This is a genomic window from Mesorhizobium sp. AR10 (assembly GCF_024746795.1).
Lineage (GTDB): Bacteria > Pseudomonadota > Alphaproteobacteria > Rhizobiales > Rhizobiaceae > Mesorhizobium.
In genome coordinates this window covers 1347863-1405533 of the sequence record NZ_CP080524.1, presented here as the reverse complement: position 1 = coordinate 1405533, position 57671 = coordinate 1347863, and the positions used below count along the sequence as shown (strand labels likewise).

Sequence of the window (57671 nt, the reverse complement as noted above, 5' to 3'; positions counted from 1 at the left end):
TTGCCCTTTCGGCTATCGGATCGCGGCCCTCTTCGATTGTCACCCGGCATTCGGCAGCTTTGCCACGGGCTTTTGCCAAAGTCACGGCGGGATAGGCGCCCAACCCCATCTCGCGTCGCCTGCCTCCGGCTGGCGTCCACATGAAGAGCCACGATTTGGTGCTAGTGGGAGATACGTTGAGATACAGCCCGCCGCCGTCGCTATGACGGCCAGGCTTCAGCTTGTCAGACTTGACCTTTACATCGGTCAGCTTTTGGAGCGTCCTCGCCACGTTCCCCACTTTCTTCCCCATTTTGAAGTGGGGATAATAGCGGACGATGGGGAACAATGGAAGACAGATAGAAGCATAAACCCTTGAGAATCAAAGAAGCAATGGGACAATGGTGAACGCTGGAAAACAATAGTTTGGCGGACTCCCTCTCCGCCAGTGTCCTTCAGCGGAATTGGCATCCATGCCTCTTGGCGTGATCTGGAGTCAGCCCCGTCGGCGAGGTTGGCCCTCAAATAGATTGTCGTTGTTGTCCATACCGGACTGCGGTCTCATTATGATCTTCGTGCCGGCGGAAGTTATTTCGGCGCCTGTTGGAAGGTAGGCAGGGTACCAAAGGCTCGTCCTACCCACGATAAAGGGGGAGCTAAAGATCGCGCCTTCGATCTTGCCGGGGTGATACTCGATCACGACATCTCGCCATGGCACTGGCATGACGATCGCCGTCAGGTCGGCGCCGACGAGCGGGGTAGCGCCGGCCACGAGGCGGACCACATTAGACATATACTCGATCAGCCCGTCGGGAGTTAACGCCGGCACCGGCAGCGCTCTGAGTTCAGCATGAATTTGTGGCAGGTTCGGTGTCCAGAGCGGCGTCTCGTAGATGCGTAGCTGTAGCTGGTTGTCAAGCGCCACCTGGACAGCAGCGCTTCTTTCCGGTTTCGTCAAACTGTAGAACGTTGGTCGAGCCAACCGTTTTCGATTCTGCCAGCCTGCGGCAACTATCTGCAAATAGGGAACCCTCGCCACGAGGCTTTTGGTGCTTTCGCGTTCGACTGCCGCAACAAGGGTTCGAATAGCCAAGCCAACGTCCATGTTCTGTCGCCGCGGAATGCCCAGCGGCTTAGTCACACTAGGCGTCCGCAACTCGAATAGCATGTCTTGGGTCAGTGGTATGCCCCATAGTTGTTCTGCGATCCACTCATCCGTGGGTTTGCCGCCAAAAAGAGCGTTTCCTGTATATCCAAACGAGAGGAAACCGTCTCGTGCGGGGAACACCACGGCCTTATTCGCTGCCGCGTGAAAGGTCCGGCCGCTAGATGTGACCATCCGGTCGCTCACCTGGACGACCAGGGACGGCGAAAGTACGGTGAGGATGAGCGTCATCGGCTGCCCGTCAGCACAATGGCCAGACCGCTCCAGTAGGCGGCGGTGAGCTTCACTTGTTCGCGTTGCACGTCGTCATCCAATACATCGATCCCCCGATATCTGAGGCAAACCTAATGCAATTCACCGACAGAGTCGCTGTCGTGGGAACAGGAAAGGAAGCGCCAGAATCAAACAAAGGAAAGATCCATGGCTCTCGACAAGTTGCCGAATTGGCTGGGTGCGGCTTCGATGGCTGTCTTTCTCGTCACATCGGCCACGCCGTCTGTCGCGCGGTGCATCGGGTTCGTTGGGCTGGTTCGTTTCCAATGGCGAGAAGGAGTTCTTCTGCGATGCGAACGGCGAATGCCTATGTGAGCATTGCGGGCATGGTCGGCTCTACCCCTGCAGGTCGGCAACTGAAGCCGGTCGCGGCCAACGAGTCCGGCCGGGTCAGTCTGAGACAATTTCGTAGTGAAGAACCTGGGCGTCGCTGAGGGACAACCTCAGTCCAGGCGAGATGACGCCGGAGCCGAAGAGGAGAATATCTTCGCGGCGTACGAATACTTCATGGCCGGGTCCCATCGACACGAATGTGCCCGATGAGCTTCGCTCGACAAGCCGGGCCCTGCCATTCGAAATAGTGAAGGTCGCGTGGTGCCTTGAAACCCAGGGCCGCTCGACGACGATATTGCTTTCCGGAGATCGGCCGATGGTCACGAATTCGTTGTTTCGACAGGATCGCAACTGATCTCCATAGCGGATGACCAGATTGATCTGCCGCAGCGAGGCGGAGTGCGTATCGGCAATGGTGCCCCGGCGGGTGATCTGCGTACCGAGGGCCCCATCGTCGCTCCACAGGGTATAGACATCGAAGAGTTCTTGCTTCCCCTTCAAGGCCATTTTGTCGAGGAGCCGCAGTGCCTTGCGGCTTCTTGCGGAAAGGGCTTCGCAGAAGCTCTGGCTGATCAGCACCTCCCCGGGGTTGGCCGTGGTGGACAACCTTGCAGTGACATTGATAACGTCACCGAATACCTCGCCCCGCGTGCGAATGACCGCCCCGAAATGCAACCCGATACGGGCGCTCAACGGCCCTTTCGTCAGTTGGCGGCTGATCTGGCGGACGGCCCTCAGCGCCGCCTCCGGGTTTTCGAACAGGCTGAGTACGTCATCACCTTTCGAGTGAATGAAATCACCGCCGTGCCGGGCGACGATCTCGCGCATCGCGTCCAAGCAATCCGAGACCTGCTGCAGAGCGGCATCGTCGCCGATGCGCTCATAGAGGGGCGTGCTGCCCACGACATCAGCTAAGAGGACTGCGGCTAGAAGTCTTTCGGGATCCATCGGTCTCGTATCCGCACCGAGAACGCAGCGTATAACACACCAAAGTTGCCTTATCTAATTGCGCCCCCCGCGGGCCGGGGCGGTGCTTCGGCGTGATCGTCTCGGACGGACAGGCGTCTGCCTTCACCAATCTCGCCAGATCACCCGCTTCTCCCACCTGATTTCCTTCAGGCGCCGAAGCCGGATCGTGACGAGTTCCCGCCATAGGCATGAAAGCGCTCGCAGTTAGGAAGACCTAGCAGGCGCGAAAAAAATGGGGAAGCAAATGGGGACAAGTTTGTCGCCCAGTTAAACTTGTCGCCGTTACAATAGCTTAGTTGCGGCCGACGACGGACAGCGTCTCCGCCAGTCACTTCAGTGAAGCCAAAGTCCGATCACCCCGATCCATTGCTCGATGATCCCGCCAGCACGAACGGACATGCCGTGGTGGTCTCGGTTGGCTGGTTCGATATCGTTCGGATCGATAAAGCGCTGGAACAAAACACCGGATCGGACCGCGCCGCGGTATGAAGACCCCAGACGACGAGCAAAAGATGAGCCGCCCATAGAGCTGGCGCGAGCAACGATGAGAGAACCGTTGCGGATCGCATAGTTAATCTCTCTCCTACGAACCTTCGGACGACAGCGCCTTTCCAAATTGCGCTTCAGCCACCTTTGCCGTGAGGCGAAGCCTCCATGGACTAGGCATAGCTCGATCTCGTAACCGACCAACGCCTCCGGCCGCCATGTCTGTTTCGAGCTTGTTTCCGTCGCGACGCCACGCTGACGGAAGGCGCGTAAAACGCATGTCGTGCAGGGGAGCCCCACAAAGCCATCCCCTACCCGCCGCCTGCCCTCCATCGTGAGCTTTTCGTGAGATGTTCGCAGCGCCGTGTTGGATCAGGTGTGTTAACGCGCTAATGCGCCTTGCCTGTGGGGGGTTAACCGCGATCCTGGGATGTCTTCCAGATACCAGCGAATGAGCTGTGTTCGCCGGGGATGTAGCCCCAAGGTCGAGCGGCCCGCATCTGTGACTCACATTGGGCGGTATTGCCTATGCCGATGCACCGGATTGATGCGCAGCGATCGCGCCCAGAAAAATCTCCCCAAACTCCTTGAGCTTCGCGGCGCCGACGCCATTGACCGCGGCGAAGGCGTCCAGGTCGCGCGGACTGCGCTCCACCATATCGATCAGCGTGCGATCTGAAAAAATCACATAGGCCGGCACCTCGCGCTCCTTGGCGAGACGCAGCCGCAGCGCCTTGAGGGCTGCCAGCAGCGAAGCATCCAGGCCTTCGCTGTCCGCGCTAGAACCCTGGGCAGAACGCATCTTGCCGAGCAAGGCGCGGCTGCGCTCCTCGACGCGATAGTGGAATGGAACCTCGCCTCGGCCAAGCGCATGGCCCTTTTCCGCAATGGCAAGTCCGCCATGACCGCCCGGATCCGGCATCAGGTAACCGCCCGCGACGAGCTGCCGGATCAGCGACAGCCAAAAGTCCTTCTTGTGCGCCACTCCGGTGCCGAAGCTGGCGAGCCTGTGATGACTCCTGGCGAGGATCTTGTCGGTTCCATGGGCGAGCAGGACATCGATGACATGGGCGGCGCCAAAGCGTTCGCCGCTCTGCGCTATGGCCGAAAGAATGATCCGGGCCTCGGTAGCGCCATCCGCGCGCGGTGCCTGATCGAGGCAGTTGTCGCAATTGCCACAAGGCGACGCGTCCTCGCCGAAATAGCCAAGCAGCACCTGACGGCGGCATTGCGCGGTTTCACAGTAACCGATCAGCGTATCGAGCCGGCGATGTGAGCGCCTTTTGTGCTCCGCCGGCGCGTCCTCGTCGTCGATGAACAGCCGGCGCATGCGGATATCGCCCAGGCCGAACAGCATATGCGCCTCGGCCTCCCGCCCGTCGCGGCCCGCACGACCGATTTCCTGATAATAGGCCTCCAGGCTGCCCGGCATATCGGTGTGAAAGACATAGGCGACGTCAGGTTTGTCGATGCCCATGCCGAAGGCGATGGTCGCCACCATGACGACGCCGGACAAGGTCATGAAAGCGTTTTGATTCGCCTCACGCGCCTCCTTGCTCATGCCGGCATGGTAAGCAAGCGCGGTGACGCCGTTCTTCTCGAGGAACGCAGCCGTCTCTTCCGTTTTCTTGCGTGACAGGCAGTAGACGATGCCGCTGCGGCCTTGATGACGCTCGACGAAGTTCAGCAACTGCCGCTTGCCGTCCTGTTTTGCCGCGATGCCAAGCTTGATGTTCGGCCGGTCGAAACCCAACACCAAGGTTTCGACACGCTCGGCGAACAGCCGTGCTTCGATGTCGGTGCGCGTGCTCTCGTCCGCTGTCGCGGTCAGTGCAATGATCGGCACATCAGGAAAAATGTCGCGCAGCCGCGACAGTTCTTCATATTCGCGCCGGAACGCCGGCCCCCATTGGGAGATGCAATGTGCCTCATCGACAGCGATCAGGCTTATATCGAGCCTGGCAAGCGCCTCGAGCATACGCCCTGTCATGAGCCGCTCCGGTGCGAGGTAGAGCAGGCGTGTCTGGCCCGCGGCAACGCGGCGCCATGCCGCTACATTGGCATCGCGGTCGAGCGAGGAATTGATCGTGTCGGCCGCCACGCCGGCAAGACGCAACGCGGCGACCTGGCCCTGCATCAGGGCAACCAGCGGCGAAACGACAATTGTGAGCCCACCCAGAACCAGCGCCGGGACCTGGTAGCAGAGCGATTTGCCGGCACCGGTCGGCATGACCGCCAACACGTGGCGCCCGACCAGCAGCGCGTCCATCACAGAGGCCTGGCCGGGACGAAAATCGTCGAAGCCGAACACGTCCTTCAAGACACGCCGCTTGGGATCTGGCTCGTTCACCGGGGCGCCAGTAGCCGCTATCTGCATCACTCCATGGTCCCCGGTTTGGCTGAAGCCATGGTCTTAAAGCGAAGATCGCCGGAACGCTATCCGGGGCCGTTGAAACGGACATGCTGCCCACACCTTGTCACGCCTTGTGTCGTGACGATTCAGGGGTCGGGAGACTGGGCCCCGGTTAATCCTATCTTCACCTTGATCCGGCACGTTCAAATCCTGCGGTGATGTTTCGAGTACCGCGGCGTCACAAGCGCCCAGGCAACAAACCCGCGTCTCTTCGAGACGCGGGTTCTTCAATTCGAAAACCGGTAGCAGGGAGTTGCGTCAGTCGAGGAAATCGGCGCGGTGCGGCGTAAAGCTGTCGACCAGCCGCCCCGCCTCCAGGGCCTTGACGCCATGGACGAGGTTGGAAGGGACAATGAAGCTGCTGCCTGCTTCCAGGATCTCGCTTCTGCCGTCTATGGTCACCTCGAAGCGGCCTTCGGCGACATAGCTCGCCTGGACATGCGGGTGCGAATGCAGTGCGCCGACGCCGCCCTTGTCGAAGCCAAACTCGACCATCATCAGTTCATCGGTATGCAAGAGGACACGCCTGCGGTTGCCGTCCGGGGTCGGCGTCCATGCGCCCTCGCCGGCATGCGCAAAAATCCTTGTTTCGGTCATCACCCGATCCTCATAGTTCATCGCGCCAGCCAGCCGCCGTCGACCGGCACCACGGCGCCATGCATGTAGTTCGACGCCGGCGCCAACAGGAACACCGCCGCGTCACCGATGTCCTCCGGCCCGCCCCAGCGCCCGGCCGGAATGCGCGCCAGGATGGAGGCACTGCGGTCGGGATCGGCCCGCAACGCCTCGGTGTTGTTGGTTTCGATATAGCCCGGCGCGACGGCATTGACGTTGATGCCTTTTGCCGCCCACTCGCAGGCGAGCAATCGGGTGATGCCAAGCACGCCATGTTTTGACGCCGTGTAGGAGGCAACGCGGATACCGCCCTGGAAACTTAGCACCGAGGCGATGTTGACGATCTTGCCGCGCCGTCCGGGATCGGCAAGCACGCGCTTTGCAAAGCTCTGGCTGAGAAAGAAAACCGTCTTCAGATTGACGTCGATGACCTCGTCCCAATCGGCTTCCGCAAAATCAACCGCATCGGCGCGCCGGATGATGCCGGCATTGTTGACGAGGCCGTCGAGCGGCCCCGTCTCGCCCCAGACGCGATCGAGCATCGCCTGAGCGGCTGCGTGGTCGGCAAGATCGCAGCGTACCGCCTCGAACTGTCCTCCCACCGCCGCGACCTTCTCAGCCGTCTCGTCCATCACCGAGCGGCCAACCCCGACCACCGCGCCGCCGGCGCGCGCGATCGACACGGCGATGCCCTGGCCGATGCCGGTGTTAGCGCCGGTGACGAGGATGCGCTTGCCGGCCAAGCTGAAGGCGGAGAGGTCGCTCACCGCAGATCGTCCAGCGCCACCGGATCGACATCGGTATAGTCGACATTGTCGCCGGCCATCGCCCAGACGAAGGCGTAATTGGAGGTGCCAGCGCCCGAATGGATCGACCATCCCGGCGACAGCACCGCCTCCTCGTTGCGCATGACCAGATGGCGGGTTTCGTCCGGCTCACCCATGAAATGAAACACCCGCGCCGTCTCCGGCAGATCGAAATAGAGATAGGCCTCCATGCGCCGGTCATGCACATGGCAGGGCATGGTGTTCCACACCGAGCCGGGTGCAAGCTGGGTCATGCCGACGACCAGCTGGCAGGTTTTCACGCCATCGGCATGGATGAACTGGAAGATCGACCGTTGATTGCAAGTCGCCTGGCTGCCGAGATCGAGGCGCTTGGCATCACCGATGCGGATAAGCCGGCTGGGAAAGCTCTGATGCGCCGGCGCGCTGAGCAGGTAGAATTTGGCCGGCTCGGCCGGGTTGGTCGAAGCGAACGACACCTCGGTGGCACCCATGCCGAGATAGAGCATGTCGCGCGTGGCAAGATCATAGGACTGGCCGCTGGCTTTCACGCTGCCGGCGCCGCCGATATTGACGGCGATCATTTCGCGGCGATCGAGAAAATTCTTGGTTCCCGTCGGCTTGATCGCCTCCAGCAGAAGCGGTCCGGCCGCCGGCATCGCGCCGCCGACGATCATACGGTCGTAGTGGGTATAGGTCAGGCCGATGCGGCCGGGCTGGAACAGGCCTTCAATGTGGAAATTGTGACGCAGCTCGTCGGTTCCCATGGAAGCCGCGGCAACCGGGTCGATGGCGAAACGTGATGTGAAGTCGGTATGCGTGTGAGTCTGATTCATCGTTGCCCCAGCTGGAAAGGATTATTCGGTTGCCGCCGTTTTGACCGAGTCGGCGTAGAAAACCTGACGTGCATGCAAGCGCTCGCGGTAGCGCTGCTGGCTGGCAGTGAGGTGCTTGCGCATGGCCTCGCGAGCAGCCTCGGCATCGCCTGTGGTAATGGCGTTCAGGATCACCAGATGCTCGCGCTGCAGCCCGCGCTGATAGCTGTCGGACTGGACGAGTTCAGTCGACCAGGGTGAGGTCACGTCGCAAGGAATGGCGCGCCGCCCGAGCACATCGAGCATCTCGACATAGAACGGGTTGTTGGTGGCGCTGGCGATGGCCCGATGGAAAGCGAGATCGGCTGGACCTGTGGGCTCGCTGTTCAACAGCAATCGCTCGAACTCGAAAAAGGCCTCCTGGATCGCCGCTTCCTGCGCGGCGTTGCGACGAACGGCGGCGAGCCCTGCCGATTCGATCTCGATCGCCAGCCGGACTTCCAGCACGCTGAGCGCGATCGAATCCTTGGTGCCCATTTCGGCGGCAAGCGCGCCGAACATCGTCGAGACATGTTCGATGACGAAGACGCCGGCGCCCTGGCGCGCCTCGACCAGACCGTCGGCGGCAAGCTTGGCCAGCGCTTCGCGGATGACGGTGCGGCTGACGCCAAAGGTTTCGGTCAGCTGGCCTTCCGTCGGCAGTTTTTGTCCCGGCTGGATTTCGCCCGCCTGGAGCTGCTTGCGGATCGCCGCGACGACGGTTTCCGAAAGCTTGGGCTTGCGTTCGACCCTGAGGTCCATTGCGGTATCCGATGCCATGTCCCACCCCTATTTGAAGACGCTCGGCAGCCAGAGCGAAATGGCCGGAATATAGGTCACCAGCCCCAGAACCACGAGCCCCGCGCCATAGAAAGGCCAGATCGAGCGCATTGCTTCCCACACCGTGATCTTGCCGACGGCGCAGGCGACGAATTGCACCGTGCCGACCGGCGGCGTGTTCAGCCCGATGCCCAGGTTGAGAATGGTGATGACGCCGAAATGCACCGGATCGACGCCGTAATGCGTCACAAGCGGCAGGAAAATCGGCGTGCAGATGATGATCATCGGCCCCATGTCCATGAAGGTACCGAGCAACAGCATCAGCACGTTGAGCAGCAGGAGCACGACCAGCGGGTCGGTGGAGATGGCGTTCATGCCGGCGATCAAGGCCGCCGGCACCCTGAGATAGGCCATCAGCCAGCTGAACGAGGCGGCCATGCCGATGATCAGCAGCACCATTGCCGTGGTGCGCACCGCGCCCATCGTGGCATGGACGAAGTCGTTCCACCGCATCGAGCGATAGCCAAGGACGGTGACGAGCAGAGCGTAGATGACGGCGATGCAGGAGCTTTCGCTGGCGGTGAAGACGCCCGAACGGACGCCGCCGAAAATGATGCCGATAAGCAGCAACCCGGGAATGGAAATGAGGAACAGCCGGCCGGCCCTGGCGAAGCCGGGAAAGGGCTCGGTCGGATAGCCGCGCTGGCGCGCCACGACATAGGCGGTGACCATCAGCGACGCGGCGAGCAGCAGGCCGGGCAGGATGCCGGCGGTAAACAGGTCGGCGATCGAAATCTTGCCGCCGCCGGCGATTGAATAGATGATCATGTTCTGCGACGGCGGCAACAGAAGCGCGATCAGCGCCGCCATCGAGGTGACGTTGACGGCGTAGTCGGCGCCATAGCCGCGCTCTTTCATCTGCGGGATCATCAACCCGCCGACGGCGGCGGCTTCGGCAACCGCCGACCCGGAAATGCCGCCGAACAGCGTGGCGGCGATGATGTTGACCTGTCCGAGCCCGCCGCGCATGTGCCCGACAAGCGAGCCGGCGAAGGCGACGATGCGCTGGGCGATGCCGCCGCGCACCATCAGGTCGCCCGCATAGATGAAGAACGGGATCGCCATCAGCGAAAAGACGCTCATGCCGGAATTCAGCCGCTGGAACACCACCAGCGGCGGCAGGCCGAGATAGACGATGGTGGCGAAGCTGGCGGCGCCGAGACAGAACGCAATCGGCGTGCCGATGAACATAAGCAGCGTGAAGACGCCGAACAGGATCCAGATCTCCATGGTCTAGGCCTCCTGCACCGCTGGCATTTCGGGCACATCTTCGAGATTGATGTCCCTGTCGACATCGATCCCGGCCCATCTGAGCAACATGCGCTCCAGCGAAAACAGGCTGATCAGCGCCCCGCCCACTGACAGCGGCAGATAGTCGAAGCCGCCGGGTAGTCCGAGCGCCGGGATGGTCGATTGCCAGGTCAGCGCAACCAGCTTGAGCCCGTACCACACCATGCCGATGCCGAAGGCGAGCGCGACCAGGTCGGAAACGGTCCGCAACGCGCCCTTGCTGCCCTTGGGCAAGACATAGAGCAGCACGTCGAACCCCATGTGGAAATTCTCGCGCACGCCGACGGCGGCGCCCAGGAAGATGAACCAGCTCATCACCATGATGGCGCCGGTCTCGGTCCAGCTCAGCGATGCGTTGAGGACGAACCGGGAAAAGACCTGACAGGCGACAAGCGCCGTCATGACGACGAGCCCGGCACCGGCCAGATAGAGGCAGAAGTCGCACAGCCTGGTCAAAATGGCGCTGAAGCGTCGCAGCGGCGATGCCGCCGGAAGCGACGTCGCGTCTCTTCTGGAACCATTCCTGTCCGCCATCGATATCCTCCTCTGGTCGGCCCGCGCCGGGCAGGCTATCGGGAGCGCGTACGCTCCTGATCCGGAATGATCACTCGGTCGCCTGGATGCGCGCGGCGAGGTCTTTCAGCTCGGGCGTCGACAGATACTTCTCGTAGACCGGCTTCATCGCGTCGATCAGCGGCTGCTTGTCGATCTCGCTGACCTTGACGCCGGCAGCTTCGACGATGTCGCGCGACTTCTTCTCGCGCGCATCCCACAGTTCGCGCATCTTGACGACGCTGTCCTTGGCCGCCTGCCTGACGACAGCCTGGTCCTCCGGCGACAGCTTGTCCCAGCTGGCCTTCGACATGACGAGGACTTCTGGCACGATCTGGTGCTGGTCGAGCGTGTAATGCTTGGCGACCTCGAAGTGCTTGGCGGATTCGAAGCTCGGCCAATTGTTTTCGGCGCCGTCGATGACGCCGGTTTCCAGGGCCGAATAGACTTCGCCATAAGCCATTGGCGTCGCATTGGCGCCGAGCGCGTTGACCATGTCGACGAACACGTCGGACTGGATGACGCGGAACTTCATGCCTTTCAGGTCGGCGATCGAGGTGATGTCCTTCTTGGTGTTGTAGAAGGAGCGCGCGCCGGAATCGTAGAAGGCAAGGCCGACCAGATCATGCGCCTCGAATGCCTTCAGGATCTGCTCGCCGACCGGCCCGTCCATGACATGACGCATGTGGTCGACCGAGCGGAAGATGTAGGGCAGCGACGGCACCGCCGTCTCCCGCACGATGCCGTTGAAGGGCCCCATCGACACGCGATTGAGGTCGAGCACGCCGGCCTGGGTCTGCTCGATCGTGTCCTTTTCCTCGCCGAGCTGCGCCGAGTGGTAAACCTCGACCGCGTAGGCGCCCTTGGTGCGCTCCTTGATCAGCTCGCCCATATATTTGACCGCCTCGACGGTCGGATAACCGTCCGGATGCGTGTCGGCCGAGCGCAGCACGGTTTCAGCGTTGGCAACGCCGATCATCAACGAGCCGAAGGCGAATGTGGCTGCCGTCAGTTTCGAAAAATGCAACATGACTTCCTCCCTTTTTAGATCCTTGGCGCCCGGCTCAGAGCCGGTACGCTTTCTTCGCAAGCGTGTAGGCAAGCTCTCGCGCCAGTTCGTGCGCCTCGTCTTCGCGCAGTCGATGCTCGGCGACGAGACGCGCCAAAAAGGCGCAGTCGACCCGACGCGCCACATCGTGGCGGGCGGGAATGGACGGAAAGGCGCGGGTGTCGTCGTTGAAGCCGACCGTGTTGTAGAACCCGGCCGTCTCGGTGGTCATCTCGCGGAAGCGGCGCATGCCTTCCGGACTGTCGTGGAACCACCAGGCCGGCCCGAGTTTCAGTGCCGGATAGACGCCGGCCAGCGGCGCCAGTTCGCGCGCATAGCTGGTTTCGTCGAGGGTGAAGAGGATGATGGTGAGGTCGCGTTCCAGCCCGACGCAGTCGAGCAGCGGCTTCAGCGCCGCCGCATAGTCGGTGCGGGTGGGGATATCGAACCCCTTGTCCCGGCCGAAATTCTGAAAGACGGCTGGCGAATGATTGCGCCAGGAGCCGGGGTGGATCTGCAGCACCAGCCCGTCGTCGCGGCTCATCTTGGCCATCTCGGTCAGCATCTGGGCGCGAAACAGTTTTCGCGCGCGCTCGTCCTCCGACCCATGACGGATGCGATTGAACAGCTCCTCGGCGGCGGCATCGGAGAGATTGGCGGTGTCGGCCGTCGGGTGACCGTGATCGGACGAGGTCGCGCCAAAGCTTTTGAAGAATGCGCGCCGCTGGCGATGTGCATCGAGATATCCGGCCCAGCTGCCGGTGTCGTAGCCGGAGATTTCGCCGAGCCGGTCGAGATTGGCCGAAAACCCCTCGAAGTCGGGATCGACGACGGCGTCCGGCCGGTACGCGGTGATGACACGTCCCTGCCAGCCGCTGTCGCGAATCGCCTTGTGCCATTTGAGATCGTCGAGCGCGCCCTCCGTCGTCGCGATGACCTCGATATTGAAGCGCTCGAACAGGGCACGTGGGCGAAAATCGTCACGCTGCAGCAGTGTCGCGATCGCGTCGTAATGCCGGTCGGCTGTCGCGGCGCTTAACGGCTCGTCGATACCGAACAGATGGTCAAGCACATGGTCGAACCACAGCCGGGTCGGCGTGCCGCGGAACAGATAATAGTGCTCGGCAAAGCGCCGCCAGATCGTCCTGCCGTCGGTCTCCACCGGCGCGCCGTCCAGGGTCGGTACGCCGAGGTCTTCCAGGCGGACGCCCTGGCTGAACAGCATACGGAAAATGTAATGGTCCGGCACGATCAGCAATTGCGCCGGATCTGGAAACGGTTCGTTGAGCGCATACCAGCGCGGATCGGTGTGGCCGTGCGGGCTGACGATCGGCAGATCGTTCACCCCGGCGTAAAGATCGCGGGCAAGCGAAAGCGGACGCGCCTCCGAAGCAAACAGCAAATCCGGATCGGTCAGTCCAGCCACGTCGATCCTCCCATGTCGCCATCGGTAGGGTCGCAGAGAAATAATGTCAACATACAAAAATTGGATTGTTGTATGATGACTTTTACGCGATGACCGCCCATTGTGCGGCGGGGAGGCGGATGTTACGCCGCCTGCCGACCATGCCTCAGGACATGCCGCACATGACGACCAGACGCCTCTCCAACAGCACGCGGCAGGCCCTGCCGGCCTCGGCCGCGTTCCCCTTGTATGATCGCGGCGGCATTACACCGGGCATCGTCCATCTTGGCGTCGGTGCGTTCCACCGCGCCCATCAGGCGGCCTATGTCGATGACTGCCTTGCGGCAGGGGAAACCGGCTGGGGCATTGTCGGTGTCTCGCTGCGCAGTGCCGATACGCGCGACGCGCTGGCGCCGCAGGACGGGCTCTACACGCTGGCGGTCAGAAGCAGCGGCGGCGAGAACCTTCGCGTCGTCGGCTCGATCCTGTCGATGCTGGTGGCGCCGCAAGAGCCGGGCGCGGTGTTGGCAGCGCTTACGGATCCGCGCACGCGTATCGTTACCCTGACGATCACCGAGAAGGCCTATCTCAGGGCGGCGAGCGGTGGGCTCGACACCACCCACCCCGACATCATCCACGACCTGGGGAACCCGCAGGCGCCCAGGACCGCGCATGGTTTCCTGACTGAATCCCTGTCACGGCGCCGCGCCGCCGGCACGCCGCCTTTCACGGTGCTCTGCTGCGACAACCTTCCGGCCAACGGCGCCACGTTGCACCGATTGCTGGCCGAGTTCGCCACGTTGCGCAGTCCTGATCTTGCCCGCCATATCGCCGACGGGGTGGCGTTCCCGTCGAGCATGGTCGATCGCATCGTGCCGGCGACCACCGACGCCGACCGGGCGCGGATCGCCAGTCAGCTCGGCGTCGAGGACGCCTGGCCGGTCATGACCGAGCCGTTCTGCCAATGGGTGATCGAGGACGATTTCCCTGCGGGCCGGCCGGCCTGGGAAAAATTCGGCGTCACCATGGTCAGTGATGTCAGGCCCTCCGAGGACATGAAGCTGAGGCTGCTCAATGGCGCGCATTCGGCGATCGCCTATCTCGGCCTGCTCAGCGGTCACGACACGGTCGACCGCGCCTTTGCCGATCCGGCGATCCGGCAGTTCGTCGACGCATTGTGGGTCGAGGCCATCCCGACACTGCCGAAGGATGCCGGGCTCGATACGGCTGATTACACGGCGCAACTCACCGAGCGTTTTTCGAACACCGCACTCGCGCATCGCACGGCGCAGATCGCCAATGACGGCAGCCAGAAATTGCCGCAGCGCATTGTCGCCTCCACCGTCGAGTGCATCGCGGCCGGCGCTCTGCCTGAGCATCTGCCGCTGGTGGTGGCTGCCTGGATTGCTGCTTGCGCGGCGCGCGGCAAGACCTTGCCGGAACGCCATTTCACCGATCCGCTCGACGCGGCGCTGATGGCACTTCTAGGCCGGGATCTGCCGACGGAAGAGACGGTGGCGGCTGTGTTCGACCTCGCGGGCTTCGCCAGTGACCACGCCGAGCGCCAGACGCTGATCGAGTTCGTGGCCACCCATCTCGTCCATCTCAGGCAGGGCGGGCCGGCTCTTGCGCTGGCCGCGCTGGGCATACGGAGCGAATGACTGATGAGGCAGAGCCGGCTCCGATTCGCGCCCCACGATCTGGTCACGCTGGCCCCTATCCGCCAGGCCGGGGCCGGCTATCCCTGCATCGTCGGCTGAGAGCCCAGCTGAATTGCCTGACGTTTTGCGTGCGGTCGAAGCTCTCCCGGCCGGAGGGCGAGGTGTCTGACAGGCAAATAAAAAGCCGGGCAAGACCCGGCTTTTGATGATCACGAAATGAGCTTCGCTTAGGCCGGCAGGATGGCGCCTTCCAGCGTGGTGAGCTGGGCAAGAAACTGTTCAGCTTTGCTGCGGGTCTGGTCGTCCTTGGCGTCGGCCGCGTCTTCCTTGGCCTCCTGGATGCGGCGGGCAAGGTCGGCGCGGTCGATGTCGCCGACGGCCACAGCCGATTCGGCCAGCAGCGTGCAGCCCGACGGAACGATATCGGCGAAGCCGCCGAACACCACATAGCGTTCTTCCTGGCCAGCCGCCGTCCTCAGCGTAACCACGCCCGGCTTGATCGTGGTCATGACCGGCGCATGATGCGCCATCACGGTCATTTCACCTTCGGCGCCCGGAATGACGACGGACTCCACCTGCTCGGAAACCAAGAGGCGCTCCGGCGAGACCAGTTCGAATTGGAAAGCTTCAGCCATGATCAATTTAGCGAGTAGGGAATAGTGAGTAGTAAGTAGTGAAGTGGCCCCAACCGGCCCCCATCACGCACCTGCTATTCTCTACTCACTACTGACTACTCCCTATTCGCTTCTTATGCCGCTTCGGCCGCCAGGCGCTGTGCCTTCTCGACCGCTTCCTCGATACCGCCGACCATGTAGAAGGCAGCCTCGGGAAGATGATCGTAGTCGCCGTTGCAGAGGCCCTTGAAGCCCTTGATGGTGTCGGCGAGGTCGACCAGCTTGCCCGGCGAACCCGTGAACACTTCGGCGACGAAGAAGGGCTGCGACAGGAAGCGCTCGATCTTGCGGGCGCGAGCCACCGTCTGCTTGTCCTCTTCCGACAGCTCGTCCATGCCCAGGATGGCGATGATGTCCTGCAGCGACTTGTAGCGCTGGAGGATCGACTGCACCTGGCGCGCGACGCCATAGTGCTCTTCACCGACGACCAGCGGGTCAAGCATGCGCGAGGTCGAATCCAGCGGGTCGACCGCCGGATAGATGCCCTTTTCCGAGATCGCGCGGTTGAGCACGGTCGTCGCGTCCAAATGGGCGAACGAGGTCGCCGGCGCCGGGTCGGTCAGATCGTCGGCCGGCACATAGATCGCCTGCACCGAAGTGATCGAGCCCTTGGTCGTCGTGGTGATGCGTTCCTGCAGCGCGCCCATGTCGGTGGCCAGCGTCGGCTGATAGCCCACGGCCGAAGGAATACGGCCGAGCAGCGCCGACACTTCAGAACCCGCCTGCGTGAAGCGGAAGATGTTGTCGACGAAGAACAGCACGTCCTGGCCTTGGTCGCGGAAATATTCGGCGACCGTCAGGCCGGTCAGGCCAACGCGGGCGCGCGCGCCCGGCGGCTCGTTCATCTGGCCATAGACCAGTGCCGCCTTGGAGCCTTCGCCGCCGCCCTTCTTGTTGACGCCGGACTCGATGAATTCGTGGTAGAGATCGTTGCCTTCGCGGGTGCGCTCGCCAACGCCGGCAAACACCGAGAAGCCGCCATGTGCCTTGGCGACGTTGTTGATCAGTTCCTGGATCAGCACCGTCTTGCCGACGCCGGCACCGCCGAACAGGCCGATCTTGCCGCCGCGGGCATATGGTGCCAGCAGGTCGAGAACCTTGATGCCGGTGATCAGGATCTGCGCTTCCGTCGACTGCTCGACATAGGACGGCGCAGGCTGGTGGATGGAGCGCATCTCGATGCCGTCGACCGGGCCTTCCTCGTCAACCGGCTCGCCGATGACGTTGATGATGCGGCCGAGCATGCCCGGGCCGACCGGCACGGTGATCGGCGCGCCGGTGTCATAGACGTCCTGGCCGCGGACCAGACCTTCGGTCGAGTCCATGGCAATGCAGCGCACGGTGTTTTCGCCCAGATGCTGAGCCACCTCGAGCACGAGGCGGTTGCCGACATTGACCGTCTCCAGCGCGTTCAGGATCGCCGGCAGATGCTCGCCGAACTGCACGTCGACAACGGCGCCGATGACCTGGCGGACCTTGCCGACCACGCCCGTCTTCTTGACGGAAACCGCCGGCGTCTTGGTTGCCGCTGCCTTGACGGGAGCTGCCGCCTTAGCGGGCGCGGCCGCCTTCTTGGCCGGAGCGGCCTTCGCTGCTGCTGCCGGAGCCTTTGGTGGTGCCGCCTTTGCGGCGGTCTTCGGGGTCGCTGCTTTCGCCATCGTCTTTACCCTTTTTCGTCTCTCTGTTTCTCACACGATCCGCTTGAAGGTCGGCGACCTTCGTGGGAGCGCGCCTAGAGCGCTTCGGCGCCCGAAATGATTTCGATCAGTTCCTTGGTGATCTGCGCCTGCCGCTGGCGGTTGTAGGTGATCGACAATTTGTTGATCATGTCGCCGGCGTTGCGCGTCGCATTGTCCATGGCGCTCATCTTGGCACCCATCTCGCCGGCTGCATTTTCGAGCAGCGCCCGGAAAACCTGCACGGAGATGTTGCGCGGAATGAGGTCGGCGAGGATCTCGCCCGGCTCCGGCTCGTATTCATAGACGGCGCTGCCACCGTCCTTCACCTCGGCTGGGGCGGAAGACAAGCCGGCAGGAATGATCTGTTGCGTCGTCGGGATCTGGCTGATCACCGACTTGAACTGCGAATAGAACAGCGTGCAGATGTCGAAGCCGCCCTCGCTGAAGAGGTGGATGATCTTCCGGGCAATGGCATCGGCATTGACGAAGCCGAGCGTCTTGACCTCGCGCAGATCGACACGGTCGATGATCTGCGCGGCGTAGTCGCGGCGCAGGATGTCGAAACCCTTCTTGCCGACGCAGATGATCTTGACCTGCTTGCCGTCGGCCAGCAGCCTGCGGATGTGATCGCGGGCGTGGCGGGCGATCTGCGAATTGAAGCCGCCGCACAGGCCGCGCTCGGCGGTACAGACGACGAGCAGGTGCACGTCATCCTTGCCGGTGCCCGTCATCAGCGCCGGGGCATCGCCACCGTCGCCGATCGCCTGGGTGATGTTGGCCAGCACCGCGCCCATGCGCTCCGAATAGGGGCGCGCCGCTTCTGCCGCTTCCTGCGCGCGACGCAGCTTCGCCGCGGCGACCATCTGCATCGCCTTGGTGATCTTCTGCGTCGCCTTGACCGAGGCGATACGGTTACGAAGGTCTTTTAATGAAGGCATGCTTCAAACCTGATCCAACCCAATCGGCTTCGTTCAAGCAAAGGTCTTGGCAAAGGCGTCGATTTCCGCCTTCAGCTTGGCGCGCAGATCGTCCGACAGCGCCTTCTCCTTGCGGATGCCATCGAGCACGGCCTTGCCGGCCGAGCGCATATGGCTGAGCAGGCCATGCTCGAACTTGCCGACCTGGTTGATTGCCAGCTTGTCGAGATAGCCGTTGACGCCGGCGAAGATCACCGCGACCTGCTCCTCGACCTTGAGCGGCGAGAATTGCGGCTGCTTCAGGAGTTCGGTCAGGCGCGATCCGCGGTTGAGCAAGCGCTGCGTGGCAGCATCGAGGTCCGAGCCGAACTGCGCAAAGGCCGCCATTTCGCGGTACTGCGCGAGTTCGCCCTTGATCGAGCCGGCGACCTGCTTCATCGCCTTGATCTGCGCGGACGAGCCGACGCGCGACACCGACAGGCCGACATTGACCGCCGGACGGACGCCCTGGAAGAACAGATTGGTTTCCAGGAAGATCTGTCCGTCGGTGATCGAGATGACGTTGGTCGGAATGTAGGCCGAGACGTCGTTGGCCTGCGTCTCGATGATCGGCAGAGCGGTCAGCGAACCGCCGCCATTGTCATCATTGAGCTTGGCGGCGCGCTCAAGCAGGCGCGAATGCAGATAGAACACGTCGCCCGGATAGGCTTCGCGGCCCGGCGGGCGGCGCAGCAACAGCGACATCTGGCGATAGGCGACGGCCTGCTTCGACAGATCGTCGTAGCTGATCAGCGCATGCATGCCGTTGTCGCGGAAATATTCGCCCATGGTGCAGGCGGTGAACGGCGCCAGGAACTGCATCGGCGCCGGATCGGAAGCAGTGGCGGCGACGATGATCGAATAATCGAGCGCGCCGCGCTCTTCGAGAACTTTCACGAACTGCGCAACGGTCGAGCGCTTCTGGCCGATGGCGACATAGACGCAGTAGAGCTTTTCCTTCTCCGGTCCGTTGTCGTGCACCGACTTCTGGTTCAGCATCGTGTCGAGGATGATGGCGGTCTTGCCGGTCTGGCGATCGCCGATGACGAGTTCGCGCTGGCCCCGGCCGACCGGGATCAGCGCATCGATGGCCTTCAGGCCGGTCGACATCGGCTCGTTCACCGATTTGCGCGGGATGATGCCGGGCGCCTTGACGTCGACGCGCTTGCGCTCGGTCGCCTTGATCGGGCCCTTGCCGTCGATCGGATTGCCGAGCGCGTCGACGACGCGGCCGAGCAGGCCCATGCCGACAGGCGTATCGACGATGGCGCCGGTGCGCTTGACGATGTCGCCTTCCTTGATGTCGCGGTCGGCGCCGAAGATGACGACGCCGACATTGTCGGCTTCGAGGTTGAGCGCCATGCCGCGGATGCCGCCGGGGAATTCGACCATTTCGCCGGCCTGGACATTGTCGAGGCCGTAGACGCGGGCGATACCGTCACCGACGGACAGAACCTGGCCGACTTCGGAGACCTCGGCCTCCTTGCCAAAATTCTTGATCTGGTCTTTCAGAATTGCGGAAATTTCCGCGGCGCGGATGTCCATCAGCCGACCTCTTTCAGTGCAAGCTTGAGCGAATTGAGTTTGGTTTTGAGCGACGTGTCGATCTGGCGCGAGCCCATCTTGACCACCAGCCCGCCGAGCAGCGACGGATCGACGGTCACGGCGATGGCCACATCCTTGCCGGCAACGCTCTTCAGCGCCGCCTTCAGTTCGGTCTGCTGGGCCGCCGTCAGTTCATGCGCGGAGGTGACTTCAGCAGCCGTCTCGCCACGATGTTCGGCGGCGATCTGGCGGAATGCCTTGATCATGCCGGGAATGGCGAACAGCCGGCGGTTGCGGGCGACGACGCGCAGGAAATTGCCGGTGAGGCCGGAGATTCCTGCCTTGTCGGCGATCGCCGCGATCGCCTTGGCCTGGTCTTCACTTGAGAACACCGGGCTCTTGATCAGGCGCGAAAGGTCCGCACTGCCATCGAGCATGGCTTCGAAACTGCTGAGGTCGGCTTCGACCTCGGTGATCGAATTTGCCTGCAGCGCGAGCTCGAACAGCGAACCCGCGTAGCGTTCTGCGACACCTGAGATTGGCGATGACGATTGGGCCACGGACCGTCTTTTCTCTTGTCTGACAGGCCGCAGATTGTTGGCGCGAGCAAAAACTCTGGCTAAATCTTTGACCTTACTACATTTTTCCAAGCACGGAGGCGCGGCTTCCGCTATCCCCGGTCGAAAGTCGATTGCCGTCTAGCACAGGCATTTTAAGACCGCAATGCGTCGTTCCGCATGGTTTTCAGGCACTATTGTCGCATCCGGCTGCACAGTTCAACCGAAGCCGTTGGATTCAAGGCAAAAAGCCGAAGGCGAAGGCAAGCGGCAGCGCCGCCAGCACCAGCTCCACAAGGAAGGAAGCCCAGTTGAAAGGCGTATTGGCTTCGTCCGACATCATCGACAGCAGTCGGCCAAAGGCGGTGAACAGCCAGGAAAAGCCGAGCGCCATGTAGAGCAGCGGCTGCGCCAACAGGATGCAGCACAGGCTGACGCCGAGATAGAAGCCCGACATCCGACCGCGCCCTTCCGCGATCGCCGCGGTTTTTTCGGGCTTGGCCTGCAGCCGAAGGATCCTGAAACCAATTCTGGGCGCAAAAAAAAGCAACAGACCGAAGGCGAGCGTGACGACGGCGCTCGACCATGCCAGCCACTCGCCCTGGCTCACCGGCCACGGAAACGCAAATTCCATTCTTTCTGTCCCTCAAAAAGTCGCAGGCGGAAATATCGTCCACTCTAGCGTAGGTTTTGCGGCGTGCAATGGAAGTGGGGAACTTCCGCAAGAAGACCGTCAGCCCAGCGCGAACGCGACCGCCGCCTCGGCATGGATGCGCGTCGTGTCGAAGACCGGAATGTCGAAATCCTGCTGACCGATCAGCATGGTGATCTCGGTGCAGCCCATGATGACGCCGTCGATCTTTTCATCGCGTCGCATGCGGTCAATTTCATCGATGTAGGCCGCCTTCGATGCCGCGGTGACGATGCCCTGGCAGAGTTCATCGTAGATCACGCGATGAACCATATCTCGGCCGGCTCCATCCGGCACCACGGGTTGCAGCCCATACGTCTCCGTGAGCCGGCCCTTGTAGAAATCCTGCTCCATGGTGAAGCGCGTCGCCAGCAACGCCGGACGGTTGACGCCGGCGCTCTGGACCGCGACGGCGGTGGCATCGGCAATATGGATGAGTGGTATCGATACTGCCGCCTGCACGGCGTCGGCCAGTTTGTGCATGGTGTTGGTGCAGATCAGCAGCCCTTCGGCCCCAGCAGACTCGAGCTTGCTCGCTGCATCGACCAGCAGCTCGCCTGCGCCTTGCCAGTCACCGGCGTGCTGCCGCTCGGCGATCTCTGCGAAATCGAAAGACCACAGCAGCAGCTTTGCCGAATGCAGGCCGCCCAGGCGCTCGCGTACGATCTCGTTGAGCAGGCGATAGTAGATCGCCGTCGATTCCCAGCTCATGCCGCCGATCAGGCCAAGGGTCTTCATCTGCTCGCAACTCCGATCCCGATCAGCATACGATCCTACAGAAAGCTCTGCGGGTCGATGTCGACCTGCACCCGGACCGAACCGCGCTGCTTCGGCCCCTCTGCCAGCATGGTGCGGATGAAGCCTTGCATGTCGGCGCGCCGTTCACCCTGGATCAGCAACCGGAAGCGATGGCGGCCGCCGAGTAATGACAGCGGGGCCTCGGCCGGCCCGAGCACGAACAGGTCGGTGGCCTCGGGCGCAGCGCGCCGGAGCCCACGCGCATGGCCCTCCGCTTCCGCCCGCGACGCAGCGCTGACGATGACCCCGGCGAGCCGGCCGAAGGGCGGCAGTGCTGCCCGCTCGCGCTCGGCGATCTCGCGCTCGTAAAAGGCATCGGCGTCGCCGGAAACGATCGCCCGCATCACCGGATGATCCGGCTGAAATGTCTGCAGCAGGCCGAGACTTTTCTTGCCGGTGCGGCCGGCGCGGCCGGTCACCTGGCTGAGCAGCTGGAAGGTGCGCTCGGCGGCGCGCGGGTCGCCATTGGCCAGGCCAAGGTCGGCATCGACGACGCCGACCAGCGTCATATTGGGGAAATTATGCCCCTTGGCGACGAGCTGCGTGCCGATGACGATGTCGGCCTCGCCATCGGCGATGGCTTCCAGTTCGAGTCTCAACCGCCGCACGCCGCCCATCAGGTCGGACGACAGCACGATGGTGCGGGCGTCTGGGAAATGTGCGACCACCTCTTCGGCGATGCGCTCGACACCTGGCCCACAGGCGACCAGATGGTCGAGCGTGCCGCATTCCGGGCAGGCCTCGGGACGCTTTTCATTGTGCCCGCAATGGTGGCAGACGAGCTGGCCGCGAAAGCGGTGCTCGACCAGCCACGCCGAGCAGACCGGACAGCCGAAGCGGTGGCCGCAGACCCGGCACAGCGTCAGCGGTGCATAGCCGCGCCGGTTGAGGAACAGCAGCGACTGCTCCTTTTTCTCCAGCGTCCGGCGCATATGGTCGATCAGCACCGGCGACAGGAATCCGCCGCGGGCCGGAGGCGCGCGCCGCATGTCGATTGTCTTCAGGTCGGGAAGTGCCGCCTCGGCGAAACGCGCCGAAAGCACCGCCCTGCTGTAACGGCCTTGGCTCGCATTCACCCGGCTCTCGACCGATGGCGTTGCCGAGGCGAGCACGACCGGGAAGCTGCCGATATGGCCGCGCACCACCGCCATGTCGCGCGCGTTGTAGAAGACGCGGTCTTCCTGTTTGTAAGCGGGGTCGTGCTCCTCATCGACAACGATCAGCCCGAGTTCCCGAAACGGCAGGAAAAGCGCCGAGCGCGCGCCGGCAACGACGCACACGCCGCCTTCCGCCACTTGCCGCCAGACCCGTTCGCGCATTCTTGGCGGCAGGTCCGAGTGCCATTCCGCTGGCTTGGCGCCGAATCGTTGCTGGAAGCGTTCGAGAAAGGCATGCGTCAGCGCGATCTCCGGCAGCAGGATCAGCACTTGCTTGCCTTGGTCGAGTGCGGCCGCCACCGCTTCGAAATAGACTTCCGTCTTGCCGGATCCGGTCACGCCGTCGAGCAGAGTGACGCCGAATGCACCAGCCATGACATTGCTGCGCAGCATGGCGGCCGCATCGCTCTGGTCCGCCATCAATTCCGGCACGGCGTAGCCGGGATCGGGTGCTGCGACCACCGGTCGCGGCGGGATCATCACGGTCTCGAACACGCCTTGCGCTTTCAACCCGTCGATGACGGTCGACGACACGCCTGCCGCATGCGCCAGCCCGGAGCGCGTCCAGGCGAGCCCGCCTTCCGCTGTCTCGAGCACGCGCGTTCGCGCAGCCGTCATCCGGTCGGGCTCAGTCAAGGTGCGCAGCAAGCCCTCGATCCACGGTTCCGGGTCGAAAGCTTCCGGCGCGCGCAGCAGCATGCGCGCCACCATGCCGGGCGGCGACAGCGTATATTGCGCGATCCAGTCGATGAGGCGGCGCATGGCGCGGTCGATCGGTGGACAGTCGAAGACCTGCTCGATCGGCCGCAGTTTCTTCGCATCGACCTTATCGACGACGCCGTCCCAGACGATGCCGGCAACCTGGCGCGGACCGAGCGGCACGCGCACGATCGAGCCCGGCACCACCCGCATGCCGGCCGGCACAGCGTAGGTGTAGGGACGCTCGGCGGGCATCGGCACCAGCACCGGTGCGGCTGCGACAAAGGGCGAATCTTCGATCATGAGGCGTGACCTTGCCCCGACTTTGGTCTAGAGCAAAGTCCAACGCTGAACGTGTCCGCCCGGCACAAGGAAATCCTCAGGAGACCCCCATGAAATTTTTTGTCGACACCGCTGACGTCAAGGAAATCCGTGAGCTGAACGATCTGGGGCTGCTCGACGGCGTCACCACCAATCCCTCGTTGATCCTGAAATCCGGCGGCAAGATCGCCGACGTCACCAAGCAGATCTGCGATATCGTCGACGGCCCGGTTTCGGCCGAAGTGGTGGCCACCGAATACAAGGACATGATGGCCGAGGCCAAGATCCTGGCCAAGATCGCGCCCAATGTCTGCATCAAGGTGCCGCTGACGCTGGACGGTCTGCGAGCCTGCAAGACGATCCGCACCGAGATGAATCGCATGGTCAACGTGACGCTTTGCTTCTCGGCCAACCAGGCGCTGCTGGCAGCCAAGGCCGGTGCTTCCTTCATTTCGCCTTTCGTCGGTCGCATCGACGACACCGGCTCGGACGGCATGGAGCTGATCGCCGAAATCAAGCAGATCTACGACAATTACGATTACCCGACCGAGATCCTGACGGCTTCGGTGCGCACGGTGAACCACGTCAAGCAGGCCGCTCTCATCGGCGCGCATGTCATCACCGCCCCGCCGGCGACGCTGAAGGCGCTGGTCAAGCATCCGCTGACCGACAAAGGCCTGGAGCAGTTCCTCGCCGACTGGGCAAAGACCGGCCAGAAGATCGGCTGAAATTACCGCATTCATGAAAAAAGGCCGAGCGATCGGCCTTTTTCATATGGCTGTTCTCATCCAGGAAAAGCCTTGGCCTCAAGCCTTCTTTCCGTGCTTGACCAGATCCTGGGCAATGGACAGGCGCAGCAGATCCGCCAGTTCGCGCGCCGCGCGGTTCTCGGCATCGATCTGCGCCCTGTAGGCGGCGAACTCCTGCAGCGGCCTGTCGAACGATGACGGTACCGAGCGCCTGCCGGTGGCGATAACCGCACCGGTCTTCGCATCGGTCAGCACATAGCCGGCGGTCAGTGTCACTGTGCCCGCCGTCGGCTCGTCTTCGTCGGTCTGGACCTGAACAAGTGCCGCCGACTCGACGAGTTCGGTAACACCGAGATCGAGCGTATAGACCGGCGAAGCCGGCTCGCCCGCGCCTCCAGCCAGCGCAAAGATCAAATTGTTGCGGACCTGCTGGGCGTAGCGGGTCTTGACCGGCTTGATCGAGATCGACGCCAGTTCGGCGGCAGCACCGACTTGCGATCCGGCAGTGAGCGGCGCGCTCGAATAGAGCGGACGCACCGTGCAGGCGGAAACCAGCGCAACCGAGGCGATCAGTCCGGAAAGCGCCATGCGGCGCAGCAAACGCGTCACTTCTGTCTTCCCCAGGTCAGGCAACGACATTGACGATCCTCTGCGGGACGATGATCACCTTGCGCGGCGCCTTACCTTCGAGCGCTTTCTGCACGAAGTCGAGGGCCAGCACGGCTTTTTCGACCGCACCTTGGTCCGCGTCGCGGGCAATTGTCAAATCCCCGCGCTTCTTGCCGTTGACCTGGACCGGATAGGTGACTTCGTTGTCGACGACCAGCGCCGGATCGAAGACAGGCCACGGCCGTTCGGCGACAAGATCGGTGCCGCCGAGCGTCTGCCAGCACTCCTCGGCCAGATGCGGCATGACCGGTGCGATCAGGTGCACGAGGATGTCCACGGCTTGCTGACAGGCGGCCTGCAGCGCCGGATCGGCCTTGCCTTCGGCAGCCTCGTTGAGTGGCGTGGTCAGCGCGTTGGCGAGTTCGTAGATGCGCGCGATGGCGCGGTTGAAGGCAAGCTTCTCGATATCCTCACCGACTGCTTTCAGGATCTTGTGCGCGGCCTTGGAAACGACCGCGCCTTCACCCTCTCTCGCCGCCGCCGGCTGGACGCCGGCGAGTGATTCGGCCGCAACCGACACCAGGCGCCAGATGCGCTGCATGAAGCGATGCGCGCCAGCCGCACCTTCGTCGGTCCATTCGACGTCGCGCTCGGGCGGCGAATCCGACAGCATGAACCAGCGGGCGGTGTCGGCGCCGTAGCCGTCAGTGATCTCTTCCGGGCTCACCGTGTTCTTCTTCGACTTCGACATCTTTTCGAGCGGGCCGATCGCCGCCTCGTCGCCGGTGGCGATTTCGATGGCGCGGCGTTTGCCGTCGACGTCCTCCAGCCGCACCTCGCCAGGTGTCAGCCAGCGGCCGTTCGAAGAACTGCCGACGCGGTAGGTCTCGTGCACCACCATGCCTTGCGTGAACAGTCCCCGGAACGGCTCGGCCAGATCGACATGGCCGGTCTCGCGCATGGCCCGGGTGAAGAAGCGCGAATAGAGCAAATGCAGGATGGCGTGCTCGATACCGCCAATATACTGGTCGACCGGCAGCCATTCATTGGCAGCCTTGGGGTCGGTCGGATCGTTGGCCCATGGCGCGGTGAAGCGGGCGAAATACCACGACGAATCGACGAACGTATCCATCGTGTCGGTTTCACGCCGCGCGTCCTTGCCGCATTGCGGGCATTTGACGTGCCGCCATGTCGGGTGGCGGTCGAGCGGATTGCCCGGCCGGTCGAACTCGACATCGTCGGGCAATTTGACCGGCAGGTCGGCCTTCGGCACCGGCACCACGCCGCAATCCTCGCAATGGATCATCGGGATCGGGCAGCCCCAATAGCGCTGGCGCGAAATGCCCCAGTCGCGCAAGCGGAAGTTCACCTTGCGCTCGGCCATCGGCCGGTTGCCGATGGTCTTCTGCTCCAGCAGCGTCGCCACCTCATCAAAGGCCCGATCGGGCTTCATGCCATCGAGAAAGCGCGAATTGATCATCACGCCGTCGCCATCATAGGCTTCTTCGATGATCTGGAAACTCGCCGCATTCTCGCCATCCGGCATCACCACCGGCACCACCGGCAGGCCGTACTTGTTGGCGAAGTCGAGATCGCGCTGGTCACCGGATGGGCAGCCGAAGATGGCGCCGGTGCCATACTCCATCAGCACGAAATTGGCGACGTAGACCGGCAGCGTCCAGCTGTCGTCGAACGGATGAACGACGCGGATGCCGGTATCGAATCCCTTCTTCTCGGCCGTTTCCAGCGCCGCCACCGAGGTGCCCATGTGGCGGACTTCCTCGATGAACTTGGCCAGCGCCGGATTGTCTTCCGCAGCCTTCCTCGCCAGCGGGTGATCGGCGGCGACCGCCATGAAGGAGGCTCCGAAGATGGTGTCGGGCCGCGTCGTGTAGACTTCCAGCTCATGCTCGCCGGCGTCAATCTTGCCAGAATCTGGGGCAGCCAATGGCCAGCGGATCAGCAGCCCTTCCGAGCGGCCGATCCAGTTCTGCTGCATCAGCTTCACTTTTTCCGGCCATTCGTCGAGCCCTTCCAGCGAATCCAGCAGGTCCTGCGCATAGTCGGTGATCTTGAAGAACCACTGCGTCAGTTCGCGCTGTTCAACCAGCGCGCCCGAGCGCCAGCCGCGTCCGTCGATGACCTGCTCGTTGGCGAGCACCGTCATGTCCTCCGGGTCCCAGTTGACCTTGGAGGATTTGCGCGTCACCAGCCCCTTCTCGACGAAGTCGAGGAACAGCATCTGCTGGCGGTGGTAATAATCGACATCGCAGGTGGCGAATTCGCGTGCCCAGTCCAGCGACAAGCCCATGACTTTGAGCTGCTCGCGCATAGCGGCGATGTTCTGATAGGTCCAGTCCTTGGGATGGACCTTGTTCTGCATCGCGGCGTTCTCGGCCGGCATGCCGAAGGCGTCCCAGCCCATCGGGTGCAGCACGTTGAAACCCTTGGCCCGTTTGTAACGCGCCACCACGTCGCCCATCGTGTAGTTGCGGGTGTGGCCGATATGGATGCGCCCCGACGGATAGGGGAACATCTCCAGCACATAGTATTTCGGGCGCGGGTCGTCGTTATCAGCTTCAAACAGCTTCTTGGCGTCCCAGGCCTTCTGCCATTTGGGCTCTGACGCGCGCGGATTGTATCGTTCGGTTGCCATCGGGTGTTTTTCACTTAAAAGCGTGCGGAAGCCGCAACCCGGCGGCTCAGGAAATGTCGTCGCGGTGTTCACCATGGATTGCCGGACCCGTCAACTGCGGCGATCCGGCCGAGATCGATAAAGACAGGCAGGATATAGGCATGGCGAACGCCGTCGAACAGCTATTCACGGTCAAGGCGAGGATCGCTGCCGCCGAGCATGAGGCCGGACGCGCAGCCGGCGCGGTGACGCTGGTCGCGGTGACGAAAACCTTCGACGCCGCCGATATAAGCCCGGCGATCGAGGCCGGCCAGCGTGTCTTCGGCGAAAACCGCGTGCAGGAAGCGCAGGCCAAATGGCCGGCGCTGAAAGAAACCTTCCCCGACATCGAACTGCATCTGATCGGGCCCTTGCAGTCGAACAAGGCGAAAGAGGCGGTGGCGCTGTTCGATGTCATCGAGACGGTCGACCGCGAGAAGATCGCCAGCGAGCTCGCCAAGGAAATCGCCCGGCAGGGCCGCGCGCCAAAGCTCTATATTCAGGTCAATACCGGCTCGGAGCCGCAAAAGGCCGGCATCGAACCGCGCGAGGCCGTCGCCTTCGTGGCCCGCTGCCGTTCCGTCCACGGCCTCGCCATTGAAGGCCTGATGTGCATCCCGCCGGCCGACGAGAACCCCGGCCCGCATTTCGCGCTGCTGGAAAAGCTTGGTCGCGAGGCCGGCCTCGAAAAGCTCTCCATGGGCATGTCCGGCGACTACGAAACCGCAATCGCCTTCGGCGCCACCAGCGTCAGGGTCGGCTCGGCGATCTTTGGCAGCCGCTAGCGGACACGCGAACCGCCGGCTCCGGAACTATTTATCGATCAGGTCCAGCCGCACAGTCTCGACGAGGAAGTCGAGAAAGGCCCGCACCCGCGCCGGCAAGTGCTTGCCCTGGCCGACATAGACGGCATGGGTGAACTCCTCGTCGCCTGGGTTGAACGCTTCCAGCAGCGGCACCAACTGGCCAGTTGCGATATCGGCCTCCACATGCCAGCGCGCCAACCGGGCGATGCCGGTGCCGGCCAGCGCCATCAGCCGCATCGCCTCGCCGTCGCCGACCAGCGCGTTGCCGGTCGTCGGCACAATGACACTTCCGCCGGCGCCGTCGACGAAAGGCCAGCCATCGATATGCCGCACGAAGCCGAAACCCATCCGGTTGTGGCGCTCGAGATCGGCCGGCGTCTGCGGCGCCCCGTACGTCTTGAGGTAGGAAGGTGCTGCGACGACGACCGTTCGGCTTTGCCCGAGCTTGCGCGCCACCAGCCGTGATTCGTTGAGCGGTCCGGCGCGGATGGCGACATCGGCGCGCTCCTGCATCAAGTCGATGACATTGTCGGTCAGCACCAGATCGATGGAGATTTCGGGATAGCGATCGAGGAAGCGTGGCAGCAACGGGATCAGCCGGTGCTGCCCGAACGGCACGTAGCTATTGACGCGCAGCAGCCCACGCGGCGCCGCACCCGCCGCTGCTTCGCGCTCGGCCGCCACCATGTCGGCCAGGATGCGCACACCGCTGTCGTAGAAGGCAGTGCCTTCCGGGGTGAGTTGCAGTTTGCGCGTCGAGCGGCTGACCAGCCGCGCGCCCAGGCGGCTTTCGAGCCGCGCGATCAGCTTGCTCACCGCCGACGGCGTCATGCGCAGCGCGCGCGCCGCCGCAGAAAAGCTGCCCGTCTCGACGACGCGGACGAACACTTCGATCTCGCCGGAGCGGTCGGGCCTGGGCATTCATGAATCTATTTCACAGATAATGTGCCTTACGCAAGGCTGGTTCACAGTTCGTTGCATCACGATCTTCAGTGTCGGGGCGTGAAAGGACGCGAGCGCCCTTCCTCATCAAACCGGAAGATCGTCATGCCTCTTGCTCTCTATGCCCTCGCCGCCGGTGCTTTTGGCATCGGCGTCACCGAATTCGTCATCATGGGTCTGCTGCTCGACGTCAGCACCGATCTTGGTGTCTCGATCTCGGCCGCCGGCCAGCTCATCTCTGGCTATGCGCTGGGCGTCGTCATCGGCGCGCCACTGCTGACCATCGCCACCGGCAACTGGCCGCGCAAGACCGTGCTGCTGGCGCTGATGGCGATCTTCACGCTTGGCAATCTCGCCTGTGCGCTTGCCCCCGACTACTGGACGCTGATGGGCGCCCGCATCATCACCGCCTTTGCCCATGGCACCTTCTTCGGCGTCGGCTCGGTGGTCGCCACCGGACTGGTCGCGCCCAACAAGAAGGCCTCGGCGATCGCTCTCATGTTCACCGGCCTGACCATCGCCAACATCCTCGGCGTGCCCTTCGGCACCTGGCTCGGCCAGGCCTTCGGCTGGCGTGCGACCTTCTGGGCCGTAACCCTGGTCGGGCTCGCTGCCTTCGCCATCATTCTCATGCTGGTGCCGCGCAGCCAGGCGGCACCCGAGAAGAGTGAACTGCGCCGCGACCTTGCCGTGCTCGGCCGCACGCCGGTCCTGCTCGGCCTCGCCACCACCGTGCTTGGCTATGCCGGCGTCTTCGCCGTCTTCACCTACATCGCCCCGCTGTTGACCGAGATCAGCGGTTTTGGCGAAGCCGCCGTGTCGCCGATCCTGCTTATCTTCGGTGGTGGCCTCATCGCCGGCAATCTGCTCGGTGGCAAACTCGCCGACCGCTGGCTGGTGCCTTCGGTTCTTGGCAGCCTTGTCGTGCTGGCGCTGGTGCTCGGCACCATGACCTTCGCTCTCCACAGCCAGGTGATGGCCGTCATCTATGTCGGTCTGCTCGGCGCAGCTGCCTTCGCCACCGTGGCACCGCTGCAGATGTGGGTGCTGGAAAAGGCGCAAGGCGCCGGCCAGAGCCTCGCCTCGTCCTTCAACATCGCCGCCTTCAATCTCGGCAATGCCGCCGGCGCCTGGCTTGGCGGCGTGGTCATCGCCCACGGCCCCGGCCTTGGCGCGGTCAGCTGGGTCGCGGCGCTGCTGCCGCTCTCGGCTCTCGCCGTGGGTGCGTTGGCGCTGCGCCTCGACCGCAGTCCTGTGCTCGGCGAACCTGCCTCCGCCCGGTCATAACGATCGCAAGAATCCAATCCGCTTTCGGAATAACCAGGAGCAAAAAAGATGGACTATCGACCTCTCGGCGCATCGGGCCTGAAGGTGCCGGCGCTTTCATTCGGCACTGGGACCTTCGGCGGCTCAGGGCCGCTGTTTGGCGCCTGGGGCCACAGCGATGCGAAGGAAGCACGACGGCTGATCGACATCTGCCTGGAGGCCGGCGTCAACCTGTTCGACACCGCCGACGTCTATTCGAACGGCGCATCTGAAGAGGTGCTCGGCGAAGCCATCAAGGGACGCCGCGACGCCGCGCTGATCTCGACCAAGACCTCTTTGCCGATGGGCGACGGGCCGGCCGATTTCGGTTCGTCCCGGTCCAGACTGATCAAATCCGTGGAAGACGCGCTCAGGCGTCTCGGCACTGACTACATCGACCTCTTGCAGCTGCATGCCTTCGACGCCGGAACGCCGATAGAGGAGGTGCTGTCGACGCTCGACGATCTCGTGCGCGCCGGCAAGCTGCGCTATGTCGGCGTCTCCAACTTCTCCGGCTGGCAGGTGATGAAATCGCTCGGCGTAGCCGACAGACACGGCTATCCGCGTTACGTCGCTCATCAGGTCTATTATTCGCTGGTCGGCCGCGACTATGAGTGGGAGCTTATGCCGCTCGGGCTCGACCAGGGCGTCGGCGCGCTGGTGTGGAGCCCGCTCGGCTGGGGCCGCCTGACCGGCAAGATCCGCCGCGGCGAGACATTGCCGGAAAAAAGCCGGCTGCACGACACGGCAAGCTTCGGGCCGCCGGTCGAGGACGAGCATCTCTACCGGGTCATGGATGCGCTCGACTCCGTAGCCGAGGAAACCGGCAAGACCGTTCCGCAGATCGCCATCAACTGGCTCTTGCAGCGCCCGACCGTCTCCTCCGTCATCATCGGCGCCCGCAACGAGGAACAGTTGCGCCAGAACCTCGGCGCCATTGGTTGGACGCTGACGCCGGACCAGATGAAGAAGCTCGACGCAGCAAGCGAGGTCACCGCGCCCTACCCGTATTTCCCCTATCGCCGGCAGGAGGGTTTTGCCCGGCTCAGCCCGCCAGCGGTCTGAGCGCTGGTGCCGCCCAATCTCCCCCCTTGAGGGGGAGATTACGCGCTGCGCCCCTAGTGCAGGACGAACTCGCCATCCACCTTCCGCCATTCGTTCGGAGCGATCAGCTTCTGGTGCGTGTAGACGACCGAATGCAGCGGGCCGTCGAGCTTGGTCTGCCAGAACTCGATGAAGCGGATCAGCACCGGGAATTTCGGGGCGATGTCGTAGTCCTGCCAGATATAGCTCTGCAGCAGATGCGGATGGTCAGGAAAGTGATAAAGAATCTTGGCCGTGGTCAAACCATAGCCTTTCAGCATCAGGTCCATTTCGGAATGGTCGCGCATTGCAAGCCCCCAGGTTGATTCTCCTGTCCTCCCCACATCAGATTGTGCGCTTTGTTACTTAACTGTCTATTGATTTTTCCTGATCGCATCCGAGTTTTCCGCGCGAAAACATGCAGTTAGCAGCGGCCGTAGCCGAGTGCTGACACCAGCAAAAAAGCGCATCTGCGGCATCCCGCCACGCAAACCCAACGTCTAATATTGCCGTCACCGCGGAACTGTTAATAATGCGCGCGAATTCGCGGCCGCGTTGCCGCGATCCCGCCGGTGGTCAAGCCGGCGGCTGGTTTGGGAGGAAAGTGAAGAAATGTCCGAAGTTCATGTCCATCGCGTCCAGCCGGCGTGGAAGAAGAACGCGCTGATCGACAACGACACCTATCTGAAATGGTACGCCGACAGCGTCAAGAATCCGGACAAGTTCTGGGGCAAGCACGGCAAGCGCATCGACTGGTTCAAGCCCTACAGCAAGGTCAAGAACACCTCCTTCGACGGCAAGGTCTCAATCAAATGGTTCGAGGACGGGCTGACCAACGTTTCCTACAACTGCATCGACCGGCACCTGAAGAAGCGCGGCAACCAGACCGCCATCATCTGGGAGGGTGACAACCCCTACGACGACAAGAAGATCACCTATAACGAGCTCTACGAGCATGTCTGCCGGCTCGCCAATGTGATGAAGAAGCACGGCGTCAAGAAAGGCGACCGCGTCACCATCTACATGCCGATGATCCCGGAAGCGGCCTATGCGATGCTGGCCTGCACGCGCATCGGCGCCATCCATTCGATCGTCTTCGGCGGCTTTTCGCCGGATGCGCTGGCTGGCCGCATCGTAGACTGCGAATCGACCTTCGTCATCACCGCGGATGAAGGTCTGCGCGGCGGCAAGGCCATTCCGCTCAAGGAGAACACTGACAAGGCGATCGACATCGCCGCCAAGAATTTCGTGATGGTCAAGAATGTCGTCGTCGTGCGCCGCACCGGCGGCAAGGTCGGCTGGGCGCCGGGACGCGACGTCTGGTACCATGACGAGATCGCCACGGTGAAGGCGGAATGCAAGCCCGAGAAGATGAAGGCAGAGGACCCGCTGTTCATCCTCTACACCTCGGGCTCGACCGGCAAGCCGAAGGGTGTGCTGCACACCACCGCCGGCTATCTCGTCTACGTCTCGATGACGCACCAGTATGTCTTCGACTACCATGACGGCGACATCTACTGGTGCACCGCCGATGTCGGCTGGGTTACCGGCCACAGCTACATCGTCTACGGGCCGCTTGCCAACGGCGCCACCACGCTGATGTTCGAAGGCGTGCCGAACTACCCGTCGCAGTCGCGTTTCTGGGAAGTCATCGACAAGCACAAGGTCAACATCTTCTATACCGCGCCGACGGCGCTGCGCGCGCTGATGGGCGCCGGCGACGCCCATGTCACCAGGACATCGCGCAAGTCGCTGCGCGTGCTGGGCTCGGTCGGCGAGCCGATCAACCCGGAAGCCTGGGAGTGGTATTACAACGTCGTCGGCAACGGCAAGGTGCCGATCGTCGACACCTGGTGGCAGACCGAGACCGGCGGCATCCTGATCACGCCGCTGCCCGGCGCCACCGACCTCAAGGCAGGTTCGGCGACGCGACCTTTCTTCGGCGTCAAGCCGCAGCTGGTCGACGGCGAAGGCAAAGTGCTGGAGGGGGCGGCCGACGGCAATCTCTGCATCACTGACTCATGGCCGGGCCAGATGCGCACCGTCTATGGCGATCACGAGCGCTTCATCCAAACCTATTTTTCGACCTACAAGGGAAAATACTTCACCGGCGATGGCTGCCGCCGCGACGCCGACGGCTACTACTGGATCACCGGCCGCGTCGACGACGTCATCAATGTCTCCGGCCACCGCATGGGCACGGCCGAGGTCGAATCCGCGCTGGTCAGCCACGACAAGGTCTCGGAAGCCGCCGTCGTCGGCTATCCGCACGACATCAAGGGCCAGGGCATCTATTGCTATGTCACGCTGATGGCCGGCGAGACGCCGAGCGAGGAGCTGCGCAAGGAACTGGTCACCCATGTCCGCAAGGAGATCGGCGCCATCGCCACGCCCGACAAGATCCAGTTCGCGCCCGGCCTGCCGAAGACACGCTCCGGCAAGATCATGCGCCGCATCCTGCGCAAGATCGCCGAGGACGATTTTGGCGCGCTCGGCGACACCTCGACGCTCGCCGACCCCGCGGTCGTCGAAGACCTCATCGCCAACCGGCAAAACAAGAAAAGCTGATGCAATCAACAGTCGGCGCCGTCACCGAACTTTGGCGCTATCCGGCGAGTTCGCTCGCCGGCGAGCGCATGGATGCGATCTCGGTGGATCGGGAAAGCATCGACGGCGACCGCATGTTCGGCTTCGTGGATGTCTCCGACAATGAAATCGCCCGACCCGATCGCGACGCGAAATGGCACAAGGTGCCGCGCATCCGCACCAGGCTGTCGCGAGCCCACGAACTTGAGGTCGCCGTTCCCGACGGCGACTGGCTGGCCGCACCGGGCGCCGAAAGCGATCGCGCCGTTTCCGCCTATCTCGGCTTTGAAGCGTCGATCCGGCCATTCCGGCAGGAGAACGCAGCACCCGGCTATTCCGGTCCATTGACTGCCGAGCGTTACCGCAAGGCCCCCATCCATCTCCTGACCACGGCGTCGCTGGCGCGCCTGAAGGCACTTCATCCCGAGGGTGCTGCCGACCCGCGCCGCTTCCGCCCCAACATCGTCGTCGACATGGCGGCAATCGAAGGGTCGTTCCCCGAAACGGAATGGATCGGACGAAAGCTGGCGATCGGCGACCTCAACTTGACCGTCTCCGAGCCGTGCCGCCGCTGCGGCTTCACCATCATCGCCCAGGATGGTTTCGACAACGACCCGGCCATCCTGCGCAATCTGGTTCGTCACAACGCGCACAATCTCGGCGTCTACTGCACGGTCGACCAGCCGGCCAGCGTCGAGATCGGCGCGACGATGCGGTTCGTCTAAACCCCTGTCCTCCACTACCGATACAAATCCGCCCGCGTCGGCGGCAGGCCGCTCAGATCGCGCGTTCTTCGTGTCGCCACCGTTTGAAAAAGCTGTGTCGAACCGTTCCTGAACATCTGCGAACATCCCGCGAGATAGAGCAGCCACAGCCTCGCCTTTGGCTCGCCCACCTCGGCGACAGCCGCGTCGAACCGCGCGTGCAGCCGTTGCGCCCACAAGCGACAGGTCTGGGCATAGTGCTCGCGCAAATTCTCGACGTCGTAGACCAGAAAACCGTGCGCCTCGAGATTGCCCACCGTCATGCCGATCGTATCGAGTTCGCCGCCCGGGAAGATATATTTGATCAGCGCTTTGTATCCGGGGTCCTTGCGCAGCGTCTTCTTCAGGCTGCCCTTGTCGCGTTTTGTGATGGCGTGATGCAGGTAGATGCCGCCCGGCTTGAGCAGCCGATGAAGGGTTGAGAAGTACGTATCGTGATTGGCAAGTCCGAGATGCTCGAACATGCCGATCGACGAGATCTTGTCATAGCTGCCGTCGAGGTCGGTATAGGATTTGATGTCGATGGTGATCCGGTCTTGCAGACCTTCGGCGCGGATGCGCTCGCGCGCAAGCGCCGTCTGTTCCTCCGACAGCGAGACGCCGTGGCCGATCACGCCATGATTCTTGGCAGCATGGATCAGCATCCCGCCCCATCCACAGCCGATGTCGAGAAGTCGGTCGCCCGGCTTCAGCCGCAGCTTGCGGCAGATATGTTCCAGCTTGTCGGCCTGTGCCTGGTCGATGTCGTTGGCGAAGTCCTTGAAGTAGCCGCAGCTGTAGACCATGCGCTCATCGAGAAAGAGCCGATAGAAGGCATTGGAGATGTCGTAGTGGTGTTCGATCGCCTCCTTGCTCGAGCCGCTGACGAACGGGTTGCGGCCGGCCAGATCGCTGCGCGCCGTCATTTGCTTGCGCGAAAACAGCACGGCAGGCAGGTCGCGCAGAATCGCCACCTTCGGCAGTGATTTCAGCTTGCTGCGCAGCTTGCCTTCGAAAGGCATTGCATAGAGATCGAGCGGAGAACCGTCTTCCAGGTCGATGACCTTCGACACCCACATCTCGATCAGTGTCGACAGTGACGGTCGCCGCACGACCTGCCAGACGATGTCCTGGTCGTTGATGACGAGCACGGGACCGGTGGCAGGACCGATCCGCTCTCCGGTCCACAGCCTGACCGCAAAACCCGGCTTCAGCGTTTCGACGACCGTTCGCACGATCCGTGCGGCTCTGTCGGCTGCGTCCATATCCTCTCCGGTAACAGCGCGGTCCAATGTCAGGATTTTGGCCGCTTGATTGGCCTGCTGCAACCCAATCCGCACGGAAAAGGCGGCGCGCAGCTTTTTCAGCGTAGCGCCTTGTCTTTTGCTGCAACGCACCCCATCATGAGTGTGTGTTCAACAAATCGAAAGGAGGTGATCCGATGTCGAGTGATTTCGTTTTCCAGAACGTGGCCTCAGCGGATTGCACTTTCGGGAAGCAGTCTTCCCGTTAAGGCGCGAAATGCGCGGCGGGTGACTTCGGTCACTGCCATGGGCCGCGCCACGGACGGAAACACGGAAGGCCGCCAGCTTCGCAAGAAGGGGCGGCCTTTTCCTTTGTGAGCTTCGCGAAGTGAAGGCGACTCGCAATGAAACTCAATAGGTGATCGTCAGCGACTCGATATTGCGAACGATTTCGCCGAAGGCCTCATCCAGCTCGGTGCCGGTGGCAGCCTCGTAGTAGTGCTTCAGCGAGGACGTGTCGGGCGTCGCGCAGTCCTTGAGCACTTTCTTTGCCTGATCGCGTTCTGTCGCCGTCATGGTCGGGTCGTTCAGATCGAAGCCGATCGTGAATATCTCGATGCCGTCCTGCCTCATGTTGCTGCAGATGCTCTCGGCATTGCCGCGCGACATCTGCCCCGCATCCTGCGATTTGGGTGTGCCGCGCCCACGGGCGAAAGCCGTGTTGAACTGACCATCCGTCATCAGGATTGCAATCTTGGCCACCTTCTTCTTGTCGAAATTGTCAGGCCCGGCGCCCAGGCCGGCATCGGCAATAGCCGGACGCCAGGACGGGGAAAGCATGTAGTACCCCCATTGCGCGGCGATGCCGCCGGCGGTGACCCCATCCGCATTGAAATCAGTGATTGTCTTCTGCAGTCTGTCTTCATCCGCCGTCAGCGGAATGAGCGCAGCGGACGGACACTTGCCCATCCGATAGTCACGATTGACCTTGGCCAGATAGGTCTTGCCCTTGCTGTTCAGACGCGGTGTGCTGGGACCATCCGACGAGTAGTCGGCGTAGCCGTCCTTGTCCTTGCGTTCGGTAGCGCATTTATCGGGCGCCGGGGTCAAAGCCACCGAGACCGGCGCATCGATCGGCGGCGGCACCACCTGCGATCCGTTTCGCGGCTCGACGAACACCGTGCCGGCCAGACCGCCTGTGTTGACGGCCTCGGCGTAGGGAACGATCGCCACCCGCACCCGGGGATCGTTCTTGTCAAAGTTCGTTTCCAGCAGATCGTGCACTGCATTCGAAGCCGCATCCTGCAGGTCGCCGATCTTGTCCTTTTTGCCGTTCTTCTTCATTGACCCCGTGATGTCGAGCATCATCGCCACCTCGATCTTCTTGTCCGAGTAGAGCGCCTTGGTGGAGGCCGGCACGCGCTGCAGGTCGCCCATGCTGAAAAGCGGAAAATAGAAGGCGACATCGACATGGACATCCGCCTGGACCGTCTTGGCCGTCCTGTCGATTGTCAATGTGTCGAGAACGATCTGGTCGGCCTGAAGGATGCCGGCCGTGCTGTTGGCGTCGAGAAACGCCTGCACCGACTTGTTCGCATCGGCTTCCTTGATTTGGCCGGTCGTCAGGTCGCGGGCCGTCGAGGTCACCGCTGCATCGACCACGCTCTGCAGGCTCGATTTTGCATTGTAGAGCTGCGAGATATTGACGGCGAAGCCGACGCCCAGCGCCAGAACCGCTGCGACCACGCCGAACAGGATCGCGAAATTTCCGTTGCGATCCCTGGCAAAGCCACCGATCGCCTGAACCAAACCTTTGGAACGCCGCATGTTTCCGCCTCCGCTCAACACGGCTTTGAAGCCGTATGAGGGACATTGCAGGAATCCGGCCGGGTGCTGCCGCTGTTGGCCGAAGGTCGGGCGCCGATCACCAAGCCCTTGTTTTTGTTTGGTTTCGAAACCAAACACGATGAACAAGGCGTAAACGAAAAGGGGTGGCCACAACTTCGTTTACGAAGCGCTTATCATGATCTCGCTCCTATGGCGCGGAATGGCTGCACGCGTCCCGCTTCGGCACAGGCGGATTGTGCCGAACCGGATCAGAGTTCACCGCAATCGGATGAATGAAAACAGTTGGCGTCTATGCCAGCATCTGTGCGCTGACGGTCTTGTCGATGCCGTGATAGGGCGGGTTGAAATGATTGCTTTCCTGCTCGTAGGTCCAGACCTTGAACAGGCTGAGCCGGTGCGGGCCGAAACTGTGCAGCAGCGGTACGTCGGTGGCGTCGCGGCCGCGCGCGATGACGACACGGCCGATCCTCGGAATATTGTGGCGGGGGTCGAACGTGTACCACTTGCCGTCGAGGAACACTTCCAGCCAAGCCGAAAAATCCATCGGCGCCGGGTCGAGCGGCACGCCGATGTCGCCGAGATAGCCGTTAACGTAACGGGCCGGGATGTTCATACAGCGGCAGAGCGTGATCGCCAGATGGGCGAAATCGCGGCAGACGCCGACGCGCTCTTCATGCGCCTGGGCCGCCGTTCGGGTCGATCGCGCATAGCCGTAGCCGAAGGACAGGCGGTTGTGGACATAGTCGACGATCGCCTGTACCCGCGCCCACCCCGGTGGAAGATGGCCGAAAAGTTGCCAGGCAAGATTGCTGAGGTGATCGGTCTCGCAGTAGCGGCTGCCCAGGAGATAGCCAAGCACGTCGTCCGGCAGCTCCGCCACCGGCACTTCCCTGGCCAGTGTGTTGACCTCGTCGGTCTCGCCGCTGTCCTCGACCACCGCGTCGTAAAGGATGCGGAAACCGCCGCCCGGCGCCGTGAAGCGGCGGCAGGCATTGCCGAAAACGTCGTGATAGAGCCTGGTCGGCACGGAGGGCGAGGTCAGCACCCGCGTCTGCCGCTTGATGTCGGCCTGCCGGTCGCTGTGGATTTCGAGTAGGGAGATCACCGGCGTGGCTGCAACACAGTCGATAGCGATTTCGTATCCGAGCCGGATCAGCATCGAGGTCCCCCCTTCGATCATCGTGGAAAACAGTTTTGCTCAAACGCAAGAGGGCGCGCCCTGGTTCCCTGCGATTGATCGAAAAGATAGCCGCGCGCCTTCCAATGCAGCCGTCGCGCCGTTACGATTGGTGTCTCCTCTCGCCCTCCCGAGACGATCCCCCGAAACGACCTAGGGATATCAGATGTTTGCAAGCAGAAAATTCGCGGCCTTCCTGTTCGATATGGACGGCACGGTGATCAATTCGATTGCCGCGGCGGAACGGGTCTGGGCAGAGTGGGCCCATCGGCAAGGTCTCGACGTCGCCGCCTTCCTGCCGACGATCCATGGGGTGCGGGCAATCGAGACCATCGGCCGGCTGGCGCTTCCCGGTGTCGATCCCGCCTACGAGGCTGATCTTCTTTTGAAGGCCGAGGCGGCCGATCTGGAGGGCATTATTCCGATCGCCGGCGCTGCGGCGTTCCTGGCGTCATTGCCGCCTGAGCGCTGGGCCATCGTCACCTCGGCTCCGCGAGAGCTGGCGCTTCTGCGCATGAAGGCTGCCGGCATCCCGATTCCCGCCGTCCTCGTCGCGGCGGAGGATGTCACCTTCGGCAAGCCGGCGCCCGACTGCTTCCGGCTCGGCGCAAAGCGGCTCGGCGTCGATGCCCGCGATTGCCTTGTCTTCGAAGATGCGCCGGCCGGCATAGCCGCAGCAGAGGCGGCAGGCGCTGCTGTCATGGTGATCAGTGCCACCCACCAGCATGCGCTGCAAAGCCAGCATGCCACGATCGCCGGTTACGAGGGGACCGGCATCACCGTCGATGAAAACGGCTGGATCGCGCTCGAACCCCAGCGCAGCGCCGCCTAGGGTGTGTTGAGATTCAGGCCGAGTCGAAAACGATGGTTCCGGAGAACCGGAGCGGAGCGTACTTTTGTACGTGAGCACCGGAAGCGCAGGGAACCGCCGCTTGCAGGCCGGCATCACCTGAATATCAACACACCCCTAAAAGTCGCTGGTCAGGCCTTTGACTTCCCAGTCGCCATAGCGGCCGGGCTCCTTGCCGCCGCGGCCGCCGATTTCCTTCGGCACGGCGGCTTCTTTTTCGCGATACTCTTCACGGCGCGCCTTGGCTTCCGCCAGCGCGCGGCTGGCCGCCGGAGACAACGCCTTTTGCGGTGCGTCGCGACCGGGGACGGCGTCTGTTTTACTGGGCTGGTCGACCATGCGATATTTCCGGCGGATTGAAACAGGGCCTAGCGTTTCCCATCATATAGCGATGAACACGCAAGGATCGACCCCTTTTTACCACAGCCCGAGACGGAGCAGACGATGAACACCATCCGCACCGCCATGCTTCTTGCCGCGATGACGGCGCTGTTCATGGGCGTCGGCTTTCTGATCGGCGGAACCGGCGGCATGATGATCGCCTTGCTGATCGCCGCTGCCACCAATCTGTTCAGCTACTGGAACGCCGACAAGATGGTGCTGTCGATGAACCGCGCAGTCGAGGTCGACGAGAAAAACGCGCCCGAATACTATGCCATCGTGCAGGGCCTGGCCCAGCGCGCCGGTCTGCCGATGCCGAAGACCTATCTCATCGACAACCCGCAGCCGAATGCCTTCGCCACCGGTCGCAACCCGCAAAATGCCGCGGTTGCCGCCTCCACCGGCCTGCTGCAACAGCTGTCGCATGAGGAAGTCGCGGCGGTGATGGCGCACGAACTCGCCCATGTGGAGCACCGCGACACGCTGACCATGACGATCGTCGCCACGCTTGCCGGCGCGATCTCGATGCTCGGAAATTTCGCCTTCTTTTTCGGCGGCAACCGCGACAACAACAACCCATTCGGCTTTGTCGGCGTGCTGGTGGCGATGATCGTGGCGCCGTTCGCCGCCATGATCGTGCAGATGGCGGTCAGCCGCACCCGTGAATACGAGGCCGACCGGCGCGGCGCCGAGATCGTCGGAAACCCGCTGTGGCTGGCTTCGGCCCTTGACAAGATCGCCCGTGGCGCCGAACGCATCCGCAACCCGGATGCCGAACGCAATCCGGCGACTGCCCACCTCTTCATCATCAATCCTCTTTCCGGCGAGCGCATGGACAGTCTGTTTTCCACCCACCCGAACACCGACAACCGCATCGCCGCTCTGCAGGCGATGGCGCGGGACATGACCGAGGCAGCTGCGACGCCGCAGCCAGCGCCACGGCAGGCAGACGAGCAACAGCCGTCAGGCCCGTGGGAGAAGGCAGCACAGGCCGAGCCAGAGGCGCAACCGGCCAAGCCAAAATCCAATCCCTGGGGCCGCAATCCGACCGGACCCAAGGGTCGTTGGTCGTGAGCGAAGCCAGACCGCGGCCAGCAATCTCAGCCGATCGTGAAACAGGCAGCCCCGACGGACCCGTGGCCGGCCTCGCCGCCCGCAAGGCGGCCGCCCGCCTGCTTGCCGCCGTCATCGACGCCAGGACGCCGCTGGACGGGCTGACCGACCACGAGAACGGCCATCCGCAATACAAGGCGCTCGACCTGCGTGATCGTGGCCTGGTGCGCGCCATACTGGTGACTGCGCTGCGCTACCGCATGACCATCGCCGGGTTGCTGGCGCGCCGCCTGGAAAAGCCGCTGCCGCCCAACGCCACCGCGCTTTCGCATATCCTGCATGTGGCGGCGGCGCAGATCCTGTTCCTCGACATTCCCGACAGCGCCGCCGTCGACCTCGCCGTGACCCACGCCAAGTCCGACCCACGCACGGTGCGCTTCTCCGGCCTCGTCAACGGCGTGTTGCGCACGCTCGCGCGGGCGAAGGAAGCCGAACTGGCGGCAGCACTTGCCGCCACCGATGAGGCGCCGAAGTGGTTTTCCGACCGGCTGAAAGCCGCCTATGGCGTCGACAAGACCGGGCAAATTCTGGCTGCCCACCGCGTTGAGGCGCCGGTCGACTTCTCGGTCAAGTCCGACCCCGCGCTGTGGGCCGAAAAGCTCGGCGGCATCGTGCTTCCGACCGGCACAATTCGGGTGGAGAAACTCAGCGCGTCCGTCACCGAACTGCCCGGCTTCGAAGATGGCGCCTGGTGGGTTCAGGATGCGGCGGCGAGTTTCCCTGCGCGGCTGTTCGGCGATGTGCAGGGACTGCGCGTTGCCGATCTCTGCGCCGCGCCTGGCGGCAAGACCGCCCAGTTGATTCTTGGCGGTGCAAAAGTCACTGCGGTCGACACGTCGAAGAACCGGCTGGCGCGGCTGACGCAGAATCTCGAACGCCTCGGCCTGTCAGCCGAGATCGTCCAGGCCGACCTGCTCAAATACGAGCCGGAGGAACTGTTCGAAGCCGTTCTGCTCGACGCACCCTGCTCTTCCACCGGCACGGTGCGGCGTCATCCCGACGTGCCGTGGACCAAGACGGCGGCCGACGTCGAAAAGCTCGCCGACCTGCAGCGGCGGCTGCTCGCCCGGGCCGTCACCCTGGTCAAGCCCGGCGGACGAATCGTCTTTTCCAACTGCTCGCTCGACCCGCGTGAAGGCGAGGATCTGCATCGCAGCTTCCTCGTTAAAACACCCGGGGTCGCCGACGATCCGCTGCGGCCGGGCGAGATCGCCGGCATCGATGCCTTTCTGACGCCACAAGGGACGCTGCGCACCACACCCGCCGATCTTGACCTTGGTTCCCCAGGCGTTTCCGGCCTGGACGGGTTCTTTGCCGCTCGCATGCGCAGAACCGGCTAAAAGGCCCTCAAGCAAAGGTTGCCGACTTTTTTAGGGGGGATCGTGCGGCAACGGGTGAGCTCTTCCACGTCAGTGGAATTCGCCTTCGCATAAGTTCTTGAATCATATAAACTTGTGTTGGGGTAGAGGACAATCAGGAGGGGTTTTGGCACTTGCTGCCAGCAGCACGACGCGTCTTTGGACGCTTGTCGCGAGGGAGTTCTGGCGCAAAGCGCGCCGGCGCCTGCGTGCCGGGCCAGTCTATCGCTGGCGCTATTCCGGCCGTACGCCGGAACGCGTTTTGATCGCGCCGCCGGATCTGCGCCTCGCCGACCCGCAGATCGCGCTTGAGATCTACTATGGCCGCTATCCGCTGTCGGGACATCTGGTCGAGACCGGCGGCAAGTCGCCCTTCCAGATCGAGGTGCCCAATCGCGGCTGGCTGAAGACGCTGCACGGCTTTCGCTGGCTGCGCCATATGCGCGCCGCCGGCACCGAGCTCGCCGCCGCCAATGCGCGCGCGCTGGTTTCCGACTGGATCGCCATGCATGGCAACCATATTTCCGGCGTCGCCTGGGAGCCGGGCACTACGGCTAAGCGCGTCATTGCCTGGCTGCAACATTCCTCGGTCGTGCTGCAGGGCGCCGAATTTCCCTTCTATCGGTCTTTCCTGAAATCGCTTGCCGTACAGATCCGCTATCTCAGGTCGATGGCCCGCGAAATGCCGGACGGCAAGGACAGGCTGCGCGCCCGCATCGCATTGGCGTTTGCAGCTTTGTCGCTGCCGGCGCCTGCATCGGCGCTACGCGGCGCCACCCGTAACCTCGCCGAGGAGCTGGAGCGCCAGATCCTTCCCGACGGCGGCCATATCTCCCGCAACCCGATGACTGTTCTGGAACTCCTCGCCGACCTTCTGCCGCTGCGCCAGACTTATGCCAATCAGGCGGAGACGCCGCCTGCCGCCTTGATGGGCGCCATCGACCGCATGCTGCCGGCGCTGCGCTTCTTTCGCCACCAGGATGGCAGCCTCGCCCGCTTCAACGGCATGGGCGCGACCATCCACGATCGCATTGCCACCATTCTGCGCCATGACGACACCGCCGGCGCACCGCTGCTGCACGCGCCGCATTCGGGCTATGAGCGCTTGTCCATGGGTGGCGTAACGGTGATTGCCGATACCGGCCTGCCACCGCCCGTCGACGTTTCCAATGCCGCGCACGCTGGCTGCATGGCCTTCGAACTGTCGTCCGGCCGCCAGCACTACATCGTCAATGCCGGCATCGACACCTATGGCGCCGCCGAGTTCCGGCCGCTGGCCCGCGCCACCGCCGCGCACTCGACCGCCACCATCAACGACACCTCGTCGGCACGTTTCAGCCATTCGCTGCGCGTCAACGACCTGCTCGGCACGCCTCTCATCAACGGCCCGCAGCATGTGCCCTGCAAGCGCATCGACCAGAAGGGCATGCAGGGCTTCGTCGCCCGCCACGACGGCTATATCCAGCGTTTCGGCTTCCTGCATGAGCGCGAACTGAAACTGTCGACGGAAGGCAACGTGCTCGCCGGCAGGGACCGCATTCAGCGGCCCGGCAATGCTGCGATCCGCAACAACGGTCGCGATTTCGTCACGGTGCGCTTCCATATCCATCCCGACATAAACCTGCTGCAGGACGAGCATGACCGCCTGGTGCTGACCGCTGACCAGGGCGACACCTGGGTGTTCACCTGCACCGAAGTGGCACCCGAGGTCGAGGAATCGATCTATTTCGCCGGGCTTGGCGGCCCACGCCGCAGCCGCCAGATCGTGCTTGCTTTCAAGGCCTCGGAAATATCAGAGGTCCACTGGCAGCTGACGCGCACGACCATCGCCGGCTATCCCGAAACCAACTGACTGTCTGCCGTGACGAAGCGCCCGGCTTGATTTCCGAGCCTCATATGCTACGGCGCGGGCTTCTTCCAATCCAGCCGTGAAAGGCCGCCAGCCTATGGCCGTCGCCAGCAAAAACATTCCAGCACCCGACCTCGTCCCGATTCGTCGCGCGCTGCTGTCCGTCTTCGACAAGACCGGCCTCATCGACTTTGCCAAGGCCCTGGCAGCCGCCGGCGTCGAACTGGTCTCGACCGGCGGCACGGCAAAGGCAATCGCCGAGGCGGGCCTGGCGGTGCGTGACGTCTCAGAGCTCACCGGCTTTCCCGAGATCATGGACGGCCGCGTCAAGACGCTGCACCCCTCGGTGCATGGCGCGCTGCTTGGCGTGCGCGACGACCCCGAACACGCCAAGGCGATGCACGATCACGGCATCGAGCCGATCGATCTGTTGGTTTCCAACCTCTACCCGTTCGAGGAGGTCCGCCGCTCCGGTGCCGACTATGCGTCGATCGTCGAGAACATCGACATCGGCGGTCCAGCGATGATCCGCGCCTCTGCCAAGAACCATGCCTACGTCGCCATAGTCACCGACCCCGACGACTATGCCTCGGTGCTCAATGCTCTGGAGATGAATTTCGGCGCGCTGTCGCTGGATTTCCGCAAGAAGCTGGCAGCCAAGGCCTTTGCCCGCACCGCCACCTATGATGCGGCGATCTCAGGCTGGTTCGCCGAAGCGCTGGAGATCGAGCACCCGACATGGCGCGCCTTCGGCGGCAGGCTGGACGCCGTCATGCGCTATGGCGAGAACCCGCACCAGAGCGCCGGCTTCTACGTCACCGGCGACAAGCGCCCGGGTGTAGCCACCGCGCGCCAGCTTCAGGGCAAGCAGCTTTCCTACAACAACATCAACGACACCGACGCCGCCTTCGAACTGGTCGGCGAGTTCGATCCGGCCCACTCCGCCGCCGTCGCCATCATCAAGCACGCCAACCCGTGCGGCGTCGCCGAAGGTGCGTCGCTGACGGCGGCCTATGCCAAGGCGCTGGCCTGCGACCCGGTCTCGGCCTATGGCGGCATCGTTGCCATGAACCGCATCCTCGATGCCGAGGCCGCCGAAGAGATCGTCAAGACCTTCACCGAGGTCATCATCGCGCCCAACGCGACCCACGAGGCGGCGGCAATCGTCGCGGCGAAGAAAAACCTGCGTCTACTGGTGACCGGCGGCCTGCCGGATCCACGCACGCTCGGCACGACGGTCAAATCCGTTGCCGGCGGCCTGCTCATCCAGTCGCGCGACAATGCCGTGGTCGACGACCTCGAGCTTAAGGTGGTGACCAAGCGCGCGCCGACACCGACTGAGATGGCCGATCTCAAATTCGCCTTCCGCATCGCCAAACACGTCAAATCGAACGCCATCGTCTATGCAAAAGACGGCGCCACGGTCGGCATCGGCGCCGGCCAGATGAGCCGCGTCGATTCCTCGCGCATCGCCGCGCGCAAGGCGCTCGACGCAGCCGAGGGCGCGGGGCTGGCGGAGTCACTGACCAAGGGCTCGGTCGTCGCCTCCGACGCTTTCTTCCCGTTTGCCGACGGGCTGTTGTCGGCGATCGAAGCCGGCGCCACAGCAGTCATCCAGCCAGGCGGCTCGATGCGCGACGACGACGTCATCGTCGCCGCCGACGAACACGGCATCGCCATGGTGTTTACCGGCGTGAGGCATTTCCGGCACTAGCGCCTTCTTCCTTCTCCCCTTGTTGGAGAAGGAGAAGCGAAGCTACTCCACCGGCTGGTCGGCCGGATATGGCGTGCGGATCAGAATCGCTATGCCGATGCCGAGGAACAGCACGATCGCCGCCATGCCGAGCCGTGCCGAGCCGCTAGCCAAGGTGATCGTCGCCACCATGAACGGTGCCGCAAAACTGGTCGCCCGTCCGGCCAGCGCATAGATGCCGAAATAGCGGCCGGATTCGGCCGCGGTGACGCTGCGCGCCATATAGGAGCGCGACGATGCCTGCACCGGCCCGAAGGCCACCCCGATCAGCAGGCCGAAGAAGATGTAGGCTTTCTCCGCCGGAGTGCCGAACAACCCGCCGCTATCGGCTCCAGGCATCATCCAGGCGCCGAACAGCGTGTAGCCCGGCCCGGTCGAGACGATGCCGATGGTGGCGATGCTGAGCAGCACAAGCGAAATCATCACGATGGTCTTTGAGCCAAGCGCCGTGTCGAGACGGGCGGCAACCAGGCAGCCGACGATGGCGACGACGTTGAGGATGATACCGAACATGCCGATCTCGGTGATCGACCAGTGGAACATTGCCGCCGCGAACGTCCCGCCCAGCGCCAGCAGCGCGTTGACGCCATCCTGATAGATCATGCGGGCAACGAGGAAGCGGAAGATGCCGCTGCGCTGGCGCACCTCGGCCAGTGTCGACTTCAGTTCCGACAGCCCTTCGCGCACCGCCGGCCCGATCGCAATGCCCTTGATGGCGTCCGGCGTGAAGAAAAACATCGGCAGGATGAACAGGAAATACCAGCCTGCCGAGAGCGGCCCCGTAGCCCTTGCATCCTCGCCGAGCTTCGGGTCGAGGCCGAAGAGCGGGTCGATGCCGATGATCGTCTTGCCGGTCTCCGGCGAGCCCGCGAGACAGGTGACGACGAAGATCAGCGCGATCATGCCGCCGAGATAGCCAAGCCCCCAGGCCATGTTCGAGACCCGGCCGATTTCGCTCTTCGGTACCAGGCGCGGCATCATCGAATCGTTGAACACGGTCGAGAACTCGGCCGCGACCGAAGCGAGAGAGAAGAAGAAAACGACCAGGAAAAGGTTCGAGCCAGGAGCGGCGAACCACAGCAGGCAAAGACTGATGATCTTGATCGATGCGAAGAAAGCAATCCACGGCTTGCGCGGGCCGGTCTGGTCGGCAATCGAGCCGAATATCGGCGACAGCACGGCGATGACCAGACCAGCAGCGGCGATGCCGTAGCCCCAGGCCGCCTGGCCAGTTTCCGGATCGCTCGCCATCCGCGAGACGAAATAGGGACCAAAGATGAAGGTGGTGACGACGGTGAAGAACGGCTGCGCCGCCCAGTCGAACAGCATCCATCCCCAGATGCCGCGCCCCGACGCCCGCTGCACTGTTATTTCAGTCATGTCCCCTCCCGGAAGCAACGCCCCGAAACAGGGCGCCGCTCCGCTCTATAGCGCAGTTCTTGTCGGCAATCTCGCGTGATGTGGAACGTCACCGCGCGGTCAGATCACTCATCAACCCCGATGCCACCGACAACCGCGATACGGTGATGTCGCCGCCCTCGGTCAATGCCTGCAGCCGCTCGCGGATGCGCGCGACCCTTTCGCCGCCGGCCTCCAGCCATGCCGCCACCGGGTCCGCCGCCCTGGCATGGCCGGTGAGCGCTGCCACCGCGATGCCGCGCCGGGCAGCACCAATCGTGTCGGTCGCGCGGGAGAGCGCCAGTTGATCGTAGTAATCCGACGGCGTGATCGAGCGCGCCGCATCCTCGACGCGCGGAATGCGGAAGGCGTCGCTGACCGCGAAAAACGCTTTCGCTGCGGCGACGATGTCGGCATTCGCCATCCGCGCCGTCAGCGCGATGTCGGGGATGAGTTCCGCCACAACGGCCAGCGCTAGCTGCTCGGCCAGTTTTTCCGGCGCGCCGCCCTTGAACAGGCCATGCCGCTTCTCCTCGATCCGCTCGCGCGAGAAGGCCGGCAGCAGCGAAACGATTTTCGGCTCGAGCGCCTTTCGCGCCTCCTGCAGTTCGGCGATGCGCTGGCCGAGCGGTGCAGTGCCGGCATCGTTCTTCAGATACCAGCCGCTGGCCATGAAGATCAGCCGGCTAACCGTCTGATTAAGGTCGAGCTGCACCTGACCGTCGATCTGGTTGTCGAGGGCGTCGATCTCGCGATATAGCGCCGGCAGCGCAAAGCCGTCGCGCACCACGGCGAAGGTGCGCACCACGTCGGCGGCACTGCGGCCGGTCGCTTCCTGCAGCCGGTTGACGAAAGACGGTCCGCCGCGGTTGACCAGATCGTTGGCGACGACGCGGGCGATGATTTCGCGGCGCAGGCGATGGCTGCGAATTTCGTCGCCATATTTCTTGGCCATGCGGTCGGGGAAATAGCCCATCAGGTCGCGGTCGAAATGCGCATCATCCGGCACGTCGCTGGCGACGATGTCGGAAAACAGCACGATCTTGGCATAGGCAAGCAGCACGCCGAGCTCGGCCCTGGTCAGTGGCTCGCCGCGCGCCTCGCGCTCGGCAAGCGCTACCGGCGACGGCAGCGTCTCGACGGCACGGTCGAGCAAGCCGCGCGCCTCCAGCGCCGCCATGAAGCGGCTCTGATGCGCAATGTCGGCGAGGCCACGCTTGCGGGCAATGGAAAGCGCCAGCGTCTGTTCGTAATTGTTGGACAGCACCAGCGTGCCGACTTCGCCGGTCATTTCGGCCAGCAACTTGTTGCGCGCCGGCCGTGTCAGCGATCCCTTGCGCATGGCCGAAGCCAGCGCGATCTTGATGTTGACCTCGACGTCGGAGCAGTTGACGCCGCCCGAATTGTCGATGGCGTCGGAATTGCAGCGGCCGCCGTTCAGTCCGAACTCGATGCGGGCGCGCTGCGTCACGCCGAGATTGGCGCCCTCGCCGATGACCTTGGCGCGCACGTCGAGCGCGGTGACGCGGATGGCGTCATTGGCGCGGTCGCCGACATCCCCGTTGGTCTCGGTCGATGCCCTGAGATACGTGCCAATGCCGCCGAACCACAGGAGGTCGACCGGCGCCTTGAGGATGGCGTTCATGATCTCGACCGGCGAGGCGGTCGTCTTGCCAAGCCCGATGGCTGCAGCCGCGGCCGCCGGTAGCGTGATCGACTTCTGGCTGCGCGAGACGATGACGCCGCCTTCCGACAGTTTTGTCTTGTCGTAGTCCTGCCAGCTCGAACGCGGCAGGGCGAACATGCGCTCCCGCTCGGCCATCGAAGCCGCCATGTCGGGATCGGGATCGATGAAGATGTCGCGATGGTCGAAGGCGGCGATCAGCCGCGTCTGCGGCGACAACAGCATGCCGTTGCCGAACACGTCGCCCGACATGTCGCCGACGCCGACGACGGTGAAGGGCGTGGTCTGGATGTCGCGGTTCATCTCGCGGAAATGCCGCTTCACCGCTTCCCAGGCGCCCTTGGCGGTGATGCCCATCTTCTTGTGGTCGTAGCCGGCCGAGCCGCCGCTGGCGAAAGCGTCGTCGAGCCAGAAACCATGCTTCTCGCTGATGGCGTTGGCGGTGTCGGAGAAGGTCGCCGTGCCCTTGTCAGCGGCGACGACGAAATAGGGATCGTCCTGGTCGCGCCGCACAACGCCGGCCGGCGGAATGACGTCGTCGAGGCCGATATTGTCGGTGATCGACAACAGGCTGGAGACGTAGTTCTTGTAAGCCGACGTGCCGGCTTCGAAGATGGCGTCGCGACCGGCGCTCATCGGCAGCTTCTTCGGATAGAAGCCGCCCTTGGCGCCGACCGGCACGATCACCGCATTCTTGACCTGCTGCGCCTTCACCAAGCCGAGCACCTCGGTGCGATAGTCCTGGGCGCGGTCCGACCAGCGCAGACCACCGCGGGCGACCGGGCCGAAGCGCAGATGCACGCCCTCGACCTCGGAGCCGTAGACGAAGATTTCCCGCCATGGCCGCGGCGCCGGCAGCCCGTCGACCGCATGCGAATCGAGTTTTATGGCCAGCGACTGGCCTTTCTCTTTCGTATCGGCAACGAAATGATTGGTGCGCAACGAGGCTTCGATCAGGTTCAGATAGCGGCGGATGATGGTGTCGTCATCGATGTTGGGAACGTCTTCCAGAGCGTCCTTGATCTTGGCCTTAAGATGCTTGGCCGCCACCACGCCTTCCCCTTCCGCTGTCGGTCCGAGGCGGGCGATGAACAGCGCATGCAGGCCGCGCGCGATGTCGGGATAGCGGTTGAGCGCCGCGGCGATGAAGTCCTGGCTCTGCGGGATGCCGACCTGCTGCAGGTAGCGGCCATAGGCGCGCAGGATGGTGACTTCGCCCGACCACAGGCCGGCAGTCTGGGCAAGGCCGTTGTAACCGTCATTGTCGATATCGCCACGCCAGACCGACAGGAACGCGTCCTCGAACAGCGCGCCGCCATCGCCAAGGTCTATCGGCTTGCCGTAGCTGTTCTCCAACTCCATGTCGTGCACGAAGACCATGCCGGATTGATCGTCGCCAACCTCGAAGGTGCGCTCGCTGATGACGCGGAAGCCGATGTTTTCCAGCACCGGCACCCGCCGCGACAGCGCCACCGGGCTGGCGTGATGAAAGATCTTCAATGCCGCCTGATGCGGCTTCTGGTCGGCATGCCGGTAATAGTCGATGGCGATCGGATTGGCAGCGTTGATCTTGGCGATGCGCCCGGCATCCGTTAGTGCCACCGCCGGCGGGAAACTGTCGCGGTAGCTTTCCGAAAACCGCGAGGCGATGGCGGTGAGCGCCGCATCGGCGCCGGTCTCTGCCGCGGTTTCGCGCAGAGCGTCGTCCCAGGTCCGCACGATGTCGCGGATCGCCGCCTCGATCGTCGCCTGTTCGATTTTCGGCGTCTTGCCGCCTGAGCGGCCGATGATGAAATGCACGCGCGCCAGCCCGCCTTCCGGGAAGGCCGGGTAATAGGCAGACAGCCGGCCTTCGAACACCGTCTTCAGATAGGCACCGACCTTCTCGCGCACGACACTGTCGTAGCGGTCGCGCGGCACGAAGACGAGGATCGAGACGAAGCGGTCGAACTGGTCGGCGCGCACCAGCGCTCTGACGCGCGGCCGTTCGACCAACCCCAATATGGCTTCGGCGTGCTTGCGCAGGATCGGCACCGGGACCTGGAACAGTTCGTCGCGCGGATAGCTCTCCAGCACGTTGATCAGCGCCTTGCCGGAGTGATCGCCCGGATTGAAGCCGGACTTGGCGATGATGGTTCCCGCCTTCGAGCGCAGATAGGGGATCTTCATCACCGAGCGCGTGTATGCGGTCGAGGTGAACAGGCCGACCATCCGCAGTTCGCCCGAAAGCACGCCCTTGGCGGTGTAGGTCTTGACGCCGATGTAATCGAGATAGATGCGCCGGTGCACCGCCGACTTGGCGTTGGCCTTGGTGACGATCAGCGGTTCCGGCCCGTGCAGGAAGGCGCGGATTTCCGGCGTCGTCGTCACCGCTTCGGTGCCGCGCCGCAGCACCAGCACGTCGGGATCGGACAGGATGCCGAGGCCGGGTTTTTCGGCGCGTTCCAGCGTGCCGCTCTTTTCGCCGCCGGTATATTTGAACTCGCGCATGCCGAGGAAGGTGAAATTGTCGTCGCGCAGCCATTCGAGGAAGGCGATCGCCTCGGTGACGCTAGCCTTGTCGAGCGGCACCGGCGCATAGCGGAATTCCGAGATCGCCTGGTCGAGACGGGCCAGCATCGGCTTCCAGTCGGTGACGGCGGCGCGCACCTGGGTGAGTATCTTCTTCAGCCGTCCGGCCAGGGCCTCGGCCTGGTCAACTGACAGGCGGCCAATATGGACGTGGATGACACTCAGCCGGTCATGGCTGTCGTCGCCCTTGGCAAAGCCGCCATCGCCGAGGATTTCATCGACACCGCTCTTGCCGTGCCTGACGACGATGACCGGATGGGTTACCAGCAGCGGCTCGCCGGCGCTCTCAGTGATTTCGCCGAGGATCGAATCGAACAGGAAAGGCATGTTGTCGTTGACGACGGTAACTACGGTCAGCGGCCGACCCTGGCGCACGACACCGGAATCGACGTCTATGGCGACGACGCAATCGCCCTTTCTGTGTTTGGCGATGGCGCGCCCAGCAAGGTCGGCGGCGCGTTCGAGATCGGCTGCATCATAGGCCGCGACATCCTCGGCCGGCGCCCGGGCGAGCAGATAGTCGGCGAGCCTGCCGGGCTTTTCGCTCCCCTTTACCGTGCCTCCCTTTACCGGACTCGTCTTTTTCGACTGGCTTGCGGTTTTCAGGCTGGCCATAGTGCTAATTCCCTCCCGTCATATGCTTTTGCGACTATGGTAGCAGATGACCGGTATTTGGCGACAAAGGTTTGACGGCTTGCGACGAAATGTCGGAATTCGGCGGCAAAATCAGTGACGAACAAGGAGAAATGGCCGATGACCGGCAAAATCAGCGCGCTTGACCTCGCACCCGCGGAGCTGAGCGAAGCGACAAAAGCCTATTTCGCCAAATGCGAGGAGAAGCTCGGCCTCGTCCCTAATGTGCTCCTGGCCTACGCCTTCGACGAGAAGAAACTGCGCGCCTTCACCGACACGTATAATGATTTGATGCTGGGCGACTCCGGCCTGTCGAAGCTCGAGCGCGAGATGATCGCTGTCGTCGTCTCCTCCATCAACCATTGCTACTATTGCCTGACCGCGCATGGCGCGGCGGTGCGCCAGCTTTCCGGCGACCCGGCCTTGGGCGAGATGATGGTGATGAATTTTCGCGCCGCCGACCTTTCCGCCAGACAGACAGCGATGCTCGAATTCGCGGTGAAGCTGACCGAACAGCCGGCAAAGATCGTCGAGGCCGACCGGGCGGCACTACGCCAGGCCGGCTTTTCCGACCGCGACATCTGGGACATCGCTTCGACCGCCGCCTTCTTCAACATGTCGAACCGGGTGGCGGCGGCAATCGACATGCGCCCGAACGATGAATACCACGCCATGGCGCGATAGCGGCCAGCTACGGCCACCCAGTCGCACCGAATACTAGCGATTGCGCATTCTCATTGCCTGTTCGCCATTTTGGTCCGATGATCGGTCTGCGGCGTGACCGCATGCCGGTTCGATGCCGCTGATCAAGGGAGGAGAACATGGCGAAGTTTCTCTACGTCTATCACGGCTCGGGCAAGATGCCGACCGACGAGGCCGAGCGGAAAGCGGCAGTGGATGCCTGGAACGGCTGGTACGGCAAGCTCGGCTCGTCCGTGGTCGACGGCGGCAATCCGGTCGGCATGTCGAAGACGGTGCTGCCCGGCGGCAAGATCGAGAACAATGGCGGCAGCAATCCGACCGCTGGTTATACGATCATCGAAGCGAGGGACATCGACGATGCCGTCGCCAAGGCCAAGGATTGTCCTATCCTGATGGACCCGGCTTTCAGCGTCGAGATCGCGCCGATCATCAATATGGCGTGACGCTCCGTTTGTTTGAGCATGATCTTTCCGAAAACCGGTTCCCACTTTTCGGGATCATGCTCAGGACCGCACCGCTATCGCGGCCGCGGCGCCGGCCATGGTGCCGGCGCTGATGCGGTTGGCGATCTTCATCGCCCGCTTGCTCTTCAACAGTTTGCGCGCCTGCGATGCGGCGAGCACCCAGGCGAGATCGATGGCGATGAGAACCACCGCCATGGTCAGCGTCAGCTCGACCCAGCCGATGACGCTGACTGCGGCGAGGTCGATGATTGTCGGCAGCAACGCCAGATAGAACATCATGATCTTGGGATTGCCGAGCGTCACCGCCATGCCGGCGAAGAACAGTTTGACGGCTGAATCCTCACGCGGCATCTCGCCCTCGCCCGCTTCGACAGGGGCGGTCCACATCTTCCAGGCCAGCCAGGCGAGATAGGCGACGCCGACCCACTTCACCACGACGAAGGCGAAATGGAAGGTCTGCGCCACCACCGCCAGCCCGAACACTGCCAGCGACAGCCAGATGCCTTCGCCGATCCACATGGCGAGCAGAAACGGGAACACGTCGCGAAACCCCTTCGCGATCACCCGCGCCACAAGTGCGGCGATCGACGGGCCGGGCGAACCGGCGGCAACGAAAAGGGCTGCGGCGAAGATCAGAAGCGAAGTGACGTGCATGGGCGTGATCTTTGTTTGAGATTTCAGCTGTTTCAATATTAGCCGAAGTGTTCCGGCGGCGGTAGCGTCGATGAAAGAGGGGGCTTGTCGGCCCGATATCCCGCAGGCTAGAAGTGCCGTCCCGACACAATTTTGAGCTTCACTTTGCCTCAGTAACCGCCGGTCTCGTCAACTCCCCCGACATATCGCACGGCGCCGCTTGGCGACGCCTGTTTTCACATCATGTGTTCCTCAAGGGTGGCGGTTCGAGACCGGTTTGGCACTGCTGAATCGCTGTCGCGTTCTATCACCCGCGACGCCTGTTTTCCAATCGCTGCAGCTTTCTCGCCACGCCGAGCCCGCAGGGGCACTTCGACCTCGCCGACTTGATGAACTTCCCGACGGGAAGGGCTTATCGGCATGTCTGGACACCTGCGTATCCGCTGGGCGATCGCAGCCAAAACAGCGCCTCGACCTCTCATCAACTGCAATCGCTGCGGTGGCGTGAAGGCCTACCGCTGCAGCTGGAAATTCCGCGTCAACGCCAATGGCAAACGCATCGACGTGTGGCTGATCTACCGCTGCGTCGATTGCGACAACTCCTGGAACTTTGGCATTCTGGAACGCTGCAACCGCCGCGACATCGCGCCCGAATTGCTGCAAGCGCTGGAAAGCAATGACCCGGCGCTGGCGCGTCGTCATGCCTTCGATGTCGTTGCCCTACGAAACAGCGTTGGGCGCGTCGAAGAATTTCCCGAAGTCGCCGTTCACAAGCAGATGCTCGGCGACATCGAGGAAAACATGACCGCCCTGGAGCTTCAACTCGCACTCGAAATGCCGACATCGCTGCGGCTCGACCGGTTGCTTGCCAACGAACTCGGCGTCTCGCGATCGCGGCTTCAGGCGCTGGAGGAGCGGCGGCGGCTCATCATTGACCCGGAGGGAGCCAAAGCCTTGCGCAAGCCTGCCCGCGAGGGAACGGCGATCCGCATCGATCTGGCCGGCGAGCCCGATCGCGAAGCCATCATCTCGGCCGCCGGCGGATAAAATAAGGGAGGGAGCACACATGTGCTCCCTCCCGGCACCCCTTCAACGAAGAGAAAAACTTACGCCGCGCCGGCAACTTTCGCCGACTTCTCGAAGCGCTTGCGCTCGTTCGGGTCGAGATAAAGCTTGCGCAGGCGGATGGTCTTCGGCGTCACCTCAACCAACTCGTCGTCCTGGATCCAGGCCAAAGCCTTCTCCAGCGTCATGCGGATCGGCGGCGTCAGCTTCACCGCTTCGTCCTTGCCGGCGGCGCGGATGTTGGTCAGCTTCTTGCCCTTCAGCACGTTCACTTCGAGGTCGTTGTCGCGTGAATGGATGCCGATGATCATGCCCTGATAGACCTTGACGCCCGGGTCGATGACCATCGGGCCGCGGTCTTCGAGGTTCCACATGGCGTAGGCCACCGCCTCACCCTGCTCGTTGGAGATCAGCACGCCATTGATGCGGCCGGGCAATTCGCCCTTGTAGGGCTCGTAGGCATGGAACAGCCGGTTCATCACGGCGGTGCCGCGCGTATCGGTCAACAGTTCCGACTGGTAGCCGATCAGGCCGCGCGTCGGTGCGTGGAAGACGATGCGCTGGCGATTGCCGCCGGACGGGCGCAACTCGACCATCTCGGCCTTGCGCTCCGACATCTTCTGCACGACGATGCCAGCATGCTCCTCGTCGACGTCGATGACGACTTCCTCGACCGGCTCGAGCATTTCACCGTTTTCGCCCTTCTGCATGACGACACGTGGCCGCGACACGGCGATCTCAAAACCTTCGCGGCGCATCGTCTCGATCAGCACGGCAAGCTGCAATTCGCCGCGGCCGGAGACGAAGAACGAATCCTTGTCCGGCGATTCCTCGATCTTCAGCGCCACATTGCCTTCGGCCTCGCGCAGCAGGCGGTCGCGGATGACGCGGCTGGTCACCTTGTCGCCCTCCGTGCCGGCCAGCGGACTATCGTTGACGAGGAAGGACATGGTCACGGTCGGCGGATCGATCGGCTGCGCATGCAGCGGCTCGGTCACCGCCGGATCGCAGAAGGTGTCGGCGACGGTTCCTTTCGACAGGCCGGCAATGGCGACGATGTCACCCGCCTGCGCCTCTTCGATCGGCTGGCGCTCGAGGCCGCGGAAAGCGAGGATCTTGGAGATGCGGCCGGTTTCGACCAGCGTGCCGTCATGGTGCAGCACCTTGACCGGCTGGTTGGATTTCAACGTGCCGGATTCGATGCGGCCGGTGATGATGCGGCCAAGGAACGGATTGGCTTCAAGAATGGTGCCGATCATGCGGAACGGGCCGGGGTGAACGGTCGGCGCGGGCACATGCTTGATGACGAGATCGAACAGCGGCGCCAGGCCCTGGTCCTTGGGGCCTTCGGGATTCTCGGAAACCCAGCCATCGCGGCCTGAACCGTAGAGAATCGGGAAGTCGAGCTGTTCGTCGGTAGCATCAAGTGCTGCAAACAGGTCGAACACTTCGTTGACCACCTCGACATGGCGGGCGTCCGGCCGGTCGATCTTGTTGATGACGACGATCGGCTTCAGGCCGACCTTGAGCGCCTTGCCGACGACGAATTTTGTCTGTGGCATCGGCCCTTCGGCGGCGTCGACCAGCACAATGGCCGAATCCACCATCGACAGGATGCGCTCGACCTCACCGCCGAAATCGGCGTGGCCGGGGGTGTCGACGATGTTGATGCGGGTATCCTTCCAGTCAACCGAGGTCGCCTTGGC

General features: G+C 63.1%; 48 protein-coding genes (2 of these 48 running past the window's edge). 16 read left to right on the top strand and 32 right to left on the bottom strand.

The window, feature by feature from the left end; genetic code table 11:
• The 12 genes from LHFGNBLO_RS10235 to uxaC all read right to left on the bottom strand — a co-directional run.
• Positions 1-271, bottom strand: the 5' end (the start) of a protein-coding gene (locus LHFGNBLO_RS10235) for a tyrosine-type recombinase/integrase (RefSeq protein ID WP_258606541.1). 938 nt of this gene lie to the left of the window's left edge; only the first 271 of its 1209 coding nucleotides appear in the window; its start codon is at positions 269-271; the stop codon falls past the left edge of the window.
• 204 nt (positions 272-475) lie between these two features.
• The gene (locus LHFGNBLO_RS10230; RefSeq protein WP_258606540.1) at positions 476-1375 is read right to left on the bottom strand and encodes a hypothetical protein; all 900 of its coding nucleotides are present in this window, start codon (positions 1373-1375) and stop codon (positions 476-478) included.
• Positions 1376-1807: 432 nt separating this feature from the next.
• Positions 1808-2698 carry an adenylate/guanylate cyclase domain-containing protein gene (locus tag LHFGNBLO_RS10225; protein WP_258606539.1) on the bottom strand — a complete coding sequence of 297 codons (891 nt, stop codon included), beginning with the start codon at positions 2696-2698 and terminating at the stop codon, positions 1808-1810.
• A 1033-nt stretch (positions 2699-3731) separates the two neighbouring features.
• Positions 3732-5582, bottom strand: coding sequence for a DNA helicase RecQ (gene recQ, locus LHFGNBLO_RS10220; protein WP_258609676.1), 1851 nt, complete (start codon positions 5580-5582; stop codon positions 3732-3734).
• Positions 5583-5876: 294 nt separating this feature from the next.
• The gene (locus LHFGNBLO_RS10215) at positions 5877-6215 is read right to left on the bottom strand and encodes a cupin domain-containing protein (RefSeq protein WP_258606537.1); all 339 of its coding nucleotides are present in this window, start codon (positions 6213-6215) and stop codon (positions 5877-5879) included.
• Positions 6216-6232: 17 nt separating this feature from the next.
• Complete coding sequence (gene kduD / locus LHFGNBLO_RS10210; RefSeq protein WP_258606536.1) at positions 6233-7000, bottom strand: 2-dehydro-3-deoxy-D-gluconate 5-dehydrogenase KduD; 768 nt, start codon at positions 6998-7000, stop codon at positions 6233-6235.
• Positions 6997-7854 carry a 5-dehydro-4-deoxy-D-glucuronate isomerase gene (gene kduI / locus LHFGNBLO_RS10205; protein WP_258606534.1) on the bottom strand — a complete coding sequence of 286 codons (858 nt, stop codon included), beginning with the start codon at positions 7852-7854 and terminating at the stop codon, positions 6997-6999. The genes kduD and kduI overlap by 4 nt, the downstream gene beginning before the upstream one ends.
• Positions 7855-7875: 21 nt before the next feature.
• A complete protein-coding gene (locus LHFGNBLO_RS10200) occupies positions 7876-8652 on the bottom strand; it encodes a FadR/GntR family transcriptional regulator (protein WP_258606533.1) in 777 nt (258 codons plus the stop codon).
• 9 nt (positions 8653-8661) lie between these two features.
• The gene (locus LHFGNBLO_RS10195) at positions 8662-9942 is read right to left on the bottom strand and encodes a TRAP transporter large permease (RefSeq protein ID WP_258606532.1); all 1281 of its coding nucleotides are present in this window, start codon (positions 9940-9942) and stop codon (positions 8662-8664) included.
• A 3-nt stretch (positions 9943-9945) separates the two neighbouring features.
• Positions 9946-10536 carry a TRAP transporter small permease gene (locus LHFGNBLO_RS10190; protein ID WP_258606531.1) on the bottom strand — a complete coding sequence of 197 codons (591 nt, stop codon included), beginning with the start codon at positions 10534-10536 and terminating at the stop codon, positions 9946-9948.
• A gap of 70 nt (positions 10537-10606) precedes the next feature.
• The gene (locus LHFGNBLO_RS10185; protein ID WP_258606530.1) at positions 10607-11584 is read right to left on the bottom strand and encodes a TRAP transporter substrate-binding protein; all 978 of its coding nucleotides are present in this window, start codon (positions 11582-11584) and stop codon (positions 10607-10609) included.
• A 34-nt stretch (positions 11585-11618) separates the two neighbouring features.
• Positions 11619-13028, bottom strand: a complete 1410-nt coding sequence (gene uxaC, locus LHFGNBLO_RS10180) for a glucuronate isomerase (RefSeq protein WP_258606528.1) — start codon at positions 13026-13028, stop codon at positions 11619-11621.
• Between the two features lie 161 nt (positions 13029-13189).
• On the opposite strand from uxaC, the gene LHFGNBLO_RS10175 reads away from it, so the two are divergent.
• Positions 13190-14668, top strand: coding sequence for a mannitol dehydrogenase family protein (locus LHFGNBLO_RS10175; protein ID WP_258606523.1), 1479 nt, complete (start codon positions 13190-13192; stop codon positions 14666-14668).
• 227 nt (positions 14669-14895) lie between these two features.
• Here LHFGNBLO_RS10175 and LHFGNBLO_RS10170 read toward each other — a convergent pair whose 3' ends face one another.
• The 8 genes from LHFGNBLO_RS10170 to LHFGNBLO_RS10135 form a co-directional block, all read right to left on the bottom strand.
• Complete coding sequence (locus LHFGNBLO_RS10170; protein ID WP_258606521.1) at positions 14896-15303, bottom strand: F0F1 ATP synthase subunit epsilon; 408 nt, start codon at positions 15301-15303, stop codon at positions 14896-14898.
• Between the two features lie 113 nt (positions 15304-15416).
• Positions 15417-17000, bottom strand: a complete 1584-nt coding sequence (gene atpD, locus LHFGNBLO_RS10165) for a F0F1 ATP synthase subunit beta (protein WP_258606520.1) — start codon at positions 16998-17000, stop codon at positions 15417-15419.
• A gap of 74 nt (positions 17001-17074) precedes the next feature.
• Complete coding sequence (locus LHFGNBLO_RS10160) at positions 17075-17959, bottom strand: F0F1 ATP synthase subunit gamma (protein WP_258606517.1); 885 nt, start codon at positions 17957-17959, stop codon at positions 17075-17077.
• Between the two features lie 33 nt (positions 17960-17992).
• On the bottom strand, positions 17993-19522 hold the full coding sequence (atpA, locus tag LHFGNBLO_RS10155; RefSeq protein ID WP_258606515.1) for a F0F1 ATP synthase subunit alpha: 1530 nt from the start codon (positions 19520-19522) through the stop codon (positions 17993-17995).
• Positions 19522-20082, bottom strand: a complete 561-nt coding sequence (locus tag LHFGNBLO_RS10150) for a F0F1 ATP synthase subunit delta (RefSeq protein WP_258606510.1) — start codon at positions 20080-20082, stop codon at positions 19522-19524. Before LHFGNBLO_RS10150 ends, atpA begins: the two co-directional genes overlap by 1 nt.
• Positions 20083-20317: 235 nt before the next feature.
• The gene (locus tag LHFGNBLO_RS10145) at positions 20318-20713 is read right to left on the bottom strand and encodes a DUF4345 family protein (RefSeq protein WP_258606508.1); all 396 of its coding nucleotides are present in this window, start codon (positions 20711-20713) and stop codon (positions 20318-20320) included.
• Positions 20714-20812: 99 nt separating this feature from the next.
• Positions 20813-21508: an aspartate/glutamate racemase family protein gene (locus LHFGNBLO_RS10140; RefSeq protein ID WP_258606506.1), complete on the bottom strand. Its 696-nt coding sequence runs from the start codon at positions 21506-21508 to the stop codon at positions 20813-20815.
• A gap of 35 nt (positions 21509-21543) precedes the next feature.
• Positions 21544-23727, bottom strand: a complete 2184-nt coding sequence (locus tag LHFGNBLO_RS10135; RefSeq protein ID WP_258606505.1) for a primosomal protein N' — start codon at positions 23725-23727, stop codon at positions 21544-21546.
• Positions 23728-23816: 89 nt separating this feature from the next.
• Here LHFGNBLO_RS10135 and fsa point away from each other — a divergent pair, with 89 nt between their 5' ends.
• Positions 23817-24473, top strand: a complete 657-nt coding sequence (gene fsa, locus LHFGNBLO_RS10130) for a fructose-6-phosphate aldolase (protein ID WP_258606503.1) — start codon at positions 23817-23819, stop codon at positions 24471-24473.
• A gap of 78 nt (positions 24474-24551) precedes the next feature.
• Here the strand turns inward: fsa and lptE are convergent, their stop codons facing one another.
• Complete coding sequence (gene lptE, locus LHFGNBLO_RS10125) at positions 24552-25133, bottom strand: LPS assembly lipoprotein LptE (protein WP_258606497.1); 582 nt, start codon at positions 25131-25133, stop codon at positions 24552-24554.
• Complete coding sequence (gene leuS / locus LHFGNBLO_RS10120) at positions 25120-27759, bottom strand: leucine--tRNA ligase (RefSeq protein ID WP_258609675.1); 2640 nt, start codon at positions 27757-27759, stop codon at positions 25120-25122. The genes lptE and leuS overlap by 14 nt, the downstream gene beginning before the upstream one ends.
• A gap of 140 nt (positions 27760-27899) precedes the next feature.
• Here leuS and LHFGNBLO_RS10115 point away from each other — a divergent pair, with 140 nt between their 5' ends.
• The gene (locus tag LHFGNBLO_RS10115) at positions 27900-28562 is read left to right on the top strand and encodes a YggS family pyridoxal phosphate-dependent enzyme (protein WP_258606489.1); all 663 of its coding nucleotides are present in this window, start codon (positions 27900-27902) and stop codon (positions 28560-28562) included.
• A gap of 27 nt (positions 28563-28589) precedes the next feature.
• Here the strand turns inward: LHFGNBLO_RS10115 and LHFGNBLO_RS10110 are convergent, their stop codons facing one another.
• On the bottom strand, positions 28590-29504 hold the full coding sequence (locus LHFGNBLO_RS10110) for a LysR family transcriptional regulator (protein ID WP_258606487.1): 915 nt from the start codon (positions 29502-29504) through the stop codon (positions 28590-28592).
• A gap of 126 nt (positions 29505-29630) precedes the next feature.
• On the opposite strand from LHFGNBLO_RS10110, the gene LHFGNBLO_RS10105 reads away from it, so the two are divergent.
• Complete coding sequence (locus LHFGNBLO_RS10105; protein ID WP_258606485.1) at positions 29631-30812, top strand: MFS transporter; 1182 nt, start codon at positions 29631-29633, stop codon at positions 30810-30812.
• 48 nt (positions 30813-30860) lie between these two features.
• Positions 30861-31895 carry an aldo/keto reductase gene (locus LHFGNBLO_RS10100; protein ID WP_258606483.1) on the top strand — a complete coding sequence of 345 codons (1035 nt, stop codon included), beginning with the start codon at positions 30861-30863 and terminating at the stop codon, positions 31893-31895.
• 53 nt (positions 31896-31948) lie between these two features.
• Here LHFGNBLO_RS10100 and LHFGNBLO_RS10095 read toward each other — a convergent pair whose 3' ends face one another.
• Positions 31949-32221 carry an usg protein gene (locus tag LHFGNBLO_RS10095; protein ID WP_258606482.1) on the bottom strand — a complete coding sequence of 91 codons (273 nt, stop codon included), beginning with the start codon at positions 32219-32221 and terminating at the stop codon, positions 31949-31951.
• 304 nt (positions 32222-32525) lie between these two features.
• Between LHFGNBLO_RS10095 and acs the strand changes: the two genes are divergently transcribed.
• Positions 32526-34481 carry an acetate--CoA ligase gene (acs, locus tag LHFGNBLO_RS10090; protein WP_258606481.1) on the top strand — a complete coding sequence of 652 codons (1956 nt, stop codon included), beginning with the start codon at positions 32526-32528 and terminating at the stop codon, positions 34479-34481.
• Entirely contained in the window at positions 34481-35224 is a 744-nt protein-coding gene (locus tag LHFGNBLO_RS10085) for an MOSC domain-containing protein (RefSeq protein WP_258606478.1), read from the top strand. The genes acs and LHFGNBLO_RS10085 overlap by 1 nt, the downstream gene beginning before the upstream one ends.
• Positions 35225-35238: 14 nt before the next feature.
• Here LHFGNBLO_RS10085 and LHFGNBLO_RS10080 read toward each other — a convergent pair whose 3' ends face one another.
• Together LHFGNBLO_RS10080 and LHFGNBLO_RS10075 are read right to left on the bottom strand one after the other, a co-directional pair.
• Positions 35239-36507 carry an SAM-dependent methyltransferase gene (locus LHFGNBLO_RS10080; RefSeq protein WP_258606474.1) on the bottom strand — a complete coding sequence of 423 codons (1269 nt, stop codon included), beginning with the start codon at positions 36505-36507 and terminating at the stop codon, positions 35239-35241.
• Between the two features lie 390 nt (positions 36508-36897).
• Positions 36898-38313 (bottom strand): TadE/TadG family type IV pilus assembly protein, encoded by a 1416-nt coding sequence (locus LHFGNBLO_RS10075; protein ID WP_258606472.1) that lies wholly within the window; start codon positions 38311-38313, stop codon positions 36898-36900.
• Positions 38314-38358: 45 nt separating this feature from the next.
• Between LHFGNBLO_RS10075 and LHFGNBLO_RS10070 the strand changes: the two genes are divergently transcribed.
• Positions 38359-38610, top strand: coding sequence for a hypothetical protein (locus tag LHFGNBLO_RS10070; RefSeq protein ID WP_258606470.1), 252 nt, complete (start codon positions 38359-38361; stop codon positions 38608-38610).
• Positions 38611-38623: 13 nt separating this feature from the next.
• Here the strand turns inward: LHFGNBLO_RS10070 and LHFGNBLO_RS10065 are convergent, their stop codons facing one another.
• A complete protein-coding gene (locus LHFGNBLO_RS10065; protein ID WP_258606465.1) occupies positions 38624-39493 on the bottom strand; it encodes a transglutaminase-like domain-containing protein in 870 nt (289 codons plus the stop codon).
• 184 nt (positions 39494-39677) lie between these two features.
• Here LHFGNBLO_RS10065 and LHFGNBLO_RS10060 point away from each other — a divergent pair, with 184 nt between their 5' ends.
• The gene (locus LHFGNBLO_RS10060) at positions 39678-40343 is read left to right on the top strand and encodes an HAD-IA family hydrolase (RefSeq protein WP_258606464.1); all 666 of its coding nucleotides are present in this window, start codon (positions 39678-39680) and stop codon (positions 40341-40343) included.
• A gap of 135 nt (positions 40344-40478) precedes the next feature.
• Here LHFGNBLO_RS10060 and LHFGNBLO_RS10055 read toward each other — a convergent pair whose 3' ends face one another.
• Positions 40479-40700 (bottom strand): DUF1674 domain-containing protein, encoded by a 222-nt coding sequence (locus LHFGNBLO_RS10055; RefSeq protein WP_258606462.1) that lies wholly within the window; start codon positions 40698-40700, stop codon positions 40479-40481.
• A gap of 105 nt (positions 40701-40805) precedes the next feature.
• Between LHFGNBLO_RS10055 and htpX the strand changes: the two genes are divergently transcribed.
• The 4 genes from htpX to purH all read left to right on the top strand — a co-directional run bounded on the left by htpX (position 40806) and on the right by purH (position 46776).
• The gene (htpX, locus tag LHFGNBLO_RS10050) at positions 40806-41816 is read left to right on the top strand and encodes a zinc metalloprotease HtpX (RefSeq protein ID WP_258606460.1); all 1011 of its coding nucleotides are present in this window, start codon (positions 40806-40808) and stop codon (positions 41814-41816) included.
• Positions 41807-43195 (top strand): RsmB/NOP family class I SAM-dependent RNA methyltransferase, encoded by a 1389-nt coding sequence (locus LHFGNBLO_RS10045; RefSeq protein ID WP_258606458.1) that lies wholly within the window; start codon positions 41807-41809, stop codon positions 43193-43195. Before htpX ends, LHFGNBLO_RS10045 begins: the two co-directional genes overlap by 10 nt.
• 145 nt (positions 43196-43340) lie before the next feature.
• On the top strand, positions 43341-45065 hold the full coding sequence (locus LHFGNBLO_RS10040) for a heparinase II/III family protein (RefSeq protein ID WP_258606456.1): 1725 nt from the start codon (positions 43341-43343) through the stop codon (positions 45063-45065).
• Between the two features lie 94 nt (positions 45066-45159).
• Positions 45160-46776, top strand: a complete 1617-nt coding sequence (purH, locus tag LHFGNBLO_RS10035; protein WP_258606453.1) for a bifunctional phosphoribosylaminoimidazolecarboxamide formyltransferase/IMP cyclohydrolase — start codon at positions 45160-45162, stop codon at positions 46774-46776.
• A 42-nt stretch (positions 46777-46818) separates the two neighbouring features.
• Here the strand turns inward: purH and LHFGNBLO_RS10030 are convergent, their stop codons facing one another.
• Both LHFGNBLO_RS10030 and LHFGNBLO_RS10025 read right to left on the bottom strand, forming a co-directional pair.
• Positions 46819-48195 carry an MFS transporter gene (locus tag LHFGNBLO_RS10030; protein ID WP_258606451.1) on the bottom strand — a complete coding sequence of 459 codons (1377 nt, stop codon included), beginning with the start codon at positions 48193-48195 and terminating at the stop codon, positions 46819-46821.
• A gap of 88 nt (positions 48196-48283) precedes the next feature.
• Entirely contained in the window at positions 48284-53083 is a 4800-nt protein-coding gene (locus LHFGNBLO_RS10025) for an NAD-glutamate dehydrogenase (protein WP_258606450.1), read from the bottom strand.
• A gap of 138 nt (positions 53084-53221) precedes the next feature.
• Between LHFGNBLO_RS10025 and LHFGNBLO_RS10020 the strand changes: the two genes are divergently transcribed.
• Together LHFGNBLO_RS10020 and LHFGNBLO_RS10015 are read left to right on the top strand one after the other, a co-directional pair.
• Entirely contained in the window at positions 53222-53785 is a 564-nt protein-coding gene (locus tag LHFGNBLO_RS10020) for a peroxidase-related enzyme (protein ID WP_258606448.1), read from the top strand.
• 137 nt (positions 53786-53922) lie between these two features.
• Positions 53923-54246, top strand: coding sequence for a hypothetical protein (locus LHFGNBLO_RS10015; RefSeq protein WP_258606446.1), 324 nt, complete (start codon positions 53923-53925; stop codon positions 54244-54246).
• 60 nt (positions 54247-54306) lie between these two features.
• Here the strand turns inward: LHFGNBLO_RS10015 and LHFGNBLO_RS10010 are convergent, their stop codons facing one another.
• The gene (locus LHFGNBLO_RS10010) at positions 54307-54921 is read right to left on the bottom strand and encodes a LysE family translocator (protein WP_258606445.1); all 615 of its coding nucleotides are present in this window, start codon (positions 54919-54921) and stop codon (positions 54307-54309) included.
• Positions 54922-55320: 399 nt separating this feature from the next.
• On the opposite strand from LHFGNBLO_RS10010, the gene LHFGNBLO_RS10005 reads away from it, so the two are divergent.
• Positions 55321-55947, top strand: a complete 627-nt coding sequence (locus tag LHFGNBLO_RS10005) for a DUF1062 domain-containing protein (protein WP_258606443.1) — start codon at positions 55321-55323, stop codon at positions 55945-55947.
• 59 nt (positions 55948-56006) lie between these two features.
• Here LHFGNBLO_RS10005 and typA read toward each other — a convergent pair whose 3' ends face one another.
• Positions 56007-57671: the 3' portion of a translational GTPase TypA gene (gene typA / locus LHFGNBLO_RS10000; RefSeq protein WP_258606441.1), read on the bottom strand. Its footprint extends 165 nt past the window's final position; 1665 of the gene's 1830 nt are visible here — the last part of the coding sequence; its start codon lies beyond the right edge, outside the window — the gene reads right to left on this strand; its stop codon occupies positions 56007-56009.

Coding starts and splice junctions, on each gene's coding strand:
- lptE (WP_258606497.1), bottom strand. CDS start 25,133: ATGTCGTTGCCTGACCTGGGGAAGACAGAAGTGACGCGTTTGCTGCGC.
- LHFGNBLO_RS10185 (WP_258606530.1), bottom strand. CDS start 11,584: ATGTTGCATTTTTCGAAACTGACGGCAGCCACATTCGCCTTCGGCTCG.
- LHFGNBLO_RS10225 (WP_258606539.1), bottom strand. CDS start 2,698: ATGGATCCCGAAAGACTTCTAGCCGCAGTCCTCTTAGCTGATGTCGTG.
- acs (WP_258606481.1), top strand. CDS start 32,526: ATGTCCGAAGTTCATGTCCATCGCGTCCAGCCGGCGTGGAAGAAGAAC.
- kduI (WP_258606534.1), bottom strand. CDS start 7,854: ATGAATCAGACTCACACGCATACCGACTTCACATCACGTTTCGCCATC.
- LHFGNBLO_RS10160 (WP_258606517.1), bottom strand. CDS start 17,959: ATGCCTTCATTAAAAGACCTTCGTAACCGTATCGCCTCGGTCAAGGCG.
- LHFGNBLO_RS10190 (WP_258606531.1), bottom strand. CDS start 10,536: ATGGCGGACAGGAATGGTTCCAGAAGAGACGCGACGTCGCTTCCGGCG.
- LHFGNBLO_RS10080 (WP_258606474.1), bottom strand. CDS start 36,507: ATGGACGCAGCCGACAGAGCCGCACGGATCGTGCGAACGGTCGTCGAA.
- purH (WP_258606453.1), top strand. CDS start 45,160: ATGGCCGTCGCCAGCAAAAACATTCCAGCACCCGACCTCGTCCCGATT.
- LHFGNBLO_RS10030 (WP_258606451.1), bottom strand. CDS start 48,195: ATGACTGAAATAACAGTGCAGCGGGCGTCGGGGCGCGGCATCTGGGGA.
- LHFGNBLO_RS10055 (WP_258606462.1), bottom strand. CDS start 40,700: ATGGTCGACCAGCCCAGTAAAACAGACGCCGTCCCCGGTCGCGACGCA.
- LHFGNBLO_RS10230 (WP_258606540.1), bottom strand. CDS start 1,375: ATGACGCTCATCCTCACCGTACTTTCGCCGTCCCTGGTCGTCCAGGTG.
- LHFGNBLO_RS10095 (WP_258606482.1), bottom strand. CDS start 32,221: ATGCGCGACCATTCCGAAATGGACCTGATGCTGAAAGGCTATGGTTTG.
- LHFGNBLO_RS10015 (WP_258606446.1), top strand. CDS start 53,923: ATGGCGAAGTTTCTCTACGTCTATCACGGCTCGGGCAAGATGCCGACC.
- LHFGNBLO_RS10110 (WP_258606487.1), bottom strand. CDS start 29,504: ATGCCCAGGCCCGACCGCTCCGGCGAGATCGAAGTGTTCGTCCGCGTC.
- LHFGNBLO_RS10065 (WP_258606465.1), bottom strand. CDS start 39,493: ATGCTGATCCGGCTCGGATACGAAATCGCTATCGACTGTGTTGCAGCC.
- LHFGNBLO_RS10215 (WP_258606537.1), bottom strand. CDS start 6,215: ATGACCGAAACAAGGATTTTTGCGCATGCCGGCGAGGGCGCATGGACG.
- LHFGNBLO_RS10145 (WP_258606508.1), bottom strand. CDS start 20,713: ATGGAATTTGCGTTTCCGTGGCCGGTGAGCCAGGGCGAGTGGCTGGCA.
- atpA (WP_258606515.1), bottom strand. CDS start 19,522: ATGGACATCCGCGCCGCGGAAATTTCCGCAATTCTGAAAGACCAGATC.
- htpX (WP_258606460.1), top strand. CDS start 40,806: ATGAACACCATCCGCACCGCCATGCTTCTTGCCGCGATGACGGCGCTG.
- LHFGNBLO_RS10115 (WP_258606489.1), top strand. CDS start 27,900: ATGGCGAACGCCGTCGAACAGCTATTCACGGTCAAGGCGAGGATCGCT.
- recQ (WP_258609676.1), bottom strand. CDS start 5,582: ATGCAGATAGCGGCTACTGGCGCCCCGGTGAACGAGCCAGATCCCAAG.
- leuS (WP_258609675.1), bottom strand. CDS start 27,759: ATGGCAACCGAACGATACAATCCGCGCGCGTCAGAGCCCAAATGGCAG.
- LHFGNBLO_RS10135 (WP_258606505.1), bottom strand. CDS start 23,727: ATGATCGAAGATTCGCCCTTTGTCGCAGCCGCACCGGTGCTGGTGCCG.
- LHFGNBLO_RS10105 (WP_258606485.1), top strand. CDS start 29,631: ATGCCTCTTGCTCTCTATGCCCTCGCCGCCGGTGCTTTTGGCATCGGC.
- LHFGNBLO_RS10140 (WP_258606506.1), bottom strand. CDS start 21,508: ATGAAGACCCTTGGCCTGATCGGCGGCATGAGCTGGGAATCGACGGCG.
- LHFGNBLO_RS10020 (WP_258606448.1), top strand. CDS start 53,222: ATGACCGGCAAAATCAGCGCGCTTGACCTCGCACCCGCGGAGCTGAGC.
- LHFGNBLO_RS10060 (WP_258606464.1), top strand. CDS start 39,678: ATGTTTGCAAGCAGAAAATTCGCGGCCTTCCTGTTCGATATGGACGGC.
- LHFGNBLO_RS10025 (WP_258606450.1), bottom strand. CDS start 53,083: ATGGCCAGCCTGAAAACCGCAAGCCAGTCGAAAAAGACGAGTCCGGTA.
- LHFGNBLO_RS10100 (WP_258606483.1), top strand. CDS start 30,861: ATGGACTATCGACCTCTCGGCGCATCGGGCCTGAAGGTGCCGGCGCTT.
- LHFGNBLO_RS10175 (WP_258606523.1), top strand. CDS start 13,190: ATGACGACCAGACGCCTCTCCAACAGCACGCGGCAGGCCCTGCCGGCC.
- LHFGNBLO_RS10170 (WP_258606521.1), bottom strand. CDS start 15,303: ATGGCTGAAGCTTTCCAATTCGAACTGGTCTCGCCGGAGCGCCTCTTG.
- LHFGNBLO_RS10200 (WP_258606533.1), bottom strand. CDS start 8,652: ATGGCATCGGATACCGCAATGGACCTCAGGGTCGAACGCAAGCCCAAG.
- LHFGNBLO_RS10010 (WP_258606445.1), bottom strand. CDS start 54,921: ATGCACGTCACTTCGCTTCTGATCTTCGCCGCAGCCCTTTTCGTTGCC.
- LHFGNBLO_RS10195 (WP_258606532.1), bottom strand. CDS start 9,942: ATGGAGATCTGGATCCTGTTCGGCGTCTTCACGCTGCTTATGTTCATC.
- LHFGNBLO_RS10005 (WP_258606443.1), top strand. CDS start 55,321: ATGTCTGGACACCTGCGTATCCGCTGGGCGATCGCAGCCAAAACAGCG.
- fsa (WP_258606503.1), top strand. CDS start 23,817: ATGAAATTTTTTGTCGACACCGCTGACGTCAAGGAAATCCGTGAGCTG.
- atpD (WP_258606520.1), bottom strand. CDS start 17,000: ATGGCGAAAGCAGCGACCCCGAAGACCGCCGCAAAGGCGGCACCACCA.
- LHFGNBLO_RS10085 (WP_258606478.1), top strand. CDS start 34,481: ATGCAATCAACAGTCGGCGCCGTCACCGAACTTTGGCGCTATCCGGCG.
- LHFGNBLO_RS10075 (WP_258606472.1), bottom strand. CDS start 38,313: ATGCGGCGTTCCAAAGGTTTGGTTCAGGCGATCGGTGGCTTTGCCAGG.